This is a genomic window from Mycoplasma struthionis, assembly GCF_003855455.1.
Classification (GTDB): Bacteria; Bacillota_I; Bacilli_A; order Mycoplasmatales; family Metamycoplasmataceae; genus Metamycoplasma; species Metamycoplasma struthionis.
The window spans coordinates 634,386-692,056 of record NZ_CP034044.1 but is presented as its reverse complement, the minus strand read 5'-3'; the positions used below and the strand labels follow the sequence as shown (position 1 = coordinate 692,056).

General features: G+C 26.6%; 58 protein-coding genes, 8 tRNA genes, 5 rRNA genes and 1 pseudogene (2 of these 72 cut by a window edge). 64 read left to right on the top strand and 8 right to left on the bottom strand.

Annotated features, from left to right (window positions below):
* The 3 genes from EGN60_RS03185 to EGN60_RS03175 all read right to left on the bottom strand — a co-directional run.
* On the bottom strand, positions 1-431 hold the 5' end (the start) of the coding sequence (locus tag EGN60_RS03185) for a BspA family leucine-rich repeat surface protein (protein WP_124724620.1). The gene continues 1,090 nt to the left of window position 1, outside the view; only the first 431 of its 1,521 coding nucleotides appear in the window; the start codon lies at positions 429-431; the stop codon falls past the left edge of the window.
* Between the two features lie 243 nt (positions 432-674).
* On the bottom strand, positions 675-1,109 hold the full coding sequence (locus EGN60_RS03180) for a bis(5'-nucleosyl)-tetraphosphatase (RefSeq protein WP_124724619.1): 435 nt from the start codon (positions 1,107-1,109) through the stop codon (positions 675-677).
* 10 nt (positions 1,110-1,119) lie between these two features.
* On the bottom strand, positions 1,120-1,656 hold the full coding sequence (locus EGN60_RS03175; protein ID WP_124724618.1) for a hypothetical protein: 537 nt from the start codon (positions 1,654-1,656) through the stop codon (positions 1,120-1,122).
* A gap of 77 nt (positions 1,657-1,733) precedes the next feature.
* Between EGN60_RS03175 and dnaX the strand changes: the two genes are divergently transcribed.
* The 8 genes from dnaX to EGN60_RS03135 all read left to right on the top strand — a co-directional run bounded on the left by dnaX (position 1,734) and on the right by EGN60_RS03135 (position 8,299).
* Positions 1,734-3,830, top strand: a complete 2,097-nt coding sequence (gene dnaX, locus EGN60_RS03170; RefSeq protein WP_124724617.1) for a DNA polymerase III subunit gamma/tau — start codon at positions 1,734-1,736, stop codon at positions 3,828-3,830.
* A gap of 17 nt (positions 3,831-3,847) precedes the next feature.
* Positions 3,848-4,141: a YbaB/EbfC family nucleoid-associated protein gene (locus tag EGN60_RS03165; RefSeq protein ID WP_124724616.1), complete on the top strand. Its 294-nt coding sequence runs from the start codon at positions 3,848-3,850 to the stop codon at positions 4,139-4,141.
* Positions 4,141-4,728, top strand: coding sequence for a toprim domain-containing protein (locus tag EGN60_RS03160; protein ID WP_124724615.1), 588 nt, complete (start codon positions 4,141-4,143; stop codon positions 4,726-4,728). The genes EGN60_RS03165 and EGN60_RS03160 overlap by 1 nt, the downstream gene beginning before the upstream one ends.
* A gap of 18 nt (positions 4,729-4,746) precedes the next feature.
* Positions 4,747-5,391: a dTMP kinase gene (gene tmk / locus EGN60_RS03155; protein WP_124724614.1), complete on the top strand. Its 645-nt coding sequence runs from the start codon at positions 4,747-4,749 to the stop codon at positions 5,389-5,391.
* Between the two features lie 31 nt (positions 5,392-5,422).
* A complete protein-coding gene (locus EGN60_RS03150) occupies positions 5,423-5,965 on the top strand; it encodes a hypothetical protein (RefSeq protein ID WP_124724613.1) in 543 nt (180 codons plus the stop codon).
* 74 nt (positions 5,966-6,039) lie between these two features.
* A complete protein-coding gene (locus EGN60_RS03145; protein WP_124724612.1) occupies positions 6,040-6,273 on the top strand; it encodes a hypothetical protein in 234 nt (77 codons plus the stop codon).
* A complete protein-coding gene (gene rsmI / locus EGN60_RS03140) occupies positions 6,266-6,967 on the top strand; it encodes a 16S rRNA (cytidine(1402)-2'-O)-methyltransferase (protein WP_124724611.1) in 702 nt (233 codons plus the stop codon). Before EGN60_RS03145 ends, rsmI begins: the two co-directional genes overlap by 8 nt.
* 63 nt (positions 6,968-7,030) lie before the next feature.
* Positions 7,031-8,299, top strand: coding sequence for a DDE-type integrase/transposase/recombinase (locus EGN60_RS03135; protein WP_157977617.1), 1,269 nt, complete (start codon positions 7,031-7,033; stop codon positions 8,297-8,299).
* 100 nt (positions 8,300-8,399) lie between these two features.
* On the opposite strand, the gene rpsT is transcribed toward EGN60_RS03135, so the two are convergent.
* Positions 8,400-8,663: a 30S ribosomal protein S20 gene (gene rpsT / locus EGN60_RS03130; protein WP_124724609.1), complete on the bottom strand. Its 264-nt coding sequence runs from the start codon at positions 8,661-8,663 to the stop codon at positions 8,400-8,402.
* 136 nt (positions 8,664-8,799) lie between these two features.
* Between rpsT and EGN60_RS03125 the strand changes: the two genes are divergently transcribed.
* From EGN60_RS03125 to EGN60_RS03115, 3 genes are all read left to right on the top strand, one after another.
* Complete coding sequence (locus tag EGN60_RS03125; RefSeq protein WP_124724608.1) at positions 8,800-9,528, top strand: YgjP-like metallopeptidase domain-containing protein; 729 nt, start codon at positions 8,800-8,802, stop codon at positions 9,526-9,528.
* A 12-nt stretch (positions 9,529-9,540) separates the two neighbouring features.
* Positions 9,541-10,218, top strand: coding sequence for an NERD domain-containing protein (locus tag EGN60_RS03120; protein ID WP_124724607.1), 678 nt, complete (start codon positions 9,541-9,543; stop codon positions 10,216-10,218).
* Between the two features lie 140 nt (positions 10,219-10,358).
* Positions 10,359-11,135 carry a hypothetical protein gene (locus EGN60_RS03115; RefSeq protein WP_124724606.1) on the top strand — a complete coding sequence of 259 codons (777 nt, stop codon included), beginning with the start codon at positions 10,359-10,361 and terminating at the stop codon, positions 11,133-11,135.
* Positions 11,136-11,187: 52 nt separating this feature from the next.
* Here EGN60_RS03115 and thrS read toward each other — a convergent pair whose 3' ends face one another.
* A complete protein-coding gene (gene thrS / locus EGN60_RS03110) occupies positions 11,188-12,927 on the bottom strand; it encodes a threonine--tRNA ligase (RefSeq protein ID WP_124724605.1) in 1,740 nt (579 codons plus the stop codon).
* The gene (gene trpS, locus EGN60_RS03105) at positions 12,914-13,939 is read right to left on the bottom strand and encodes a tryptophan--tRNA ligase (protein WP_245979655.1); all 1,026 of its coding nucleotides are present in this window, start codon (positions 13,937-13,939) and stop codon (positions 12,914-12,916) included. The genes thrS and trpS overlap by 14 nt, the downstream gene beginning before the upstream one ends.
* 210 nt (positions 13,940-14,149) lie before the next feature.
* Here trpS and EGN60_RS03100 point away from each other — a divergent pair, with 210 nt between their 5' ends.
* From EGN60_RS03100 to EGN60_RS03085, 4 genes are all read left to right on the top strand, one after another.
* Entirely contained in the window at positions 14,150-14,512 is a 363-nt protein-coding gene (locus EGN60_RS03100) for a PTS glucose transporter subunit IIB (protein WP_124724603.1), read from the top strand.
* 3 nt (positions 14,513-14,515) lie between these two features.
* Positions 14,516-17,269, top strand: a complete 2,754-nt coding sequence (locus tag EGN60_RS03095) for an AAA domain-containing protein (protein WP_124724602.1) — start codon at positions 14,516-14,518, stop codon at positions 17,267-17,269.
* Between the two features lie 439 nt (positions 17,270-17,708).
* Positions 17,709-18,395 carry a hypothetical protein gene (locus EGN60_RS03090; RefSeq protein WP_124724601.1) on the top strand — a complete coding sequence of 229 codons (687 nt, stop codon included), beginning with the start codon at positions 17,709-17,711 and terminating at the stop codon, positions 18,393-18,395.
* Positions 18,395-19,405 carry a hypothetical protein gene (locus EGN60_RS03085; protein ID WP_124724600.1) on the top strand — a complete coding sequence of 337 codons (1,011 nt, stop codon included), beginning with the start codon at positions 18,395-18,397 and terminating at the stop codon, positions 19,403-19,405. The genes EGN60_RS03090 and EGN60_RS03085 overlap by 1 nt, the downstream gene beginning before the upstream one ends.
* Positions 19,406-19,448: 43 nt before the next feature.
* Here the strand turns inward: EGN60_RS03085 and def are convergent, their stop codons facing one another.
* Positions 19,449-20,009, bottom strand: a complete 561-nt coding sequence (gene def, locus EGN60_RS03080; protein WP_124724599.1) for a peptide deformylase — start codon at positions 20,007-20,009, stop codon at positions 19,449-19,451.
* A gap of 76 nt (positions 20,010-20,085) precedes the next feature.
* Here def and EGN60_RS03075 point away from each other — a divergent pair, with 76 nt between their 5' ends.
* The 49 genes and pseudogenes from EGN60_RS03075 (at position 20,086) to EGN60_RS02845 (ending at position 57,653) form a co-directional block, all read left to right on the top strand.
* The gene (locus EGN60_RS03075) at positions 20,086-21,387 is read left to right on the top strand and encodes a hemolysin family protein (protein ID WP_124724598.1); all 1,302 of its coding nucleotides are present in this window, start codon (positions 20,086-20,088) and stop codon (positions 21,385-21,387) included.
* Between the two features lie 146 nt (positions 21,388-21,533).
* Positions 21,534-21,932, top strand: coding sequence for a 30S ribosomal protein S6 (gene rpsF, locus EGN60_RS03070; protein WP_124724597.1), 399 nt, complete (start codon positions 21,534-21,536; stop codon positions 21,930-21,932).
* Positions 21,933-21,981: 49 nt separating this feature from the next.
* The gene (locus EGN60_RS03065) at positions 21,982-22,467 is read left to right on the top strand and encodes a single-stranded DNA-binding protein (RefSeq protein ID WP_124724596.1); all 486 of its coding nucleotides are present in this window, start codon (positions 21,982-21,984) and stop codon (positions 22,465-22,467) included.
* A 22-nt stretch (positions 22,468-22,489) separates the two neighbouring features.
* Complete coding sequence (rpsR, locus tag EGN60_RS03060) at positions 22,490-22,798, top strand: 30S ribosomal protein S18 (RefSeq protein ID WP_124724595.1); 309 nt, start codon at positions 22,490-22,492, stop codon at positions 22,796-22,798.
* Positions 22,799-22,864: 66 nt separating this feature from the next.
* Positions 22,865-23,284, top strand: a complete 420-nt coding sequence (locus EGN60_RS03055; protein WP_124724594.1) for a hypothetical protein — start codon at positions 22,865-22,867, stop codon at positions 23,282-23,284.
* Positions 23,285-23,313: 29 nt separating this feature from the next.
* Positions 23,314-24,519 carry a replication-associated recombination protein A gene (locus EGN60_RS03050; RefSeq protein WP_124724593.1) on the top strand — a complete coding sequence of 402 codons (1,206 nt, stop codon included), beginning with the start codon at positions 23,314-23,316 and terminating at the stop codon, positions 24,517-24,519.
* 4 nt (positions 24,520-24,523) lie between these two features.
* Positions 24,524-24,727, top strand: coding sequence for a hypothetical protein (locus EGN60_RS03665; RefSeq protein WP_334198905.1), 204 nt, complete (start codon positions 24,524-24,526; stop codon positions 24,725-24,727).
* A gap of 116 nt (positions 24,728-24,843) precedes the next feature.
* Positions 24,844-25,464 carry a phenylalanine--tRNA ligase subunit alpha gene (pheS, locus tag EGN60_RS03045; RefSeq protein ID WP_334198904.1) on the top strand — a complete coding sequence of 207 codons (621 nt, stop codon included), beginning with the start codon at positions 24,844-24,846 and terminating at the stop codon, positions 25,462-25,464.
* An 8-nt stretch (positions 25,465-25,472) separates the two neighbouring features.
* Positions 25,473-27,644: a phenylalanine--tRNA ligase subunit beta gene (locus tag EGN60_RS03040; RefSeq protein ID WP_124724592.1), complete on the top strand. Its 2,172-nt coding sequence runs from the start codon at positions 25,473-25,475 to the stop codon at positions 27,642-27,644.
* 69 nt (positions 27,645-27,713) lie between these two features.
* The gene (recA, locus tag EGN60_RS03035; protein WP_124724591.1) at positions 27,714-28,724 is read left to right on the top strand and encodes a recombinase RecA; all 1,011 of its coding nucleotides are present in this window, start codon (positions 27,714-27,716) and stop codon (positions 28,722-28,724) included.
* 74 nt (positions 28,725-28,798) lie between these two features.
* Entirely contained in the window at positions 28,799-29,602 is an 804-nt protein-coding gene (locus EGN60_RS03030; RefSeq protein WP_124724590.1) for a TIGR00282 family metallophosphoesterase, read from the top strand.
* A 2-nt stretch (positions 29,603-29,604) separates the two neighbouring features.
* Positions 29,605-30,036, top strand: coding sequence for a transcription antitermination factor NusB (locus EGN60_RS03025; protein WP_124724589.1), 432 nt, complete (start codon positions 29,605-29,607; stop codon positions 30,034-30,036).
* A 1-nt stretch (position 30,037) separates the two neighbouring features.
* A complete protein-coding gene (locus EGN60_RS03020) occupies positions 30,038-30,769 on the top strand; it encodes a TlyA family RNA methyltransferase (protein WP_124724588.1) in 732 nt (243 codons plus the stop codon).
* A gap of 1 nt (position 30,770) precedes the next feature.
* Entirely contained in the window at positions 30,771-31,943 is a 1,173-nt protein-coding gene (locus EGN60_RS03015) for an aminotransferase class V-fold PLP-dependent enzyme (protein WP_124724587.1), read from the top strand.
* A complete protein-coding gene (locus EGN60_RS03010; protein ID WP_245979653.1) occupies positions 31,921-32,367 on the top strand; it encodes an iron-sulfur cluster assembly scaffold protein in 447 nt (148 codons plus the stop codon). The genes EGN60_RS03015 and EGN60_RS03010 overlap by 23 nt, the downstream gene beginning before the upstream one ends.
* A complete protein-coding gene (locus tag EGN60_RS03005; RefSeq protein ID WP_124724586.1) occupies positions 32,360-33,625 on the top strand; it encodes a Y-family DNA polymerase in 1,266 nt (421 codons plus the stop codon). The genes EGN60_RS03010 and EGN60_RS03005 overlap by 8 nt, the downstream gene beginning before the upstream one ends.
* Complete coding sequence (locus EGN60_RS03000; RefSeq protein ID WP_124724585.1) at positions 33,616-34,701, top strand: nicotinate-nucleotide adenylyltransferase; 1,086 nt, start codon at positions 33,616-33,618, stop codon at positions 34,699-34,701. The genes EGN60_RS03005 and EGN60_RS03000 overlap by 10 nt, the downstream gene beginning before the upstream one ends.
* 99 nt (positions 34,702-34,800) lie before the next feature.
* Entirely contained in the window at positions 34,801-35,451 is a 651-nt protein-coding gene (infC, locus tag EGN60_RS02995; protein WP_124724584.1) for a translation initiation factor IF-3, read from the top strand.
* Between the two features lie 10 nt (positions 35,452-35,461).
* Positions 35,462-35,650, top strand: a complete 189-nt coding sequence (gene rpmI, locus EGN60_RS02990; protein ID WP_124724583.1) for a 50S ribosomal protein L35 — start codon at positions 35,462-35,464, stop codon at positions 35,648-35,650.
* A gap of 28 nt (positions 35,651-35,678) precedes the next feature.
* Entirely contained in the window at positions 35,679-36,038 is a 360-nt protein-coding gene (gene rplT, locus EGN60_RS02985; RefSeq protein ID WP_124724582.1) for a 50S ribosomal protein L20, read from the top strand.
* 56 nt (positions 36,039-36,094) lie between these two features.
* Positions 36,095-36,796, top strand: a complete 702-nt coding sequence (locus EGN60_RS02980; protein ID WP_124724581.1) for a B3/B4 domain-containing protein — start codon at positions 36,095-36,097, stop codon at positions 36,794-36,796.
* 38 nt (positions 36,797-36,834) lie between these two features.
* Positions 36,835-36,940: ribosomal RNA gene (gene rrf / locus EGN60_RS02975) — 5S ribosomal RNA — on the top strand.
* Between the two features lie 48 nt (positions 36,941-36,988).
* Positions 36,989-37,094 (top strand): 5S ribosomal RNA (rrf, locus tag EGN60_RS02970).
* Positions 37,095-37,143: 49 nt separating this feature from the next.
* Positions 37,144-37,249, top strand: a 5S ribosomal RNA gene (gene rrf, locus EGN60_RS02965).
* Positions 37,250-37,319: 70 nt separating this feature from the next.
* Positions 37,320-38,432, top strand: a complete 1,113-nt coding sequence (gene mnmA / locus EGN60_RS02960) for a tRNA 2-thiouridine(34) synthase MnmA (RefSeq protein WP_124724580.1) — start codon at positions 37,320-37,322, stop codon at positions 38,430-38,432.
* 9 nt (positions 38,433-38,441) lie between these two features.
* Positions 38,442-41,093: an alanine--tRNA ligase gene (gene alaS, locus EGN60_RS02955; protein ID WP_124724579.1), complete on the top strand. Its 2,652-nt coding sequence runs from the start codon at positions 38,442-38,444 to the stop codon at positions 41,091-41,093.
* A 1-nt stretch (position 41,094) separates the two neighbouring features.
* A complete protein-coding gene (gene ruvX / locus EGN60_RS02950) occupies positions 41,095-41,526 on the top strand; it encodes a Holliday junction resolvase RuvX (protein WP_124724578.1) in 432 nt (143 codons plus the stop codon).
* Positions 41,519-41,812 carry a hypothetical protein gene (locus EGN60_RS02945; RefSeq protein WP_124724577.1) on the top strand — a complete coding sequence of 98 codons (294 nt, stop codon included), beginning with the start codon at positions 41,519-41,521 and terminating at the stop codon, positions 41,810-41,812. Before ruvX ends, EGN60_RS02945 begins: the two co-directional genes overlap by 8 nt.
* A complete protein-coding gene (locus EGN60_RS02940; RefSeq protein ID WP_124724576.1) occupies positions 41,802-42,509 on the top strand; it encodes a BC85_0335 family putative methyltransferase in 708 nt (235 codons plus the stop codon). The genes EGN60_RS02945 and EGN60_RS02940 overlap by 11 nt, the downstream gene beginning before the upstream one ends.
* 44 nt (positions 42,510-42,553) lie before the next feature.
* Positions 42,554-42,720 (top strand): annotated as a pseudogene (locus EGN60_RS03660) (transcription elongation factor GreA); the annotation flags it as partial.
* 9 nt (positions 42,721-42,729) lie between these two features.
* Positions 42,730-43,023: a GreA/GreB family elongation factor gene (locus EGN60_RS02935; RefSeq protein ID WP_408632036.1), complete on the top strand. Its 294-nt coding sequence runs from the start codon at positions 42,730-42,732 to the stop codon at positions 43,021-43,023.
* Between the two features lie 176 nt (positions 43,024-43,199).
* A 16S ribosomal RNA gene (locus EGN60_RS02930) occupies positions 43,200-44,719 on the top strand.
* A gap of 187 nt (positions 44,720-44,906) precedes the next feature.
* Positions 44,907-47,802: ribosomal RNA gene (locus tag EGN60_RS02925) — 23S ribosomal RNA — on the top strand.
* Together the 16S and 23S rRNA genes form the textbook arrangement of a ribosomal RNA operon.
* A 238-nt stretch (positions 47,803-48,040) precedes the next feature.
* On the top strand, positions 48,041-48,589 hold the full coding sequence (locus tag EGN60_RS02920; RefSeq protein ID WP_124724575.1) for a hypothetical protein: 549 nt from the start codon (positions 48,041-48,043) through the stop codon (positions 48,587-48,589).
* A gap of 123 nt (positions 48,590-48,712) precedes the next feature.
* Positions 48,713-49,495, top strand: a complete 783-nt coding sequence (locus EGN60_RS02915) for a tRNA1(Val) (adenine(37)-N6)-methyltransferase (protein WP_124724574.1) — start codon at positions 48,713-48,715, stop codon at positions 49,493-49,495.
* Positions 49,495-51,048 (top strand): methionine--tRNA ligase, encoded by a 1,554-nt coding sequence (gene metG, locus EGN60_RS02910; protein ID WP_124724573.1) that lies wholly within the window; start codon positions 49,495-49,497, stop codon positions 51,046-51,048. Before EGN60_RS02915 ends, metG begins: the two co-directional genes overlap by 1 nt.
* A gap of 57 nt (positions 51,049-51,105) precedes the next feature.
* Positions 51,106-52,377 (top strand): GTPase ObgE, encoded by a 1,272-nt coding sequence (gene obgE, locus EGN60_RS02905; protein WP_124724572.1) that lies wholly within the window; start codon positions 51,106-51,108, stop codon positions 52,375-52,377.
* A gap of 67 nt (positions 52,378-52,444) precedes the next feature.
* Positions 52,445-52,521 (top strand) — tRNA-Pro (locus EGN60_RS02900).
* Between the two features lie 5 nt (positions 52,522-52,526).
* A tRNA-Ala gene (locus tag EGN60_RS02895) sits at positions 52,527-52,603 on the top strand.
* A 4-nt stretch (positions 52,604-52,607) separates the two neighbouring features.
* Positions 52,608-52,684, top strand: a tRNA-Met gene (locus tag EGN60_RS02890).
* 25 nt (positions 52,685-52,709) lie between these two features.
* A tRNA-Ile gene (locus EGN60_RS02885) sits at positions 52,710-52,785 on the top strand.
* A 2-nt stretch (positions 52,786-52,787) separates the two neighbouring features.
* A tRNA-Ser gene (locus tag EGN60_RS02880) sits at positions 52,788-52,878 on the top strand.
* A gap of 6 nt (positions 52,879-52,884) precedes the next feature.
* Positions 52,885-52,961: transfer RNA gene (locus EGN60_RS02875), tRNA-Met, on the top strand.
* Position 52,962: 1 nt separating this feature from the next.
* A tRNA-Asp gene (locus EGN60_RS02870) sits at positions 52,963-53,039 on the top strand.
* 4 nt (positions 53,040-53,043) lie between these two features.
* Positions 53,044-53,119 (top strand) — tRNA-Phe (locus EGN60_RS02865).
* Between the two features lie 92 nt (positions 53,120-53,211).
* Positions 53,212-54,006, top strand: a complete 795-nt coding sequence (locus EGN60_RS02860) for a SemiSWEET family transporter (RefSeq protein ID WP_124724571.1) — start codon at positions 53,212-53,214, stop codon at positions 54,004-54,006.
* 114 nt (positions 54,007-54,120) lie between these two features.
* The gene (locus EGN60_RS02855) at positions 54,121-54,591 is read left to right on the top strand and encodes a hypothetical protein (protein WP_124724570.1); all 471 of its coding nucleotides are present in this window, start codon (positions 54,121-54,123) and stop codon (positions 54,589-54,591) included.
* Between the two features lie 17 nt (positions 54,592-54,608).
* On the top strand, positions 54,609-55,769 hold the full coding sequence (locus tag EGN60_RS02850; protein WP_124724569.1) for a hypothetical protein: 1,161 nt from the start codon (positions 54,609-54,611) through the stop codon (positions 55,767-55,769).
* A gap of 99 nt (positions 55,770-55,868) precedes the next feature.
* Positions 55,869-57,653, top strand: a complete 1,785-nt coding sequence (locus EGN60_RS02845; RefSeq protein WP_124724568.1) for a hypothetical protein — start codon at positions 55,869-55,871, stop codon at positions 57,651-57,653.
* Here EGN60_RS02845 and EGN60_RS02840 read toward each other — a convergent pair.
* Positions 57,634-57,671: the 3' portion of a YigZ family protein gene (locus EGN60_RS02840; RefSeq protein ID WP_124724567.1), read on the bottom strand. It continues 307 nt past the right edge of the window; 38 of the gene's 345 nt are visible here — the last part of the coding sequence; the start codon falls outside the window, past its right edge; its stop codon occupies positions 57,634-57,636. The two genes, EGN60_RS02845 and EGN60_RS02840, sit on opposite strands and share 20 nt — an antisense overlap.

Genomic DNA, 57,671 nt, shown 5'->3' with positions numbered 1-57,671 from the left:
CCTGAAAAATCTTGTCTTCTACTATCTTCAAACAAACCAGCAAATGAAGTAATTAAAGCTGTATCAATATCACCTAAATTAATTTCATCATCAGAAACAAGTCTTTTTAATTCATATAAACTTTCCGGTCTATATTTTTTGGTTGTATCAAAAGTTACAATATTTACATCATCAGTTTGTATCTCTGCGTCTGCATATGTTTTAGCTTCTGTTTGACTTTCTGCGTCAGCTAAAGTTTTTGTATCAGTTTGAGTTTCAACTACACTAGTTTCAACTGTTCTTTTGTTACTTGAATTATCATTTATAATGTTATTGGCTAAAGCCTCAATATCTTTATTTTTTATTTTTACATCACATGATGCGCTTATTGCAGTTACTGAAAAACACATCAAAGGCGATGCAAAAATAATAAATTTTGTTAATTTACTCATATATTTCCTTTGCAATATTTATTATTTATATTTTTATTTTAAAAAATCCAATGTTTTTTATAAAAAACTTTTTGCAAAAAAAAAAAAAAAGCAAAAAAGTTAAAAAATTTTATTAATTTAGAATTAATTTAAGATTAAATTTATATTTTGCTAAAAATTTAATATAATTTTTAAGTTAAAAATTAAATAAAATAAAACCTTTAAATAGATTTTAATTTTTCTATTTAAAGGTTTTAATTTTTATTAAATTATTAAAGGTTTAATTTTTTTAAGATTATCCATATAAAAGTTTAAAGCTTTATCTAAAATTTCTTTGTTTGATTCATAAGTAATTAAGTCGCGAGCTTTTTTTATTGGATATCAAGAAACAACTTTAATTTCTGAATCTTGTTTAATTAATTCAAAAGATGTTGGATAAGCAACAAAATATGTTACGTCTTTCATTGTTTTAGGTAATGGAGAATATGTATTCATTTCTTCAAAGCCATCAATTAATTTGATATCAATATTTGTTTCTTCTTTTACTTCTCTAATTGCTGTTTGCTGTTTAGTTTCGTTTTTTTCCATGTGTCCTTTTGGAAAACCTCAATGATTTAAAGTTTGTTCTACTAATAAAACATTTAACTCGTCATTAATAATTTTAAAAACGATTGCACCACATGAATATTCTTGTTTCATATTTACCTTCTTAATTATTAATAAATTGCATTTTTTTAATTTTTTTAAGCAAATAAATTGCTATAGTAAATAAAGAAATAAAACTAATAAATGCAACTATAGAGACTGCAAAAAATATTTTTTTAATCACACTTATATCTTTAACTACTTCATTTTTTAAAAAAGTATCTAAACGATAACGATTTAAATTTGCAAATAAAAAGGTATTAATTAAATAAGCTAAAACTATAAAAACTAAAAAAGCTATTAGAATATAAACTATTTTAATAAATACTTTATTTAAGTATTTTCTATAATAAAAGAGCATAAATGTCTTATAAATACTTACAAACGCCACAGCAGCTACTAAAACTAGAAATAATATAAAAGGATATAGTATTTCAATTCTAACTTTATCTAATTTAAATACTATAGATAAAGCTAAAGTTATAATAGAAAAAAATAAACCTAAAGAAGCTAATATAAGATAATATAAAATATCTTTTTTTATTACTTTTTGATTTAAATCGTTAAGTTTCTGTAATTTATTTTCATTATTTTCTTGCATGATTCTCCTATTTTTAAATTATATTATTTAATAGTTATAATTTGGTAAAATATAAATAAATAATTAAGGAGTCACGGATGCTAAATAATAAATATTTAACTTTATATCGTCAATATAGACCTAAAACGTTTTCTGAAATAAAAGGTCAAGATCATATTGTTCAAACTTTAAAAAATATTATTTTATCTAATAAAATAGGACACGCTTATTTATTTTGCGGACCACATGGAAATGGAAAAACTTCAACTGCGAAAGTTTTTGCAAATACAATAAACTGTTCTCATCGTGATTTTAATGATCTAAGTCCATGTCTTGATTGCATTAACAATATAGATAGAAATTTAGATATTATTGAAATTGATGCTGCATCTAATACCGGAATTGATGATATAAGAGAATTAAGAGAAAAAATAAAACATTTGCCTTCTCAAAGTCCTTATAAAATTTATATTATTGATGAAGTTCATATGCTTTCAAAAGGAGCTTTTAATGCTTTATTAAAAACTCTAGAAGAACCACCTCAACATGTTATTTTTATTTTAGCAACAACTGATCCTCAAAAAATACCTTTAACAATTTTAAGTAGAGTTCAAAGATTCAATTTCAAGAAAATGGATTGCAATATTTTATTTAATGAACTTAAAAGAATTTTTGAAAATGAAAAGATTTTAGCAAGTGATGAAGTTATTAAATTAATTACTAAATTAGGAAATGGAAGTTTTAGAGACACTTTAAGTATTGCTGATCAAGTAGCTATTTATTCAGCTAATAAAGCAATAGAAATAAAAGATGTTCAAGAAATATTTGGAATAACTGATGTTAAAAATGTTATTGATTTAATTAATTTATTAAATGCTCATGAATTAAAAAGTGCCTTAAATTTACTTAAAAATTTAATTTATAATGGGACAAACATTGATATTTTTCTAAATCAAATTGTAGAAACATTAAAAGATTATTTATTTTATTTAGAAACAAAAGATGCAACTGTTTTAGAAAATACTAAAATAGAAGACATTAATTTAATTTCGCTTGTAAAAGAAAAAGCTTATGAATACGTTGATAATTTTATTGATTTAATTAAAAATATTAAATATTCAGACATGCCTTTACAAACTTTTGAAATTACTTTAATTAAACTTTCAGCAATTAAAGCACCTAATGAAGTTTATAAAAATACAATTGAGAATGTCAAAAGCCCAATATTTGATATTAATAAATTAGTTAATGATGATTTAGAAACTCAAACAAAAGAAAATAAACAAGAGGTTGAAGAACATAATGATTTTGTTTATTTTGAAAATGAAGAAGAAATTAATAATGAATTAAAGTCTGAAACTAAAAGTAATTTTGATTCAAATAGTTATGGAATTCCAAGTTTATCTTCAGTTGCAAATGATGATGCAGAAGAAAATTTAGAAACTGTAAATATTGATGATTTAATTAAACAAACTGACGAAATTATTTTATCTGAAAATACAGCTGAATTCGAAAATAGCGACATAGCAAATGATATTATTACAGCTGAATTTGACAATACATTTGATAACTTAAATACTAAAGCTACAAAAACAACTATTACTTTAGATTTAAATGAAGTAACTGCTGAAAATAAAAATTCTAATTTAAATGTGGAGCATTCAGAACAAGAAAACAAATTCTTAAATATAAAAAGAAGTCATGTTGATTTTAATGATTTAGTAAATTGTTTTTTAATTAGAATTTTAACAAAAAAAGGTACTCAAGAATTTAAAGAAGACTTAACTGAAGTTGATAAAATAAAATATGCTGATTTAACTTTTAGATTGTTAGCTAAAGAATTTACAGATGAATTAGCAATGCTTCAAAATTTAAAAATTGTATTTAGTAATTCAAATTTCATTATTGTTTCTTCAGAATTTGAAGAAAAAATTGAAGATATAAATTTAAATGCTTATACAATTAAATTTCAAAAAGCTATTAAAAAATTATTTGATAGATATATGCATGTTTTTGGTGTAACAGAAAATGAAGTTGAAAACATTAAAAACTGATGGCATAACAATAAAGCAACTTTACAATCAATGAAACCAAAATTGTTTGAGGATTTAAATCCTTATTATGAAGTTCAACAAAAAGAAAAAATTGCCTGAGCTAAATCTACATTTGGCAATATATTTAAAATGAAAAAATAGAAACTAAGGAGTTTATTATGAATATGAATGAAATGCTTAAAAAAGCAAAAAGAATGCAAGCCGAAATGGAAAAAGAAGAAAAATTAATTGAAGGACAAGAATTCACAGTTGAAAAACAAGGTATCGTTGTTGTGATGGATGGGCATAGAAAAATTAAAAGCTTAAAATTAAATGAAGCTTTAATTGACCCTGAAGATCCAGAATTAATTCAAGATTTAGTTATGTTAGCTGTAAATGAAGCTATTGATAAAGTCAATGAAGCATTTGATGAAATGAGTGCTAAATTCTCTGGTAATGGATTTCCATTTTAATGAATAATGAAGAATATTTAAAATTAGAAAAAAAATTAAAAGAAATTCCAGGTCTTAGCAAAAGACAAATTCAAAAAATTGCTGATTTTATAATTGATAAAAAAACTGAAGAAATTAATGAAATAGTTCAAACTATTTTAGAATATAAAACTAATATTAAAAAATGTATTAATTGTAATTATGTTTCAAAAGATGAACTATGTAAATTTTGTTCAGATTCAAGCAGAGAAAACATTCTTTTAGTTGTAGAAAAATCTGTAGATGTAGACAAATTTGAAGAATTAAATAGCTATAAAGGTAAATACTTTGTAATTGATGATGTTTGAAAAAAACAAAAAGAAAAAGTGCAAGATAAAGCACTTGAAAAACTTTTAAGTATAGCAAATAAATATAAAGAAATTACTTTAGCTTTGTCTTCATCATTTGACGGTCAATTTTCAATGATTTATTTACAAAAAATGCTAAAAGAAAAAGCAAAGTTTGAAAATGTATATCAACTAGCAATCGGGATACCGATTGGTGCTAGTGTTGAATATGTTGACAATGTAACTTTAAAACAATCACTTATTAAAAAAGTTAAAATGTAATTAAATTAAGAGGGTATTATGTTAGATAAAAAAACTGGTAAATTTATAGTTATAGAAGGAATGGATGGTTCCGGAAAATCAACAATTATTTCTATGCTTAAAGACGAATTTGTTCGTTTAAAAAGAGATGATGTTATTTTCACAAGGGAACCAGGTTCAGCTTTTTCAAAAGAAGCTGAAAAAATTCGCCAGTTTATTTTAGATAATGAAAACTCTTTTAGTAATATGGTCGATGCACTTTTATTTGCAACAAGTAGAAGATTAAATTTAGAAAAAGGTATATGACCTGCTTTAAAAGAAAACAAAATAGTTATTTCAGATCGTTATTGAACAAGCTCTTATGTTTATCAAGGAGTTTTAGGAACTATGGGACTTGAAAAAGTTAAGATCTTAAATGAAATAGCGACTGATAATACAAAACCTGATTTTATTATTTTCTTTGATTTAGATCCTAAAACATCTGTACAAAGAATTACTCAAAATAGAGATATTATTGATCGTTTAGAAACCACTGATGTTGCTTATTATGAAAAATTGCGTGATGCATATAAATTAGTAATGCAAAACGATGATAGTAAATATTATGTAATAGATGCAAATTGTACAATTGTTGAACTATATGAAAAAGTAGTTGATATTTTTAAAAAACATGGAGTTTTATAATGGCTCTTAAAATTAAAGATATTTATAAAAAATTATTAATAATGCAATTAATTATCAAAAATTAAATCAAGTTTATTTATTTTCATCAGATACAATCAACGATTTTGATGAATGTTTATTATTCTTTATTAACCAAATTAATAAAGAAAATTTTTATACTTTAGGCGATATAGATTTTGGATCATTATATTTTTTAATAAATGGTGAAGATAAAAACATTGCTAAAGAAGATTTAGTTAAAATTCAAAGTGAGTTAGAAATAGCTCCTTTAGAAAACAATAAAAGAAAAATATTAATAATTAAAAACATAGAAAATGGAACTGAAAAAAGTTTAAGTTCTTTATTAAAGTTTTTAGAAGAACCACCTAAAAATACAATTATTTTAATGACTAGTGTAAATAAAAAAGATGTATTAAAAACAATTAAATCAAGAGCTTTTAATATTGATATTTTTGCTGAAGATTCAGAACTTTTAAAACAAGCAGATGTTGATAATTTTATTGATTTATATCAAAACGAATACATTTTTGAAACAACAAAATTAAAAAAGAGCTTTATGAAATTAAAAACTTAATTTTTGAATCTCTAAAAAATCCAAAAGATTTATTTAGCTATTTAATTTTAGATTTTGAAGAAGAAAAAGCTAAAATGTATTTAAATTTTATGAAGCTTTGTTTTCATGATTTATATAAATTTAAAAATGGAGTAAGTGATTTAAATATTTACGATTTTAAAGAATTAAAAAACATTTCAAAAATATCTTTAGATTTTAAAAAAGTAATTGAAAGCATAGATTTATTTTTAAAAAATATTTCTTTTAATGGAAATTTTGAACTAAATAGAACTAACTTTTTAACTATATTAGGAGAAATTTATGGCTAAATTATATATAGTAGGAACTCCTATTGGAAATCTAGAAGACATTACTATTAGAGCTATAAATACTTTAAAAAGTGTTGATGTAATTTTATGTGAAGATAGTAGAGTTAGTCAAAAACTTTTAAAACATTACGAAATAAATAATAAAACAATTATTTCATATCATAATTTTAATGAAAAACAAATTAGCCCTAAAGCTATTAAATTAATAAATGAAAATAAAAACATCGCTTTAATTTCTGATGCAGGAATGCCTTTAATTTCAGATCCCGGTTTTGAATTAATTAAAGCAGCTAAAGAAAATAAAATAGATATTGAAATAATTGGTGGACCAACAGCAATGGTTCATGCCTTAATTAAAGCTAATTTTGCTTCTAAATTCACTTTTTTAGGATTTTTAAAAGATAAATCAGGTGCTAGACAAAATGAACTAAAAGAGTTAGGTTATGGAACTTATGTAGCTTATGTTTCACCTCATAAGCTTTTAGCTACCTTAGATGATTTTGAAGTAGTTTTTGAAAACAACGTTCAAATTTATTTAATTAAAGAAATGACTAAAATGTTTGAAACATCTTATGAAGGCAGTCCTCAAGAAATTAAAAATCTTTTAGGTGATAATATAAAAGGTGAGTTTACTATTGTTTTTAATATAATAAAACCTAAACATGTAAAAGTTAATAAATATAAATTAACTTAATAACTAAACTAGGATAAAAATTTATAGACACATTCCATTTAAAAGAAAGGAATGTGTTTTTTTATGTCAAGAAAACAGTTTACAGCAGAACAAAAACTAAAATATATAAAAATTTTAATTGAAAAAGATTTAGAAATGGCGATGATTACTTTTGTTGAAGATTTCTGAGAAGAAAGATATAAAGAAAATTATTTAAAATACAAGAATAAAAGAAACCCATTTAAATATGCCAAAATGCTAATTACAGATTGATACAACTTGTATAATTTAGATATGGAATTACTCAAATCTAAAACGGGAATTGCTCCAAAAAAAGGTAAATCAGGTCGAAAAAGAAAAATAAGCATAAATGACTTAAATGAATATGAAAGACAATTTTATCAAGATGTCTTAGAAGAAATATTAGAAGAGCATGGGATAACAAATTCAGATATAATTGAGAAAGTTAAGAAAAGAAAAGACGAAAAAAATATTAAAAACTGCAGAATGAAAATTCTAGCAGAAATCTTTGATATAAACAGAACTTCTATTTACTCTAACTATCTTAAAAAACAAAAAAAAGATTCTAAAGAAAAATATATTAAACAAGAAATTATTGATTGGATTTTAGCAGAAGCTGAAAAATCAGGATTAGTTATAGGTAGGGACAAACTCTATTATAAATATATAAGATCAACAAAAAAATATGTTTCTTCATATGTTTTTAGAATAAATTATGAAAAAAGTCAATATAAATCTTTGTCATATGTGCGTTCAAACAAATCAAGACCACCGAAAAAAGCTAAATACGATAAAATATGAACTGATGACTTTTTAAAAGGAGATTTTTCATCATCTTTTTTCGCTCAAACAATTCATGCGGATATTAAATATGTAAGAGTCAAAGAACAATGATACTACTTACATGTTTTAACTGAAACATTTTCAAATTCAATTTTAAACTGAACATTGTCAAAAGAAAGAACCGCTGATTCAACTATTAAATTATTAGATGAAACCATTAAGAAATTTAAAATAAAACCTCAAATTTTTCATAGCGACCATGGTATAGAGTATGCAAATAATAAATTTAGGGACTTTTTAAAAACCAACAACATTAAACAATCTATGTCACCAAAAGGGAATTCATTAGCTAATAGACCTTCGGAATATTTGTTTTCAATTTTTCAAAGAGAATTATTCGATTTTTACGATACCAGTAAAATGAATTTATTAAATGTGTATAATATAGTTAACAAATTTGTGGTTTGATATAACTTAGATAGACCACAATCGAATATGGAATATAAAACGCCATATGCTGTTAATCAACATATAGCGTTTTGTGTCTAAATTTTTTATCCTAATATAATTAACTTAATAACATGTTTTTTTATTTTCATTTTTAAATAAATAAAAAAACACCAGGCAAGGTGTTTTTGAATATAATAGATTAATTATTTGATTTAGCAATACTTGCATCTAAACGGCTAGCTTTTCTTGCACCATTGTTTTTGTGTAAAACACCTTTTGAAACTGCTTTATCAATTTCGTGGTGTGCTTTATTAGCCAATTCTTTAGCTTTAGGGTCATTAGCTTGAGCAGCTAATTTAGCTTTTTTGATTGCTGTTCTAACAGCAGATTTGATTGCAGAATTACGAGCGTTTGCTTTTTCGTTAGATAAGATTGCTTTTTGTTTTGATTTAATATTTGCCATTTTTTTGCCTTTCTTGCTATAAATAATTAGCGTTTTTATTATACTACATTTTTTTAATTTTTAATTAAATAATCTTTTTTATCTATAAAAAATTTAAATTTAAAAAAACAATTTTTAATAAGTTAAAATAATAGTTATGGAAAAAACGTATTTGCTTGAAAACTATATTTTTGATGATAAAAGCTACAACATAAATGTAATTTTAACAAACAATAAATATATGTATGCAGGCGTTAAAAAAAGTCAAATTTATTTAAAAGTTCCTAAAAAATATAACAATTTAGTAAATATTGATTCTTTTTTAAAAAATGTTTTTCCAAAATTGTTAAAAATTAAAAAAAGGCAAGATAATATAGAAGCTTTAGGAATTAATTTAAAACAAGATTATGTTTATTTTTTTGGACAAAAATATTTAATTCAATTAATTAATGAAAAATCAAAAAGTGATTATGAAATAAAAGAAAATAATTTAATAATCTATTTAGCAAATCCAAGATTTAGTATTGAAAGAGTTACTAAAAAAATTGAAGAAGATTTTTGTGAAATCTTAATTAAGAAATTTAAAGAATTTTCAGAATATTATGCAAAAGAAATATTGCCTGAAAAAAGCAATTTTGAAATTAAATTATCAAAAGCAAGATTAACAAGAATTTGAGCAAGCAATTTTGTATCTAAAAATTTAATAACTGTTTCTAGATATTTACTTCATTTTAATGACGAAATTATAAAAAGTATTGTAGTTCATGAATTAAGTCATTTTATTTATCAAAATCATTCTAAAGATTTTTATAAATTAGTAATTAAACATTTTCCAGAATATAAAAAAGCAAAACATGCTCTAGATAATCATTTATTTAACTATTAGGAGAAAAAACATATGAAAGAAATTGTAAATGTAGCAAATAAACAAGTTGTAGAAAACAAAGAACTTTCAACGAAGTTTATCATTGGAATGGTTGTTGGTGTAATTCTATTTTTTGTTGTTATTTCACTGTTTTGTATTTTTATTAAATTAATGATGAGAAGACATAAAAAAAATCAAGAGCAAATTTTTGAATATGATAAAAAAATTGAAAGTGAATTAATTCATTTAACAAACGTAATTCCAGATGCAAAATTAATTAAAGATTATGTATTTTTAAAAAATAAACAAAAATTTAATATTAATTTTATTTTCTTATCTAAATCAGTTGTTTTTGTTTTAGAAAAAATATATTATGAAAGTGGAACTTTAGAAGTAGATTGAACAAATCGTGAATGACTTTTAAAACAAGAAAATAAAAATATGATAATTCCAAACCCTACTATTAATCTAGATATGAATATAAAAGCAGTTAGAGATATCTTACCTTCTAATTTACCAATTTATGGAATTGTTATTTATAAAGATAATGTAAAAATTGAAATGTTAAACAATCAAAATTATATTTTATATAGTTCTCTTAATTCTTTAAGCGACACTATTTATGAACAAAATAAACAACTTTTTGAAGTTCTAAATCAAGAAGAAATAAAATTTATCTTAAAAGATTTAAAATTAAGAAGAGCACAATAATAGTTGCCTAAACATTCATTAAATATTGAAAAAAATTGAATTCACATTGAAAAAAACATTCTATTTATTGAAAACTCGATATTTTTTTGTTAAAATTTAGCATAAATTATTAATAATTTAGAAAAAAGAAAGGTATAATGATGGAAAAAACTAAAAAATCAACATTAGAAAAATACTACATTTCAGAAGTTCTAGACGCTGATAAAAATGTAGAATCATTTAACTTTAAAAAAGCTAACCAAAAAGTTTCAGGTAACTTTAAAGAATTCGTTGATGCAGTTCAAAACTTTATTACAGTAAGTGAAAAAACTCCAAATGATACAAGAGTTTGATTCCACAGAGACGGTGCTTACCGTGGTTCAGTTGACATTACAAAAGCTCGTTTAATTATCGAGAAAGTTAGAGAAAAACAAGTTGCAAACAAAGATGCTATTTCATATATTGAATCAGAAAATCTTGTTGACAAACCTGCACCAAAACCTAAAGTAAACTTAGAAGAAGAAGCTGAAAAAGTTGAACTATACGTTGCTGATCACGAAAATAAAAAAGCTAGCGAAGTTGAAGCATCTGATGTTGAAAGTGATTCAAAATACACAGTTGTTGTTGATGAACTAAGACCAGAAAATGGTGAACTAACTGTTTTATATCACTTAGAACACAAAAAAGAATCATCAGAAGTCCACTCAAAAACATTATACGGTTTTAAACAATGTACTTCATGCCAAGTTGTAGAAGAAGCTCCAGTTGAAGAAGAGAAAAAAGAAGAATTCCCTCTTTATGTACAATCAACTGAACAACCAATTCACTACCACAACAGACGTGATGAAAAATGATTTGTTATTTTATTAATTGTTTTATCAGTATTAATCGTTGTAAACATTGTTTTAATCGCTTTACGGGCAACAGGCGTTTTCTAATAACAAAATAAAAAAACTAGCTTCGGCTAGTTTTTAATTTCTAATTTTTTTTCTATTTTAAATTTCTTTTTAATTCAAATAATTTATTAATAAATTCATCTTTAGCATAAACTGTTGTTTCATCTGAACCATATTCTCTTACTGCTAAAGTATTATTTTCTATTTCAGATCTACCTAAAACAATAATGTATTTAGATTTTTGAAGTTGAGCTTCTCTAATCTTTTTATTTAATCTATCATTTTTTAAATTAATAGAAACATTAAAATCAGCATCTAAAAATTCGTCATATAGTTTTTTAGCATCATCATTAAAATCATTTGCGACTGGAATTATAACAACTTGTTTTGGGCTTAATCAAAATGGTAAAACACCTTTGGTTTGTTCAAGTAATGTTGCTATAAATCTTTCATAAGTTCCAATTAAACCTCTATGAATTAAAACTGGAGTTACAAATTGTTCATTATCATCAACAAATTTCATTTCAAAACGTGAAGGCAATAAAAAGTCTAATTGTAATGTTGACATAGTTATAACTCTGTTTAATACTGTTCTAACTTGAAAATCAACTTTAGGTCCATAAAATGCTGCTTCACCAATAAACTCTTTATATTCGATATTTAATTCTTTTAAAACTTCACGTAAATCATTTTCTGCTCTATTTCACATTTCATCATTATCAAAGAATTTTTCAGTATCTTCTTTATCTCTTAAAGATAATGAAACGTGATCAATTTCGATATCAAAATCATGTAGTGCTTGTTTAATCATTTGATATAAGTGTTTAAACTCTGATTTAATTTGATCAGGTCTTACAAAAATATGACCTTCTGTTAAATCCATACCTCTAACTCTTTCAAGTCCACTTAAAGCTCCTGATTTTTCATAACGATATAATCTTGATTGTTCTGAATATCTTATAGGTAAGTCTTTATATGATCTTCTTGTTGAGTTAAATAAAATAATGTGATGAGGACATGTCATAGGACGAGCTACTAAAAGTTCATTATCCATTTCAATTGGTTTAAACATAGTATCTTGATAATGATCTCAGTGTCCACTTATTTCATAAAGTTTCTTTTCACCAAAATGAGGTGTCATAACTTCTGTAAAACCATATTTTTTATCTAGTTTTAAAACGTAATCACGAATGGCATTATGAATTTTCATACCATCTTCAAGTCAAATAGGAAAACCTTGACCTGAAAGTTGATTAAACATAAAAATATTTAATTCTTTACCGATTTTTCTATGATCTCTTTCTTTTCTTTCTTCAAGAATTTCAAGATATTTAGCTAATTCATCTTTGCTTTCTCAACAAGTTCCATAAATTCTTGTTAACATTTTATTTTTTGAATCACCTCTTCAGTAAGCGCCGGCTACTGATAAAAGTTTAAAATGTTTAATTTCTTTTGTATTTTGAATGTGATTACCTGCACAAAGATCAGTAAATAAAACTTCTTCAGTTTTAGGGTGATAGTATTGATAAAAAGTAATTTCTTTTCCTTGACTTACAAATTCATCATATAACTCTTTTTTATAAGGTTGATTATCAAAAGAATATTGAGAAATTTCAACTTTTCTCATTTCATAATTTTGTTCAGCCAATTTTTTCATTAATTTTTCTATTTTAGGTAAATCAGATTCTAAAATTGGTTCTTTAAATTCAAAATCATAATAGAATCCTTCATCAATTGCAGGACCAATTGCTAATTTTGTTTCAGGGTATAATTTTAAAATAGCTGCTGCTAATAAGTGACTACATGAGTGGTTTAAAAATTTATTTGCGTTCATTGTCTAAACCCATACCTTTCATTAACATTTTTAAATTTTTATTTGCTGTTTGTGATGCTTTTTTAGCACCTATTAAACTGTTTTTTTCAACGTCTTTTAATGCGTTTTTATAATTTTCTTGAATCTTAGTTAGTAACTCTTTAACAGCTAAACCAACTTCAGATTTTAGTTCTCCATAATTTTTAGTTTTAAAATATTCTTCTGTTTCTAAAAGTGTTTTTTCTTTTAAAACTGAATAAATGGTTAAAAGATTTTTTATACCAGGTTTATCATCAGATAAATAAATTTTACCTTCTGAATCTGTTACTGCCTTCATTATTTTTTTATAAGCTTCTTCTGGATCATCTAATAAATAAATAGAAGCTTTAGGATTAGTATCTGATTTGGACATTTTTTTAGTTGGTTCAACTAATGACATTATTTTAGCGCCAACTTCAGGAATATATGGTTCAGGAATTATAAATTTTGTTTTAAATTTATTATTTAATCTTATAGCTAAATTTCTAGTTATTTCAACATGTTGCTTTTGATCAATTCCAACAGGAATAATATCTGCATTATATAATAAAATATCAGCTACCATAAGTGTTGGATACATTAAAAGACCAGTAGGAATTGTATTCATTCCATTTGCTGTTTTTATTTTGCTTGACTTATCTTTAAATTGAGTCATTCTAGATAGTTCGCCAATAGTTGTATTAGTTAAAATTAATCAATTCATTAATCCGTGTTCTATAACATCTGATTGAAAAAATAAAGTTGTTTTATTTATATCAATTCCACAAGCCATAAATAAAGCAAAAATATCTCTTCTATTTTTTTCAAGTTCTTTAGGTTCTATTGGTAAAGTTCAAGCATGCAAATCAGCTATAAAAACATAATTTTCATACTTCTCTTGAAGTTTAACCATGTTTTTAATTGCTCCAATATAATTAGCTAGTGTTAATTTTCCTGTTGCAGTTATTCCACTAATCATAATCTGTTTTTTATCAGTCATTTTATGTCCTTTCATAAATACTTATTTAATTTTAATACATTTTTAAATAATAATACTATTAATTTTTAATTAATATTATTGAATTAATTAATGTGCTATTTTTTTCTTTAACTTTTCTTAAAATTTTCTTTTTTCAAAAACATTATTTTTTATTTATCTTTATAATTATTAATACATATATACACAAGGAATATTGAATTTTTAATTTAAAAAAGGGGTTAGAGTATGACAGCAAAACAAAAAGCTTTGTATGTTTTTTTATGCATTATAACTTTAGGTTTTATATTAATTTATTGAAAAAATAAATATCAAAAAAGAGAAGTTTCAAGTGAACTTTCAGTTAACAATAATTTACCTTTTAGCTTAAATGATTTATTTTCAAAATTAGGACAAAAAGAAAATATTGAATCAGTTTCGGCAACTCAAAAAATAATAAAAATATTTTTTAAAAATAGAAATTTAATTTTAGTTGATGAAATTAAAAAATTAGGCGGAATTTCAGGAATAGCTTTACAAAAAAACTCAATTTCTTTAGTAATTGGAAATTGCGCTAAATATTTAGAAGAGTTAATGAAAAAGGAGTTATAGTATATGGAAAAATATGATGTTAAGTATCAAAAAATAATGGCTAATTTACTAGATATAGAACAAAGAGATTCTTCATTATTTAGTAATATTAACAATGAAAAATATTTTGATGTCTTACAAAAATTTGGTGAGAAAACTTTTGAACAAATTTATTATAAAAATGACTTCAATTTACCTTTAATAGAATCAGATAATATTAGCTTAAGAGAAAAAGTTGCAGAAGCTAAAAATAAAACTGAAATTGTAAGTATTTTTAAAGAATACAGTCAAAGAGTAGATGATAAAATCTTTAAAACTTTATCTTCAGATTTTGAAAAAGGTAAAGCTAAAATAATAAGCCAATTAGAAACTGAATTTCAAAAATCATTTATTGGATGAAAAAAATTATTAAAACAAGCCCAAGATGTAAATATTGAAACTAATATTTGACCTTTACATATAGGTTTATTTTTCATCTCTATAAAAACAGAAAAAAAAGCAATTTATGCTCCTTTATTTTTTAAAGAAGTTACTCTAGAAATTAAAAATTCAATTGTGTATTTGATATCTACTTCTGATATTAAAATAAATAGTAAACTAATAACCTTTTTAGAACAAGAAGGTTTCATGCTTAATTTAAATAATGTTGACTTTGCTAATTTAACTTTTGAAGCATTATTTAATTTAATTCATAAAGAATGAACTTCAATTTATGAAATCCCAAATAGTTTAAAATCAAAAATTTTAGATTTAAATGAAAGCAATATAACAAACGAAGCTATTAAATTCCATCCTGGTATGGTTTTAGGTTTTTATAACGTTTCATCTGGTTATTTATGAAACCAAATGCTTAAAATTATTAAACAAGATGAATTTAAAGAAATATTAAATCCTGAAATTATTAAAAAAGTTTATAGTGAAAAAATTAAGAATGTAATTTTTGATAAAAACTTTAAATTATTTAAAATTCAAGAAACTAACTTTTCACAAGATATGGCAACTGTATCAGCGCTATATCAAGATACAATAATTTGAGGTCCTCCAGGAACCGGAAAATCTCAAACAATAAGTAATTTAATTTTAAATATTATTGCAAGAAACAAAACAGCTTTAGTTGTTTCAGAAAAAAAAGCTGCCTTAGAGGTTTTAACAAGTAGATTAAAAGAAATTAGAATTTTCTGTTTATTTGTTTTAAATGATAGAGACATGAGACTTGACAGTTTTTATGAACCCTTAGAAAAGTTTATAAAATTAGTTGAACATTATAGAGCTAGTGGTAAACAAAATGCTTTAAGTGTCTTTGCTGAAGAAGATAAAAGATATTTAGAAAAAATTAGTGAATTAAAAAACAATAAAAACTTAGAAAACGTTTTAAATTTTTATGCTTCAGTTTACAATGGTGAAATTGATGAGGCATCTTTTGAAAATGTTAAACAATTAGATCCAAGCATAAATTATGCTATTTCATCAAATTTTAAAACTGAACAAGATATTAAAAAGGCTCTTTATGAATTAAATAAAAATAAAAAACCTGGTTTCTTTACAATCTATCCAAAAAATATTAAAGAATCAGCTCAAATCATTTTCCAAAACCAAAATTTATTGAAATATGATTTAAATAATGCAATTAAATTCATTAATTCAGTTGAACTTCAAGAAATTATTCAAATTGATAAAGATTTTAAAGAAATTTTAGATGCTAAATCTCAAAATATTAATAATGGCAAGATTTTGACTAACATGATTTTAGAGTTAGTTTGTCAAAAAATTGAAGCATTTGATGAAAAACAAAGAGAGCAATATAATGCTTTTGCTATGTCAATTAGAACTGGTCATTTAAAACCATTTAAGTTTTTCCATAAACACAAAGACATGATTAAAATCTTATTCCCAGTTATTGTTACAACTCCAGAATTTGATTTATCAATGTGAGAAAAACAAGAATTTGATTTTGCTATTTTAGATGAATCTAGCCAAATTTTTCTTGAAAAAGGAATTCCTATTTTATATCTAGCTAAAAGAAAAGTTATGGCTGGAGATGATCAACAAATGCAACCAACAAAATGATTTGCTACTTCTTATGATTTTGATGAAGATGAAAATGATTTTGGAAATATTGAATCATTACTAGATTATGCAAAAGCAGTTGGTGTTTATTCAATTTTATTAGATAAAAACTATAGATCAAAACAAGCCGCTTTAATGACTTTTAGTTCTAAACATTTTTATGAATCTAAACTTGATGTTATCGATGATTATGAATGCACAATTAAAAAAGATCCAGCAATTGAAGTTCTTCAAGTAAATGGTGTTTGAGATAATTCAAAAAATGAAGTTGAAGCAAATGAAATTATTCGCTTAGCAAAAGAAAGCTTAAAAAAATACAAAAAGATAATTTTATTAGTATTCAATATTAAACAACAAGAACATTTATTAAACTTAATTTATGGATCAGAACCTGAATTAGAACAAGCATTAAATGAAAATATTATTTCAGTTAAAAATATAGAAAACATTCAAGGGGATGAAGCTGACATTGTTATTATGTCTGTTTCATATGACAAAAACACAACTTTATACAACACATATGTTGCTCGTAAAGGTGGAAAAAACGCTTTAAACGTTGCTATTTCTCGTGCTAGAGAAAAAATAATTGTTGTTAAATCAATTTTTGCAGATGATGTTGAAATTAATGAACGTTCAACAAAAGACATGATTATTTTCAAAAAATGATTAAGATTCTTAGATTTAAATAAAGAAGAACAAAAAATTATTTAAATGAAGAAAATGATTATCTTTTAACTCAAGAATACATTAATAAACTACATACTGATTTTAAAATACAAGTTATTAATTTATTAAATGATTATTTAAAAGCTTATCCTGATTATGCAGTTGAAAGTGATTATTCAATTGGTACTAAAACAATTGATATAGTTATTTTAAATCGTGAAAGCAAAAAAATAATTCAAGGATTTTTAGTTGATAGTTTCCAATATTTAAAAGATCCAGAGCAATTCTGCAAATACCGTGATAATTTTAAATTTTTAGAAAATAAATCATATCCAATTAAATGAGTTACTGAAATAAGTTGACCAGTTTATAAAGCTAAAATTCTTGAAGAATTAAAAAACAAGATTTTACAAGATGCAAAAGAAAACAAAGTAACAAAAAAGATGTTGAAGTAATTAAAGAAGATAATAATTTTGAATTAACTATGCAAGAAATTGTTTTAAAAGAAAATTTAGAAAAGTCTTTAAAAAACAATAAAATTCAAGATGATGATGAAATTGAAGATTACTCAGATCCAAGTGCAGAATTTAATACAATAGAACATGCAGAAAAAAATGAAAACTTTTTATCATCTGATATAAGACATGAACATTTAGATCATGAAGAAGAATCTGAATATGATCATAAACAAATTACTCAAATTTTTGATTTAGAAGCTAAAAGTAATTCAACTGACATAGATCATACCCATATTAATAAAGAATCATTTGAAGGTAATGATTTAGTTGATGAAGAAGATGACGACAAACCTGAAATTAAAAATGTTTCAATTAATTCTTCAAATGATAATACAACTGAAGAAGTCCACACACAAGTTATAGAAGATTCTGAAAATTCTGAAGAAATAACAAAAACACAAGAAACAGATTCTTTAGAAGAAGAAACAGAAAACACAAGAGAAGGCAATAATTTCTTTGATAAATTTTTAGATAATAAAATTACAAAAACTACAACTGAAGATGTTGACTATTATATAAAAGACACTAAAGAATTCGAAAGAAGTAATTCATCAAAAAATTTATTTAATCATGATGATATAAAAAACGATGTTATAAATGAATTAGATGATGAAACTACAAAAGATTTCGTTATGGTTGGTGAGGATGATTAATGGATAAAAAAACTAATGCTAAATTACCATGAGACGAAGATCCAAATCTAGATGTTAGTGTTGAAGATCAATTAGAATTTAAAAAGAAAGCTAAAAACGTTGTTAAATTAAAAAAGACAAGAAATATTATATTTTTAACTTTAGGAGCAGTAGGTATTGCTACTGTTTTAGGAGTTGCTTTAGGAGTTAAAACAACAAAAAGTTCTTTAAATATTTGAAAGGAATCAGTAACAACTAAAATTGCAAATAATTTTGACGCTAATATTTTAAACTGAAATAAAAATGCAAAATATGATGGTTCTAGTTTTGATTTAGCAAAAAAATTAATGACTAATTTATCATTAAAAAACTCAGCTTTATCAGTTTATAATTTCTCTTTAAATCAAGATTACAATGCAGAAATTCATAATGTAATTTTAGATGTTTTAAATCCTGATACTGTATATATTGATGTTTTATTAACAAACAGATTAACAGCGGCTTCAATAGTTGCAAGAAATTTAACTTTAAAAGCTACACAAAGTCATACATTATTAGATGAAAAAGGAATTGAGAAGTTTAATAAAGATAAAAAAATTGATGATTTAGCTAATTCACAATGAGAGTTAGCTTTTGTTACTGATGGTCGTTTTAATGATTCAGATCCTGAAAACAACACTTTTAAACAACTAAAAAACAAAATTGAATTAGTTAATCAAAAAATAAAAGCAAACAATGAAAACTATATTGATTTAGGTTTATATTTAATAGAACATGGACCTGCAAGTAATTATTATTTAAAATTCACTAAAAAAAGTCAAATAGCAGCATATTTTTTACCTTTTAATTTCAAAAGTCCAATTTCGTTAGTTAAAAAAGGTGAAGACTATTATTTAGAATTTGATGCTCAATTTTATTCAATGGCTAAAGACACAACTAAAATTAAAAATAGAAATTATGAATATGGTTTTTATGTTCCTGCTTTAGAAAAAAAATATTCAATTAAACTAACTTTCACAAATGAAAAATAAAAAACTATTTAATTTAGGCATAAAGCTTAATTAAATAGTTTTTTTATAATAATGAAGCATCGTCTTTCATTTTTCATGGTTGTTTTTTATTTATATGATCAATAAATAATTTACCTTGTAAATGGTCATATTCATGTTGCATTACTATTGCTGGATAACCAGAAACATCATACACTTTTTCTTTTCTTTCATAATATGAATAAGCTTTTACAATTACTCTTGAATATCTAAAAACATAACCAGCTTGATTTGGATGTTTTTCATTAACACTTAAACATCCCTCGCCTTCAGGCAATGCTAATTTATGATCTGAATGTCCTATTAATTTAGGATTAATTAAAGCATCTTTAAAAATATATTCATTTGTATTTTCATCTTTAATCATTATATAAAAAATATTTTTAGGAATTCCGTATTGTATAGCTGCTACTCCAACTGCAGGACGGAATTTTGTATTTTCTTCTTGACTATCATCAACATGATAAATCATTTTTTCAATTAATAATTCATCTTCTTTAACTAAAGGCCATGAAACATCTTGAGATTTAACTCTCAAAATTTTTTCTGGCAATTCTACTAATTTAACATCTTCATATTTAAACATAAAATTATTTTAACTTATATTTTAATATTTTTTATATAATAACTATATATTTAAATAAATACGGAGAAAATTAGAAATGGACGACTCGCTCAGTTATAGTTTATTAAATGAGACTACAAAAGTAACAAATCAAAAAATGGCAGAGCCATGGCAATTTGCACTTTATTCAATTTTATTAATCTTATTACTTGTTTTTAGTGCTATCTTTTCTGCAATGGAAACAGCATACACTTCAATGAGTAAAGCAAAAATTGAAGCAATGATAGAAAAAAAAGTTGTTGGTGCTAAATTAATTCAAAAGCAACACAAGTTTTTTAATAGAACCTTAGGAACTATTTTAATAGCTAACAATTTAGTTAATATTGCTTCATCTACTTTATTAACATATGTTTTATCAGCTGCATTATTAGACACAGGAACATCAGCATTAATTTCTACAGCAGTAATGACACCTATAATTGTATTTTTTGCTGAAATTATTCCTAAATTAATTGCAAAATCAAACCCTGAAAGAACAGTAAAATCACTATATTGAATTATTGAAGCTCTTTATTGAGTGTTTTTACCGATAACATATTTAATATCAAAAATAGGTAAGAAAATTTATATAACAAATACAGAAAATGAAATACAAAGTCTTTTAGATATAGCTCAAGATGAAGGTGTTTTAGAAACAAAAGAATCTGTTATGGCTCAAAATGTTTTAGAGCTTGATTCAACAAAAGTTTCTCAACATTACATTAAATTAAAAAACGTTGAAGTTTTATCACATAAAGCTAGTTTAAAAGACGCTTTAATGAAATTTAAAGAAACTAATTATTCAAGAATTCCAGTTGAAAAAGATGGAGATCTAATTGGTATTTTACTTTTAAAAGATATTTTCTTTTTAGAAAGAGGAAATATATTAAATTACATAAAAACAGTTCCAAATATTTCAGCTAACTCAAATTTATCAGTAGCTTTAGAAAAAATGCGTCAATCAAGAGCTCAAATGGCTTTTGTTGTTGAAAATAATAGTAATGATAAAGCAATAGGAATCATTACAATTGAAGACATTTTAGAAGAAGTTGTTGGTGAAATTTATGATGAGTTTGATGACGATGAACAAATTTATGAAATAAGTTTAGAACGTTGTGAAGCTAAAGGTACTGTTTTAATGAAAACATTATGAAAACAACTAGAATTTGCAGATTATTGAGATTTCGAATTAGAAGATAAAGACAAAAATCTAAATCTTTCAACATGACTTGAAAATCAAGTTGGACATAGTTTAAGAAAAAACACTAAATTTATTTATAAAGAAAAAATCCAATTTAAAGTATTATCAAAAAAATCAAAAGAAACAAAATTTGATTACATTGAAATTGATTGAAGTTAAAAAGCACAAGTTGCTTTTTAATTTTTTTATAAAAAATTCTAATACTATTTAAGGCATTTTAATGTATAATTTAATTGTTAAATGTATAAGTTAACAAGGGGTGACTCCTTGACCATTAGGTCCAAAAGTCCAGAAGGAGAAAAATAATGTCAAACTATGAAATTATGATTCTAGTAAACCCTAAATCAACTGATGAAGAATTTAAATCACTATTATTTAGTGTTTTAGATGAAAAATCTTCAAAAGTTGAAAAATTGGAAAGAACTGAATTAGCTTATCCAATTAAAAAATTAACTAGAGCTTCATATTATTTAGTTACTACAAAATCAGCACCTGAATTAATGGCTGAATTAACAAGAAAACTAAATATCGATAAAAGCATTTTAAGAACTTTAATTATTAATTTAGATTCTGAAAAAGGTTTAAAACCAAGAAAAGTTAAAAAAGCTTTACAAAGAAAACCATTTGTTAAAGGCGAAAAGAAACCTTTCCAAAAAGAGAACAAAAACCAGCACAAGGCGAAGAAAAACAAGAACGTAAAGTAAGTCCAAAAAAAGTTCAAGAAGATAAATAATTAATTTAAAAGGAGGAGAGATGAATAAAGTTATTATTGTGGGGCGTTTAGCCCAAGACCCTTATAAAGGTATTACAAAAACTGGAGGAATTGAATATTCACGTTTCACAGTTGCAGTAAACCGTGCTTATAAAGGAACAAACGGAGAGCAAATAACAGACTATATTCCATGTGTGGCTTGAAGAACTGATGCTATATTCGTTAATAATTATTTAAGCAAAGGATCACTTGTATCCATAGAAGGCTCATTCCAATCTTCTAAAGTTCCCGGACAATTCGACCAATTGGTAAACTCATATTCAGTAGCAGTCGATAGAATAGCTTCATTAGAAAGCAGGGAAGCATCAGAAAATCGTAAAAAAACATCAACAATCAATAATGTCAACAATAATTACAATAATAATCAAGAACAATTCTCAATTCCTGAAGAACAAAATCTAAATCAACCAGAAACAGTTAATGATGATGTATCATCAGAAATCATAGATTTAGATTGACAAGAATAATTATTTTTAAGGAGAAAAAATTATGGCAAGAGTAATTCGTAAAAAAGCTTTCGTTCGTAAACGTCCATGTCAATTTTGTTCAAGCAAACAACCAGTTCAAGATATCGATTACAAAAATGAAGAAGTTCTATTAAAACTAGTTAATTTACAAGGGAAAATTTTATCATCTCGTATTACAGGTACATGTGCAAAACACCAAAGAGCAGTTTCTTTAGCAATTAAAAGAGCTAGATTTGTTGCTGTTTTACCTTACATCGGACCAGTTAAAAGAGATAATAAAAAAGCTGTTGAAGCTAAAAAAGAAGAATCAGTTCAACCAACAAATAACTAGAAAATTCGCAAGAATAAAAAGCACGTTTGTGCTTTTTATTTTGCTAAAATTATATAAGGAGTATATATGAATAAACATATTAAAAAACTAGCAATATGACAAATTATTTTATCTCTTTTAAATCTTGCTTTTCTTATATTTTTATTATGAGTTATTTTATCAAGCGCGATTTTATTAACTAGAACAACTGATAAAAGTCTCTTAACAGATGAACAAAAAAAAGAAAACATGATTTTAGGAATTTTATTTGCTGTATCATTAACTTTTTATTTAATTTTTGCTGTTTCTTCTATAAGTATTGCAGCTTATTTATCTTATTTAAGTTATAGATTAAATTTAATAAATATTTTTATTTTATTTATTGCTGGAATTTTTGTTAGTCGGTTTTTAACCATCACTGCTTCAGTCATTTTTTTAAAAAAGAAAGAGAACAAGAATTCGATCAAATTATTGCAAAAAAATAATTTAAATAAAGGTTATTTTTAAAAATTTTTTGCTTTATAATTTAAATAAATATGGACAAGAATTTAGCATTTTTAAGTAGACCTGAAACTTTAAAAGATTTTGTATGTGAAGATAATAAAAGGATTTTATTTGAAAGCATAATTGAAAATCAAGATTTAAGGTCTTTTATTTTTTATGGTAGACCAGGAAGCGGTAAAACTACAATTTCATACATTTTAGCAAATGAATTAAATGTTAGTTTTGATTGCTTTAATGCTGCTATTGATAAAAAAGAAGATTTAGTAACCAAAATAAAAAATAACAAAATAGTTATTATTGACGAAATTCATCGTTTGAATAAAGATAAACAAGATATTTTACTTCCTTATTTAGAAAATGGACTAATAACTATTTATGCAACAACTACTGAAAATCCATATTTTAAATTAAATCCTGCATTACGTTCTAGATGCACTATTATTGAACTATCTCGCCTTGAAGAAAAAGATATTTCAAATAAATTGCTTGAAATAGCAAAAAATCAAAATTTTGAATTAGATAAAGAAGTTGCATATTTTTTAGCAACACAAGCTAATGGTGATTTTAGAGCAGCAATTAATTTATTAGAACTTGTTTTAAACTTATCTAAAAAAGTTCCTATTGATTTAAAAACTGTTAAAACGATTTTGCCGAGTTTACAATTTGCTTCAGATGAAAAAGGTGATGAACATTACAATTATTTATCAGCTTTTCATAAATCTTTAAGAGGTTCTGATTGAAACGCCGCTTTATATTGAGGTTTTATTATTGTTAAATCAGGAGATTTTGACGGATTATTTAGAAGAATGATTTGTGCAACTTATGAAGATGTAGGATTAGCTAATTCTAAATTAGCAATTGAAGTTATGACAGCTATAAATGCTTTTGAAAGATTAGGAATGCCAGAAGGTTATTTACCAATTGCAAATGCAATTTTATTAATATCTTTAAGTCCTAAATCAAACTCAGCTTATTTAGCTGCTAAAAATGTAAATGATTTAATTAATCAAAATTATATTTATGATGTACCTAATCATTTAAAAGATGCTCATTATAAATCAGCATCAAAACTAGGCAGAGGAATTAATTATTTATATCCTCATGATTTTGAAAACCATTATGTATTTCAACAATACTTGCCAGACAAACTTTTAAACTTTAATTTTTATAAATTTGGTAATTCTATATATGAACAAAAAGTTTTAGAGTATTGAAAAAAATTAAAAAAAGAAAGGTAATAATATGAAATTTGATTTAAATTTAATAAACAACCAAGAAGATTTAAAACTATTAAAAAATCAATTTAATAACTCAGCTGAATTATTAGATTTAATGGCACAATTAAAAACTGCAGAAAAAGATAAAAAAGCTGAAATAGGTAAAAAAATCCAAGCACTTAAAAAGAAGCTGAAGACTTTTTTGAAAAAGCAAAAGAAAAATTATTAAATATAGAAATTCAAAATCGTTTAGAAAAAGACTTTGAAGATATTGCTTGGCCTACAGATAAAAAAGGTGCAATTCATCCAATTAATATTATTGCCGATCGTTTTAGAACTTGATTAGTGTCTAATGGATATTTTGAATATCATGAAAGCGAAATGGTTAGCGATGAATATAATTTTGAAAGATTAAATATTCCAAAATCTCACCCAGCAAGAGAAATGCAAGATTCTTTATATTTAAAAGAAAATTTATTATTAAGAACACATAACACCGGAATAAGTGCTATGGCTTTAGAAAAACATAAAAATCAAGAATTTTCACAATTTGCTATTGGAAGAGTTTATCGTAACGATGAAGAAGATAGAACTCACACACATCAATTTACTCAACTTGATTTAGTAAGCGTTGGAAATCACTCTTTTGCTACATTAATTTATACTTTAAAAGAAATGCTTTCATATGTTCTTGAAGAAAAAATTGAAATTCGTTTACGTCCTTCATATTTCCCATTTACTGAACCTAGTGTTGAAGTGGATATATTCTTTAAAAACCGTTGAATAGAAGTTTTAGGAGCTGGAATGATTGATGAAAATGTTTTACGTTCAGCTGGTTATACAAACAATATGAACGGAATTGCTGCTGGAATAGGTATTGAAAGAATTGTAATGATTAAATATGGAATAGATGACATAAGAGAACTATATACAAATGATCAAAGATTTTTAAAACAATTTAGATAGGAGATAACATGCTTTTTTCATATAAAACATTATGTCGTTTAGCAAATTTAAAAAACAAATCTATAGAAGATGTTACAAAAGCAATTAATTCAATTGGTTTTGAAGTTGAAGAATACTATAAAATAGCAGATGTAGAAGGTGTAAAATTTTGTAAAGTTTTAAAAGCTTATAAAAATCCAAATGCTGATAGATTAACTGTTTGTGAAGTTGAATTTGCAAATAATCAAAAATCAGTAATTCAAACAACAGCAGAAAATATGCATGAAGGCGATTATGTAATGGCTTTTGTTCCTGGTTCTATATCTGGTTCAACAGTTTTTGCATCAAAAGAAATGAAAGGCATAACTTCACACGGAATGTTTGTGGGGCTTGGTGAATTAGGAATTAAACAAGAAGGTGCAAGAGAAGATAAATTTGAAGGAATATTTCACGTTGATGCAATTGATTTATCTTTAGATCCTGTTGAATATTTTGATTTAAATGATTACATGATTGATGTATCAATTTTATCTAATAGAGCAGATGCAAGTTGTTATTTAATTTTTGCAAAAGAATTAGCTACTTATTTTAAAACTTCAGTTAAAACAAATTTTAAAGCAAACCCAAATTTAGAATCTGATATTAAAATTACCAATCTTACAAAAACTAACTCATTTAGTTTAATTGAAGCTAAAAATGATAATTTAAAATTATCTTTAGCTGAAGAGTTTTTGTTATGAAAACATAATATTAAAACATTTAACAATGCAGTTGATTTAACAAATTTTGTTTTATTATACACTGCTGTTCCTTGCCATGTTTATAATAAAGATGAATTAAAATCAAATGAATTTTCTACTGAATTAGTGACTGAAAAAGTAACTATTTTAGGCAATAAAGAAGTTGAATTAAATAATAATTTAGTAATCAAAAATGGAAATGATTCAGTTTCATTAGCAGCTACAATTGGTTTTGAAAATTATCAATTTAAAGCTACGGCTTCAAAAGCAATTTTTGAATTAGCATCTTTTGATATTAAAGAAATTAGAAAAAATGCTAAACAAATAAAATTAGATACAAATGCTTCAGCAAGAGCTAATAAAGAAATTGCTTTAGGTGCTATATTACTTGCTTATAATTTTCTATCTCAATATTTAAATGAATATTCTGAACTTATAAATGCTCCTAAAGTTACTAAAAAGTCTATTTTAATTGATAATAAATACATTACTAAATTTGCTGGTTTTAATATAACAACAACCAAACGTTATCAAGAAATTTTAATGACTTTAAAAACATTAGATTTTAAATTTAAATCTGATCTTTCAACAGTTACTTTTCCAACTTATCGTTATGATTTAAATAATATTCAAGATTTTGTTGAAGAACTATTTAGATTTTATGGTTATGATAATTTCCCTTCAAAACAACCTAAAATAACAAGATTATTAAATACTGAAATTTTAGAACCTAAATTTAATAATATTTTAAAACAAAAAGGTTATTTAAATATTAGAACTTATACTTTAATTAAACCTGAAAACAATGTTTTTAATCCTTTTAATTTTATAGAAACATTCAATGCTTTAGATTCTAAAAATTATGATCACTCTCAAATAAGACATTCAATGATTTCAAGTTTATATACTGCTTTAAATTACAATGAAAAACAAGAACTTAAAAAAGGCTCATATTTTGAAATTGGAATGATAAGCGATAAAATAAACGTTTTAGGTTTAGTTTCAAATGAAAAAACTTTTAATGAAATAAAAGAAGACATTATTTCATTAACAAATCAAGATCTAGAAATTAGAAAATCAAATTTAGAAATTTTTAATCCTAATGCATCATTAGAAATTTATAAAGATAATAAATTAATTGGATATATAGCAAAATTACATCCTAGCTTTATAAATACAGATGCTATATTTGCTGAAATATTTTTAGATGAATTAGAAAATAAAAAACTTGAATTTAAAAACTATAAACACGAACCTTTGAAAAGCCGTGATATTACAATAGAATTAAAACAAAAAGAATCATTAGAAAAAGTAATAAATGAATTAAAAAATATTAAAGGAATTTATTCAATAAAAGTAAAAGATATTTATCAAAAAGATGAAAATCAAAGAAATATTACTTTATCAGTTCTTTTAGAAGATTGAGCAACTAAGAAATTTGATTTAACTTTTAATAAGTAGTTTTCTCTATTTTTCTCAAATAACTAAAAATAAATTATTCTTTTTTTAAAATAAGTTCAGGAGAAAAAAATGAGTAAAGATAAATCAAAAAATAGTTCATTAATGAACGACTCTTTAATTGAAGAAACTTTTAAAGAAATTGAAAAAAAATTCGGTCCTGAAGCGATAATGATTTTAGGAGAAAAGCCAAATATTATTCCAAAAACATTTTCAAGTGGATCGCTTGCAATAGATAATATTTTAGGAATTAATGGTTGACCTGAAGGCAGAATTATTGAAATTTATGGACCTGAAAGTTCTGGTAAAACTACAATTGCTTTACATGCAATTTATGAAATACAAAAAAAAGGTGGTATAGCTGCTTTTATTGATGCTGAGCATTCAATCGATCCTATTTACGCAAGAAATTTAGGAGTTGATATTAATAATTTAATTTTATCTCAACCAGATTCAGGTGAACAAGCATTAGAAATAGTAGATAGTTTAGCTAAAACCGGAGCAATTGATTTAATAGTAGTTGATTCTGTGGCCGCTTTAGTTCCAGAAGCTGAGTTAAATGGAGATATGCGCGATCAAGCAATTGGTGCACAAGCTCGTTTGATGTCTAAAGCTTTAAGAAAAATAACTGGTTCATTAGCAAAAAACAAAACAACAGTAATTTTTATAAATCAAATTAGAGAAAAAATTGGAGTTATCTTTGGTAATCCCGAAACTACTGCAGGTGGTAAAGCTTTAAAATTTTATGCTTCAATTCGTTTAGAAGTTAGAAAAGCTCAAAACTTAACAACAAATGGCGACATAACTGGAAATCAAATTAAATGTAAAGTTGTTAAAAATAAATTAGCTGCACCATATAAAACAGCTCAAATTGAAATCATTTTTTCAAAAGGAATTTCAAAAGTTTCGGAAGTTATTAATTTCGCTGAAGAATTTGAAATTTTAACTAAAAAAGGTTCTTGATATAGTTATAATGGTGAAAACATTGCACAAGGCAATATGAATTTACAAATTCTATTTCAAACCAATCAAGAACTATATAAAGAAATAGAACAAAAAGTACTGGAAAAACTAACAAATTAATATCATTTTATAAGTTAAATAATGCTTTATCGTTATTTAACTTTTTTATAAATTATTAGTTTATAATTTTAAATATGAAAAAAGACGAATTGAATGTGTTATTTTTAGGTGATATTTTTGGTAAACCAGGCATAGAGTTTGTTACTAAAAATTTAGAGAATCTAAAAAAAGAATATGATATTGATTTTGTCATAGCTCAAGCTGAAAATGTTTCAGGAAGAAAAGGCTTTATTCCTAAAGATTATAAAAAACTTAAAGAAATAGGAATAGATGCTTTTACTTTAGGAAACCACGTTTGGGCAAAAGATGGAATTTTAGAAATAATTAATAATAATGATTTAATTAGACCAGCAAATACAGAAAATGATTATCCAGGTTCAGGTGTACGTGTTTTTGAAATAAAAGCAAATAAAATAGCAGTTATGTCTTTTATGGGAATAACTTTTAATCCTTTATTGCCGCCTTGAAAAGAAGAAGTAGCAACTAATTTCTTTGATAAATTTGATGAGCTTTTTTTAAAAACAGTTGCAGATTATTTTATCATTGATTTTCATGCTGAAACAACTTCAGAAAAATCAATTTTTGGGTTGTATGTAGACGGTAAGGTTGACGCACTATTTGGAACTCACACACACATTCAAACAAATGATGCTCACATTTTACCAAAAGGAACTTATTACACAACTGATGCAGGTATGTGTGGGCCTAGAGATTGCGCTATTGGTTCTAATTTTCAAGAAGTATATGAAAAAATGCGTTATGGCTTACACTCTTCTTTTAAAGTATCTAATAATAAATGTCAATTAAACGGTGTTCTATTTAAATTAACAAAAAATAACGATAATAAATTTATTAAATTAATAAATATTCAGGAGTAAAAATGGATCAAAATAATAAAACTGAAATAAATAAAAATAAAATTAGGTTTTTATATAAAGCCTTAAAATTTAGAATCAATATTATTACAATAATTTATCAAGCAGAATTGTTTAATGAAAAAATTGATTCTAATGAAATTTTTAAAAATCAAGATTTATCAGCTTCTGAATTAAAAGTAATTGAAGAAATTGCTTTAGATTATGATAGATTTATTAAAGTTTCAAAATCTTTAATATCATCAGAATGAGAATGAGAAAGAATCTCTCCTTTAACAAGAGCAATCATCATTTATGGAGAATATGAAATGCTTCATAATGATAAATTAGTTGTAATAAATGAAATGGTTAAAATAACTAAAAATTATGTTCCAAATAATGATTATAAATTTGTTAATAAAGTTCTAGATATGTTTGCTAAAAAAATAAATAAATAATATGAAAAAAACTATAAAAGAAATATTATTAGAAAAAACAACATTATTAGAAAAAGAAATTGAATATTTAATAAGATCACAAAAAGTAATAGTAAACGGCGAAAAGATCCTTTTGCCGTCTTTAAAATATGAAGAAAATGACATAACTTTTGAAATTTTAGAAAATAAAAAAAGTTATGTTTCAAGAGGTGCATATAAACTTTTAAAAGCTATTGAAGAATTTAAATTAGATATTAAAAATAAAGTTTGTTTAGATATAGGTTCTTCTACTGGCGGTTTTGTTCAAGTACTTTTAGAAAATGATGCTAAAAAAGTTTATGCAGTAGATTGTGGAACCAATCAATTAGATTATTCTTTGAGAATAAATGAAAAAGTAGTAACATATGAAAAAACAAATTTAAAAAATTTAAATAAAGATTATTTTTTAGAAAAGCTAGATTTTGTAAGTTGTGATGTTTCATTTATAAGTTTAAAGCATGTTTTTTTAGTATGTAATAAAATAATGGAACCTAATACTTATATTATGGCTTTAATTAAACCTCAATTTGAAGCAAGTTCAAAATATGTTTCAAAAGGTGGTTATGTTGATGAGCAATATCATGAATTCTTAATTAATAGAGTTAAAGAATATGCTAAAGAAAATAATTTTGAATTTGTTGAATTAAAACCAAGTCCAATTTTAGGAGATAAATCAAAAAATACTGAATATATTTCACTTTTTAGAAAGGTTTAAAATGAATGAATATAAAAAAATGTTTCCAATGTTTATAAATAATAAAGACATTGTTTATTTTGATAATGCAGCATTAGGTTTTAAACCTTATGAAGTATTACAAGCTGGTTTTGATTTTTATGAAAAATTTTCAATTTCAACAAGAACAGCAGATTCAAAATTAGGAATTTTTATAGCATCTCAATTGGCTAATATAAGAAAAAATATAGCTAATTTTGTTGATGCAAATGAAAATGAATTAATTTTTAGCTCTGGGACTACTGAATCTTTAAATTTAATTGCTTCAATGCTTTCTGAAACAATTAATGAAGGTGAAATTATTTTAAGTTATTATAATCACAGTTCAAATATTGTTCCTTTTTTAGAACAATTTAAAAATAAAAATATTAAATTTATTTACACAAAAAATAATGAGGAAGTTTTAAATAATATAAACAAAAACACTAAAATAGTAGCATTGCCTCAAAAATCTAATACATTTGAAGTCGATTTTGATTTTGATAAAATCTATAAAAAATGTAAAGAAAATAATGCAATTTTAATTAATGACGCTGCTCAGGCTATTGTTCATGAAAAAGTTTCTTTAAAAAATTCCGATGTAATTGCTTTTTCTGCTAATAAAATTTATGGTCCTACTGGGATTGGCGCTTTAGTAATAAAAGAAGAATTAATTAATAAATTATTACCTAAAAAATGAGGTGGTGGTCAAGTTCAAGATATTTATGGCTCTTGTCATTGAGATTCTAAACCTAGCATAATTCGTTTTGAACCTGGAACTCAAAACTTTGCTGGTATTTTTCAATTTAATGCAGCAATTGAATTTGTTAAAAAACTAACTTATGAAAAAATAAATGAACTTGAAAATGAAGTTTATGACTATCTTATTTTAAAACTTAAAGAATTATCAAATGTTGAAATAGATAAAAAAAGCAGCAATAGAATTGTTTTATTTAATTTAAAAAACATCCCTTCTCAAGACGTAGCTTCTTATTTGGGACATCAAAATATTTATGTTAGATCAGGTGTTTTCTGTGCTCACAAATTTAAAGAATTACCAGAACATAATAAAAGTTATATAAGAGTTTCAATCAGTTTTTATAATGATAAAGAAGATGTTGATATTTTAATTAATACTCTTAAAAAGATGGGAGATGATTACCTTGGCTTTTTATAATAATGAACAAAAACAAAAAATTATTTTTGAAGCATATCAAAATCCTCAATATAAAAAAGATAAGATAATTGAAACAAATAAAACAATAAAAGAGCATTCTTTAGTTTGTGTCGATGATATAAAAATTAATTTTGAATTTGAAAATGATTATTTAAAAAATGTTGAATATGAAGCAACCGGATGTGCTATTTTTTTAAGTTCAGTTGAAATAATGATTAAAGAAAATATTAATAAAACTAAAAAACAAATTCAAAACATTTTAGAAACTTATTTTAAAATGATTAAAAGCACTGAATTAAATGAAAATGAAGCAGATTTATTAAATAAATTAACTGTTTTTCAAAATGTAAAAGTTCATTTAAATCGTTTAGAATGTGCTTCAATAATTTATAGAAGTTTTAAAAAAGGGCTTGAAAATGAATAAAGTAATATTCCATATTGATATGGATGCTTTTTTTGTTAGCTGTGAAAGAGGTATAAATCCAAGTTTAAATAATAAACCCATTATTATTGCAAGAAATTCAAATAGAGCAATAATAACTGCAATGTCATATGAAATAAAAAATAAAGGCTTTAAAGTAGGCGATCCTTTTTATAAAGTTAAAGACATTTTTAAAGATGCTTTAATAATAGAACCACATTACGAACTTTATTCTTTAACTTCAAAAAGACTTTTTGAAAGATTAGCTTATGAGCTAAATATCGAAATTGAAGTTTATTCAATTGATGAATGTTATATTGATGTAACTGAAATTTTAGAAAAAAAACAAATCTCAGCAAAAATTTTTGCAAAACAAATTCAGGATTTTATACTAAAAGAATTTTCTTTACCTTGTTCTATTGGAATTTCTTATAATAAATTTTTAGCTAAAATGAGTACAAATAAAGCTAAACCATTTGGAATTTTAGAAACAAAAAAAGAAGATATTGAAAAACACTTTTATGATTTACCTGTTTCAAAAATATTTGGTATTGGTAAAAAAAATTCAATAAAACTAATAGATGCCAATATAAAAACATATAGAGATTTAGTTAATTTTGATAATGAATTACTTTTAAGAAAAATATTAACTAAAAATTATTATGAATTTATAAAAAGACTAAAAGGTGAAGAAACAAAAGATCACGTTTTTAATTCAGAAACTAAAGGAATTGGAAATTCAACAACTTTTGAATTTGGAAATAGTTCAGATAGAACACTTATTTTAAATACTCTTTATAGTGTTATTTTAAATGTTTCAAATAGAGCTCAAGATCAAAATCAAGAAGGAAATTATATATCAGTTTTAATTAGAGAAACTAATAAAAATTGAATATCAAAACAATTTAAATTAGATCATTACACAAATGATTTTGAAGAACTAAAAAAATTAGGCTTTAAAATTTTTTTAGATTTATGAGATGAAGATGAATTAATTCATGGACTTGGTTTTAGACTTTCAAATTTAAAAAAAGTTGCTTTGAATTATAAACAACTTAATTTATTTAATGAAAGTAAATTTGAAAATAAATCAAGTAAAATTATTTCGGATATAAATAATCAATTAGGTCTAAGAGTTTTAAAAAATGCTAATGATTTATTAAATGAAAAAAAGCAAGAATTACATAACATTAGATTTTTAAGAAAAACACCAGGCAGTCAGTCTAAAAAAATAAATTTGGAGGCTAAAAAATGAAAATAGCTATATTCGGTGGAAGTTTCAATCCAGTTCACAAAGGTCATATTGAAGTTGCTAAATTTGCAATTGAAAATTTAAATTTAGAAGAACTATATTTTGTTCCAGCTAATAAAAATCCTTTTAAAAAAGCAAGTGATTATGTTGATAATAAACACAGAATCAACATGCTTAATTTAGTTTTAGAAAACAAAATGTTTGTTTCAGAATTTGAAACTAAAAGACAAGGAAATTCATATACTATTGATACAGTAAGATACTTTAAAGCAAAATATCCAGAAGCTGAACTTTATTTATTAATAGGTTCAGATAATGTACCTAAATTAAATAAATGAAAAGACATAGATGAAATTGCAAAATTAGTTAAAATAACTGTTTTTAATAGAGGTAATGTTTATTCAAAAATTAATTTAAAAAAATATAACTGTATTAAATTAGATAATCCTTTATATAACTTTTCTTCAACTGAATATATAACAGGAAAACTTGAATTAGTTGATGAAAAAGTTCAAGAATATATAGGTAAAAATTGACTTTATTTTGAAGATATAGCACGTTCTTTTTTATCTCTAGATCGATTTAAACACTTGCGTTTCACAGCTGAATTTGCAGCGCAACTTGCTAAAAATCATAAATACTCAATTAAAAATGCCTATAGAGCTGGTTATATGCATGATATAACAAAAGAATGAGATAGAGAAAAAGCATATCAGTTTTTAAAACCTTATGGATATAATAAAGAAAATTTAGAAGTATATAAACTTCATCAAACAACAGCTTATTATTGATTAAAAGACTTTTATAAATATGATAATTTAGAAGTTCTTGAAGCAATAAAAGTTCATACATCTATGGCTTTAGAAATGGATGATCTAGCAAAAATATTATTTATAGCAGATAAAATATGCCAAGGTAGAACTTGAGAAGGTGTTCAAAAAATGAGAAAAATAGCTTTAGAAGATCTAAATCAAGGTCTAGCTGTTGTTACTAAATCATTTAGTATTGATTGAAATTTATCTCAAGGAATCAAGTTTACAGAAGAACAAGAAAAAATATATAATAAATGAGCAAAATTAAAATAAAGTGGTATAATAAAAATGCTTTTAATAGCACAAGTAGATTCATTTCTCACCTTAGTGATTTTTTGCTGGGTTGCTACAATAAAGAAAATTTTGTAGTTTTTGGGAAGTGGACTAACCACTTTTTATTTTATTAAGGAGGAAGTTATTATTACAAATAACGATAATAACGGCAATCAAAATTCAAGAAAACCAAAATCTGAACACGTTATAAATAAAGATATTCCATATAAAAAAGTTTATGTTTTAGGACCTGATGGAGAAAAAATCGGTGTTCTAACTAAAGAAGAAGCTTTACAAAAAGCATCTGAATTTGGAATGGATTTAGTTTTAATAGCAATTGAAAACAATAAACCTATTGCAAAAATTTTAGATTATGGTAAATTCAAATATGACAAAAAGAAAAAACAAAAAGCCGTTAAAGAAAAACAAGCTGTCACAGTTAATCGTGAAATTCGTCTAACACCATTAATTGGTGATCATGACCTTGAAACAAAAGCTCGTAAAGCTAGAGAATTCGTTTTAGAAGGTAGTAGAGTTAAGGTTTCAGTTAAATTTAGAGGTCGTGAAAGAGCAAGAATTGAATTAGGTGAAGACATTCTTAAAAAATTCTATGCTTTATTAGAAGATGTAGCGCGTATTTCAAAAGAAGCAACTTTGGCTAACGATCGTTTCTTAGATATGTATATAGAAAAAGATAAGAAAAAAGTTGATTCTTTAAATCATAAAAATAACGAACCTTCAAATACTTAAGGAGAATAACATGCCAAAAATGAAAACCAAAAGCGGTTTAAAGAAAAGAATTAAAGTAACCGCAACTGGAAAAGTTAAAAGAGGAAATGCTTTCCGTTCACACTTAGCTCAAAATAAATCAACAAAACAAAAACGTCAATCTCGTAAATCATCAACATTATCAAGCTCAGATTTCAAAAGATACAAAGAATTAATTTAATTTATTAATTATTTAGAAAGGAATTAAGATGCGTACAAGAGGTGGAATTGTTACAAGAAGAAGACGTGCAAAATGAATAAAATTAGCTAAAGGATACTGAGGACACAAATCAGTTGGTTATAAAGTTGCTAAACAAGCTGTTGTTAAGTCATGAACATACGCTTTTAGAGATAGAAAACAAGTTAAACGTGAATTTAGAAAATTATGAATCTCACGTATTAATGCAGCTGCAAGACCAATGGCTATTACATACTCAAGATTAATTGAAGGTTTAAAAGCTGCTAACATTTCAATTAACAGAAAAATGTTATCTGAATTAGCAATTAATTATCCAAACACATTTGCTAAAATTGTTGATCAAGCTAAAGTAGCTTTAAAAAACAAATAATTTTTTAAATAGCAATTTAAATTGCTATTTTTTTTATAATTATAAAAGGTGATATTATGAAAAAATTTATTGTTGAAAAATCATTTTGAGATTTATTTCCAGAAGCTAAATTAGGCGTAATTTTATTAAAAAATATTAATAATAATTTTGATAATGAAGAACTTAAAAAAGAATTAAAAAAGGCAAATAATGAAGCTAAAAAATATTTAACTTCTTCAATTCTTTCAGAAATAGAAGAAGTTAAAGTTTGAAGAGAAGCTTATAAAAAATTTAAAAATAAAAAAGGTGCACGTTCTTCTATTGAAGCTTTATTAAAAAGAGTTGAGCAAGAAAAATATGTTTCATCAATTAATCCATTGGTTGATATTTATAATGCCGCTTCATTAAAATTTGCTTTACCATGTGGTGCTGAAGATATTGATAAATTTGTAGGTAATTTAAAATTAGAAGTAACTAACGGAAATGACGAATTTTTAGCTTTAGGTGATGAAGAAGTTTCATATACTTATGAAGGCGAAGTTTGCTATAAAGATGATGCTGCTGCAGTTTGTCGTTGTTTAAATTGAAGAGATGGTAAAAGAACAATGATAGATGAAAATACAAAAAACGCTTTTTTAATTATGGAATTATTAGATTTAAACCGTTTTAGTGTTTTAAAAGAAGCACTTGAGTATATTAAAAAGCAAGCAAGCGAATATTTAAATGCAGAAATAGAGCTAAAAATTTTAGATAAAGATGATTTTGAAATAAATTTATAAAATTTATTAAAAACTTTTTAAAAAGTGTATAATAATTACATAGCAACCATAACGAAGAGGTTCCACCTGATCCCATTCCGAACTCAGCAGTTAAACTCTTCCGTGCCGACGATACCGCAATGGGAAAATAGGTCGTTGCTTCTTTTTTTTATTTTTTTTATAACAAAAATATTTTTTTATGTATAATAATTACATAGCAACCATAACGAAGAGGTTCCACCTGATCCCATTCCGAACTCAGCAGTTAAACTCTTCCGTGCCGACGATACCGCAATGGGAAAATAGGTCGTTGCTTCTTTTTTTTTATTTTTTTTATAACAAAAATATTTTTTTATGTATAATAATTACATAGCAACCATAACGAAGAGGTTCCACCTGATCCCATTCCGAACTCAGCAGTTAAACTCTTCCGTGCCGACGATACCGCAATGGGAAAATAGGTCGTTGCTTCTTTTTTTTATTTTCAAAGAGTTTTCTAGTATAATTTAATTTAAATATATTTAAATTTAAGGGGTTTATTATTATGAAAAAAAGGGTCGTAGTTGGCTTAAGCGGTGGAGTTGATTCTTCAGTAGCAGCTTATTTATTAAAAAAACAAGGTTATGAAGTCATCGGGCTTTTTATGAGAAACTGAGATTCTTTTTTAAATAATGATATAAAAGGAAATGAACATATAAGCCAAGACGTTTGTCCCCAAGAACAAGATTATTTAGATGCAAAAGAAGTAGCAAAAAAATTAGATATTCCTCTTGAAAGAAAAGATTTTATAAAAGAATATTGAGATAATGTTTTTTCATATTTAATAAATGAATATAAAAAAGGTAGAACTCCAAATCCTGATATTTTTTGTAATAAATATATTAAATTTGCAGCTTTTGCTGATCATGCATTTAATGAACTAAAAGCCGATTATATAGCAATGGGTCATTATGCAGATGCAAGAGATGGTGAACTTTTTCGGGCGTTAGATGAAAATAAAGACCAATCATATTTTTTAGCTCAACTTTCAAATGAACAACTTTCAAAAGTTCTTTTTCCTTTAGCAAAATTAAAAAAACCTGAAGTTAGAGAAATTGCAAAAGAACTAGATTTAATAACTGCTAATAAAAAAGATTCAACAGGTATTTGTTTTGTTGGAGAAAGAAATTTTGCTCAATTTTTAAGCAATTATATTCCTGCTCAACCAGGTGATATAGTAGATATTGCAACTAACAAAGTTGTAGGTAAACATTTTGGAGCTATGTATTATACAATTGGTCAAAGAAAAGGTTTAAATTTAGGTGGTTATGAAAAACCATATTTTGTAGTGGGTCATAATTTAGAAAAAAAACAAATTTATGTTGCTAATGAAGATCATAAAGATTATTTATTATCAGATGAATTAATTGCAAATGATTTTAATTTAATAGCTAAACAATATGACAAAAATAATTTAACAGCTAAATTTAGATATAGACAAAAAGACATTCCATGTCAAATTGAACTTTTAGACAATAATAAAATAAAAGTTAAATATGAATTAACTGAAGCTGTAACTCCAGGACAAGAAGTAGTAATTTATGATAATGAAAAAGTAGTTGGAGCAGCAATTATTGATCAAATTTATTTAAACAATATTAAAAAGAATTATTTATAAAGGAAAAACATGTTAACATCAAAAGAAATTAGAAAAATGTGATTAGATTTTTTTAGCTCTAAAGGACATTTAGTAGTTGAATCAAAATCTTTAATCCCTCAAAAGGATCCTTCTTTATTATGAATTAATTCAGGAGTTGCTACTTTAAAAGATTATTTTAGTGGGAAAAAAGTTCCACCTTCAAAAAGAATTACAAACTCACAAAAATCAATAAGAACTAATGATATTGAAAATGTTGGTGTAACAGCCAGACATCATACTTTTTTTGAAATGTTAGGTAATTTTTCTATTGGTGATTATTTTAAAAAAGAAGCAATTGCATTTGGTTATGAATTTGTTATTAATGTTTTAAAATTGTCAAAAGAAAGAATTTATATTACTTATTTTGAAGAAGATAAAGATACATATAATTACTGAATTGAAAATGGAATTGATGCTAGTCATTTAATAAAAGGAACAAGAGACACAAACTTCTGAGACGTTGGTCAAGGACCTTGTGGACCTGATACAGAAATATTTTATGACCGTGGAGAAAAATATGATTCAAGAGGTCTTGAATTATTAATCAATGATATTGAAAACGATCGTTTTATTGAAATTTGAAATATTGTATTTTCACAATTTAATAATGATGGAGAAAATAACTACACTGAATTAGCTACAAAAAATATCGATACTGGAGCAGGACTAGAAAGAATTACTTCAATTATGCAAGATGCTCCAACAAACTTTGATACTGATTTATTTTTACCAATAATAAGAGAAGTTGAAAAATTAACTGATAAAAAATATGTAATTGAAAACTATTTTACAAAAGATCCTATTCAAACTAAAATTAATACATATTTTAAAATAATTGCTGATCATATTCGTTCATCAGTTAATGCAATTAATGATGGTGTTAGTCCTTCAAATGTTGGGCGTGGATATATTATTAGAAGATTAATAAGAAGAGCTTATAGAGCAGGTATTTCTCTAGGAATTACTAAAAAAGCATTCTTATATACTTTAGTTAAAATAGTTAAAGATTCATTAATTTATGAAATAGATGTTGAAAATGTCTCAAAAATAATTAAAAATGAAGAAGAATTATTTGCTAAAACAATAAATGAAGGTGAAAAACTTTTAGAACAAGAATTAGCAAAAAATGGACATATTGATGTTAAAATCGCATTTAAAATGTTTGACACTTATGGTTTTCCAGTTGAACTAACTTCAGAAATTCTTGCTGAAAAAGGCATTAAATTAGACATGAATGAGTTTAATGAATTTTTAAAAGAACATCAAAAGAGATCTAGAGGAAATATTGAAGTCGGGATGCAAAAAGTTATTAACTCTTTAGCTTTAATTCCTGACAAAGTTTCAGAATTTATTGGATATGAATATTTAGAAAGTGAATCTAAAATTTTATATTTATTAAATGAAGAAAATTCAATTGAAAAAAATGATGATGAAAATAAAATAAGCTATGTTATTTTAGATAAAACTCCTTTTTATGCAACAAGTGGTGGTCAAAATCATGACTTTGGTTATTTAATGCAAAATGAAAATAAAATAGAAGTTTTAGATGTTTTTAAAGATAAGTATTGAAATCATGTTCACGTTGTAAAAGGCAAAATAAATAATAAAGATTTAGTTAAAGCATATGTTGATAAAGATAAAAGAATTAACTATGCACGTAACCACTCTTCAACTCACATTATGTTTCATGCTTTAAGACAAACATATCCTAATGAAATAATTGAACAATTAGGTTCTAATATTACTCCTGAACATTTTACTTTTGATTTTGGTCTTGATCATAGACCAACAAAACAAGAAATTCAAAACATTGAACAAATTATGCGTAACTATATAAAAATGGATGCAAAAAGAAATTATATAGTTACTACAATTAAAAAAGCTCAAGAACTAGGCGCTTATATGACTATTGCTGAATCAGAATATCATGACGCTAATGAAGTTAGAGTTGTTGAATTTGAAAATATAACTAAAGACTTATGTGGTGGAACTCACGTACCACATACTTCAGTTATTGAAGATTTCAAAATCGTTTCAGTAGATTCAAAAGGTACAGGTGTTTATCGTTTAAGAGTAGTTACTTCATTTAAATTAGTTAATGAATATTTAGATGAAGAAATAAATGAAAAAATTAAATTATTAGAAACTTTAATTAAAAATAATCAAAGTTTAAATAGTTCATATCAAATTTCAATTCCTAGTTTTGATTTAAAAAACAGTTTTGATAAAGAACAAGCTTTATTAAAATATGACGAAATTGAAAATCAAATAAGAGAAGATTATAAAAAATTATTAAAAGAAAATCAAAATAAACTAGTAGATATAACTCAATTTAAAAAAGAAATTATTAATAATAAAGAATTTTATTTAATTTCTAATCTTGAAAATAACGATTTAAAAAATGCAATTATTCAATTAAGAGAAACAAATGTTAATGCAATTGTTATTGGTTTAATAAAAAACGAAAATAGTTGCTTTTTAATAGTTGCATCTAAAACTCAAGACTCAAAAGCACTTTTTGATTTAATTGCTAAAAACTTTAATGGACGAGGTGGTGGAAATAAAATCGTAGCCCAAGGTTCAATTAAATCTGATCTTGATAAAGAATTAATTATTGAAGAAATTAAAAAATTAATTTAATATGAGAGCTATTTGTTTAGATCTAGGAACTAGAAGCTGTGGCTTTGCTATATCTGATAAATCAAGAATTATAGTAAGTCCATTAGAAAACTTTGGTTTTGAATTAAATCACTTTAAACATGTAATAGCAAAATTAAAATACTATTTATATGAAAGTGAATATAAAAACGAAATTGATTTAATTGTTTTAGGTTATCCTTTAAGAATGGATTTATCTAAATCAGAAAGAACTTTTATAGTTGAACGTTTTAAAAATAGATTATCAAATGAAATAGAAATACCTATTGTTTTTCAAGATGAAAGACAAAGTACAATTAATGCCGAAGATATTTTAATATCAGCTGGCTTTAGCAGACAAAAAAGAAAAACCAAAAAAGATTCTTTAGCAGCTCAATTAATTTTAGAAGAATATTTAAGGAGACAAAATGGCTAAAAATAAAGTTTTTATAATCAATGAACAAAGAGCAGTAGAAATTGCAAATGAAAAGCTTTATGTAATATTTGATTTTTTTGAAAATGGAGAACATTATTTAGCTTTAACAAATAAAGAAGGAATTATTTTTGCAAAAGAAAAAGATAATCTACTTTCTGAAGTTGATGATGAAGCTGAAATTGATATCTTAACTGATATCTTATATGAATTTTCATTAGAAAATGAAGCACTAGATGAAAATAATGAAGACATTTTAGCCAAACTTGTAGGAGAAGATGAAGAATAATTTTATTAAATTTAATGGTGAAGAATCTAAAATACCTGATCATGTAAGACTAATTTTAGGTATAACAATTGGAATTGCTTTATTAATTGCAATTATCGTTTTTGTTGCAACTGTTTTATATAAAAAAAAGATTCAAAACAGTGAAATAGTAAATAATCAACACGAAAAAGAATTAATAGCTAAATTAAAAACTGAAAATGAAAACTATGGAGTTATTTTAAACGGAATTAAAAAATACTATGAATTTTGTTTAGATGATTTAACTGTTACTTTTTTAGCAAATAGTATTTATTTAAACAACTTTGAAAATGTAAATGTAGTTTCAAGAAATGATTATTTAGCCATTTCTCTTTCTAATTTAACTAAAGCTAAAATTTATCAAGAAAAAAACTATTTAGAAATTCAAAAAATATCTGAAATTAAAAATGATTTTCCAGATATTAATACTTCAGAACTATTTTATTCAGATAATAATATAGAATATGATGCAGTTTTTGATTTGAGATCTTCTCATTTAGAAACTCAAATAAATGACGGAGTAAAAAAACTAAAAAAACAAGGCTTAATAATTATTTATTTAAATTCAATTAAAGAATATAAACAAAATTTATCTTTAATCAATTCATTAGTAGATTTTAAACATGAAATTTTTAAAATCAAACACCAAAAATTATTACTTTTATCTAATAAGCACTAAAATAAGATAAAATTAAAATAATAGCTTAAAATAAGGAGAACAATATGGCACAAGAAAAAATTTATTTAACTCGTGAAAGTTTACAAGAATATCAAAGAAAGTTGACTCATTTACAAGAAGTTGAAAGACCTCAAGTAATAGAAGAAATTAAAGAAGCTAGAAATCAAGGGACTTATCAGAAAACGCTGAATATGATGCGGCCCGTGATAAACAAGCTGCTATAGAAAATGAAATTTTAGAAATTCAACACATTTTAGAAAATGCTGAAATAATTGATGAAACTTCTAAAAACTCTAATATAGTAAAAATCGGTTCATCTGTAAATGTTTTTAACTTAAGTGATAATAAAAAATATAATGTAACAATAGTAGGTGCATTAGATGCTGATCCATTTAATGACAAAATCTCAAACAGTTCTCCTTTAGCTCGTGCTATATTAGGTCGTGAAGTTGGAGAAATTTTAGAAGTAGAAGCTCCTAAAAAATACCGTGTAAAAATTGAAAGTATTAATTAAAATCATTAAAAAAGGGAATTTCTCTTTTTTTATTAATTTTTTTCATAATTTTTGAAAAAATAAAAAAAATGTGTATAATAGATATTGTGCTTATTAATAAAAGCATAAAAGATAGTTCTTTGAAAACTGGATACAAATACCATAACGTCAATTTATTTTCAATAATATAGATAACAATTTTTAAGAGTTTGATCCTGGCTCAGGATGAACGCTGGCTGTGTGCCTAATACATGCATGTCGAGCGGGGTTTTTTAAACCTAGCGGCGAATGGGTGAGTAACACGTGCTTAATCTACCTTTTAGATTGGAATACCTGATGGAAACATTAGTTAATGCCGGATACGCATGGAATCGCATGATTCCGTTGTGAAAGGGGCCTCAAAGCCCCACTAAGAGATGAGGGTGCGGAACATTAGTTAGTTGGTAGGGTAATGGCCTACCAAGACTATGATGTTTAGCCGGGTCGAGAGACTGAACGGCCACATTGGGACTGAGATACGGCCCAAACTCCTACGGGAGGCAGCAGTAGGGAATATTCCACAATGAGCGAAAGCTTGATGGAGCGACACAGCGTGCACGATGAAGGTCTTCGGATTGTAAAGTGCTGTTATAAGGGAAGAACATTCAGAAGAGGAAATGCTTTTGAACTGACGGTACCTTATCAGAAAGCGATGGCTAACTATGTGCCAGCAGCCGCGGTAATACATAGGTCGCAAGCGTTATCCGGAATTATTGGGCGTAAAGCGTTCGTAGGCTGTTTGTTAAGTCTGGAGTCAAATCCCGGGGCTCAACCCCGGCTCGCTTTGGATACTGGCAAACTAGAGTTGGATAGAGGTAAGCGGAATTCCATGTGAAGCGGTGAAATGCGTAGATATATGGAAGAACACCAAAGGCGAAGGCAGCTTACTGGGTCTATACTGACGCTGAGGGACGAAAGCGTGGGGAGCAAACAGGATTAGATACCCTGGTAGTCCACGCTGTAAACGATGATCATTAGTCGGTGGGGAACTCACTGACGCAGCTAACGCATTAAATGATCCGCCTGAGTAGTATGCTCGCAAGAGTGAAACTTAAAGGAATTGACGGGGACCCGCACAAGCGGTGGAGCATGTGGTTTAATTTGAAGATACACGGAGAACCTTACCCACTCTTGACATCTTCTGCAAAGCTATAGAGATATAGTGGAGGTTAACAGAATGACAGATGGTGCATGGTTGTCGTCAGCTCGTGTCGTGAGATGTTTGGTCAAGTCCTGCAACGAGCGCAACCCCTATCTTTAGTTACTAACGAGTTAAGTCGAGGACTCTAGAGATACTGCCTGGGTAACCGGGAGGAAGGTGGGGATGACGTCAAATCATCATGCCTCTTACGAGTGGGGCCACACACGTGCTACAATGGTCGGTACAAAGAGAAGCAATATGGCGACATTGAGCAAATCTCAAAAAGCCGATCTCAGTTCGGATTGGAGTCTGCAATTCGACTCCATGAAGTCGGAATCGCTAGTAATCGCAGATCAGCTATGCTGCGGTGAATACGTTCTCGGGTCTTGTACACACCGCCCGTCACACCATGGGAGCTGGTAATACCCAAAGTCGGTTTGCTAACCTCGGAGGCGACCGCCTAAGGTAGGACTGGTGACTGGGGTGAAGTCGTAACAAGGTATCCCTACGAGAACGTGGGGATGGATCACCTCCTTTCTACGGAGTACACTAGTTATGGAGTAATATTTGTATCCAGTTTTGAGAGAACAATCTCTCAATTTTGTTCTTTGAAAACTGAATAACGACATTGATATATTAATTAATATTTCAAAGTTTAGATCAACCTATAGAATACAAAATTATAGACAAACAATAGATCATACAACAAATATAACAAAACAACTATTAAACAAGATAAGAGTTTTTGGTGGATGCCTTGGGTCTGGAAGTCGATGAAGGACGTGATTACCTGCGATAAGCCTCGGTTAGCTGGAAATAAGCTACGATCCGGGGATTTCCGAATGGGGAAACCTAATTGAGCTAATCCTCAATTATCATATCGATGAATTCATAGTCGAATGAAGAGACACGCTGTGAATTGAAACATCTCAGTAGCAGCAGGAAGAGAAAATGAAGAATGATTCCCTCAGTAGTGGCGAGCGAACGGGGAAAAGCCCAAACCAACACATGTTGTTGGGGTTGTAGGACTACATTATGAAGTTACAAAATTTAGTTATAGCAGAATAAGTTGGAATGCTTAAACATAGAGGGTGAAATTCCCGTAAGCGAAATGGCTAAATCTTCTTGTAGTATCCTGAGTAGGGCGGGGCACGTGAAACCCTGTCTGAATCTGCCGGGACCACCCGGTAAGGCTAAATACTAACCAGACACCGATAGTGAACTAGTACCGTGAGGGAAAGGTGAAAAGAACCCCGGGAGGGGAGTGAAATAGATTCTGAAACCAATTACTTACAGTTAGTCAGAGCCCGTTAATGGGTGATGGCGTACATCTTGCAGAATGGACCGGCGAGTTATGTCAACATGCGAGGTTAAGTGGATTAAAGCGAAGCCGTAGAGAAATCGAGTCTTAATAGGGCGCTTTAGTATGTTGATATAGACCCGAAACCAGGTGATCTACCCATGAGCAGGCTGAAACTTAGGTAACACTAAGTGGAGGGCCGAACCGTAGTACGCTAAAAAGTGCCCGGATGACTTGTGGGTAGGGGTGAAATTCCAATCGAACTTGGAGATAGCTGGTTCTCTCCGAAATAGCTTTAGGGCTAGCGTGTAGTGTTAAGTGATGGGGGTAGAGCACTGAATATGGAATGGCGGCGCCTAGCCGTACTGACTATAATCAAACTCCGAATACTATCATGTATTACTATGCAGTCGGTACATCGGTGATAACGTCGATGCACGCGAGGGGAACAACCCAGATCGTCAGCTAAGGTCCCAAAATTGTGTTAAGTGAGAAAGGTTGTGGAGTTTCTTAAACAGCTAGGATGTTGGCTTAGAAGCAGCCACCGTTTAAAGAGTGCGTAATAGCTCACTAGTCGAGAGACTCTGTGCCGATAATTCAACGGGACTAAAACACAATACCGAAGCTACGGGCAGAAATGCGTTAGGAGAGCGTTGTAAGGGCATTGAAGGTAGACTGTGAAGACTACTGGAGCGCTTACAAGTGAGAATGCCGGTATGAGTAACGATTCAGAGTGAGAATCTCTGACGCCTATTGGGGAAGGTTTCCTGGGCAAGGTTCGTCCACCCAGGGTTAGTCGGGTCCTAAGACGAGGCCGAAAGGCGTAGCCGATGGACAACAGGTTAATATTCCTGTACTTTCTTTAAATGTGATGGAGTGACGGGGGAGGATAGTACTACCACTTACTGGATTGTGGGGTAAATAATGACTGGGTCATGTAGGCAAATCCGCATGGCTTAACCGGGAGTTATGATGCATAGTGAAATGGCGACAAAGTAGCGAATTGGATGATTCCATACCTCTTAAAAAAGCTTCTAACTTAAGTTTATTGAAACCCGTACCGAGAACGAACACACGTCCCCAAGATGAGTATTCTAAGGCGAGCGAGAAAACTATTGTCAAGGAACTCTGCAAATTCATCCCGTAAGTTCGCAAGAAGGGATGCCCACCCTAAAAAGTGGGCCGCAGTGAATAGTAAGGGGGAACTGTTTATCAAAAACACAGCTCTATGCTAAGTCGTAAGACGATGTATATGGGGTGACTCCTGCCCAGTGCCCGAAGGTTAAGCAAAGGTGTTAGCATTTGCGAAGCATTGATGTGAAGCCCGGGTGAACGGCGGCCGTAACTATAACGGTCCTAAGGTAGCGAAATTCCTTGTCGGCTAAATACTGACCTGCACGAAAGGAGTAATTATCTCTTAACTGTCTCGACAATAGACTCGGTGAAATTATGGTTCCGGCGAAGACGCCGGAGACCCGCATCTAGACGAAAAGACCCCGTGGAGCTTTACTATAACTTCATATTGGAGTTTGATTTAACATGTGTAGGATAGGTGGGAGACTATGAGGCTTGGACGCCAGTTCAAGCGGAGTCACCGTTGAAATACCACCCTTGTTACGTTGAACTTCTAACTTGTTCCCGTCATCCGGGAAGAGGACAGTGTGTGGTGGGTAGTTTGACTGGGGCGGTCGCCTCCTAAAGGGTAACGGAGGCGTTCAAAGTTACACTCAATACGGTCAGAAACCGTATCTTAGAGCATAAAGGTAGAAGTGTGATTGACTGTGAGACCTACAAGTCGAGCAGGTGCGAAAGCAGGACTTAGTGATCCGGCGGTTCTTCGTGGAAAGGCCGTCGCTCAACGGATAAAAGCTACCCCGGGGATAACAGGCTTATCTTTCCCAAGAGATCACATCGACGGGAAGGTTTGGCACCTCGATGTCGGCTCATCGCATCCTGGAGCTGGAGTCGGTTCCAAGGGTTGGGCTGTTCGCCCATTAAAGCGGTACGCGAGCTGGGTTCAAAACGTCGTGAGACAGTTTGGTTCCTATCTGATGTGGGCGTTGGAATATTGATGAGAGCTACTCTTAGTACGAGAGGACCGGAGTGGACGCACCGATGGTGTGCCAGTTGTTTTGCCAAAAGCATAGCTGGGTAGCCAAGTGCGGCAGGGATAACCGCTGAAAGCATCTAAGCGGGAAGCCCCCTCAAAGATGAGTATTCCCTTTAAATTCCTTATAGACTATGAGGTTGATAGGCTGGAGGTGTAAGTATAGCAATATATTCAGCTGACCAGTACTAATAAATTGATTGGTTTAATAGTGATAAATTTTATAGCGAGATTTAAAATTGTCGTATTCAGTTTTCAGAGAACGATTAAAAAGTGCTTAATCTAAGCACTTTTTTATTTTATATACAAATTTTGTTTTTAAAATAAAAAACTTAAAAAATTTCCATTTTTATATATAAAAAATAAAATTTAAACCTTTTTTATAACTTAATAAAAAATATTACTAATTTTTTTGTATACTGAAAGAACTAAATAGTAATAAGGAAAAAATATGAAGCAAAAAAATGAATTAAACTTAAATAAAAAACTATTTTTAAGCTTTGAGATTTTATTAAACATAGTTTTTGTTTTATCATTACTTTTTATTTTTGTTTATATAATCTGATGTAATGACTATAACAATAAAATTTCTTTAATAAATGAACCTGAAATAAAAAAAGTAAAAAAATATATAAATTGAAAATATAATTATCCTATCTCTTTTACTTTAGTTTATTTATCTTATTTTATGATACAAATTACTAAATTCGCTATTTTATATAAAAATAGAAATGGCTGATTAAGAAGCTTATTTTCTATGTTTTTCATTAATAAAATTCAATTTATTAATGAAAATAAAAAAACAAATAAAATTAACTTTATATCATCTTTCGTTATATTAAATATTGCTTTAGTTTCAATTATTATTTCTATAGCATTTAATATATTTGCTGATGCTCTAAAATTTAGCCTTATTGTTTTGTTTATATATTTAATTACAATATTTTTAATTTATATTCCATTAATAATTTATTTTAAAAATAAAAAATATATTAATTAAATCTATTTTAATTTAAGCATCATGATGATGCTTTTTTTATTTAAATAAAAAACAGATAAAGCAACTTTTATTAAAGTTTTAAAATGCTAATATTGTATAATTTTTAATAATTAAGGAAATAAAATGAGCGAAAAAATTATTAAAAACAATTTAGGATATTCTGGTGATTTATTTGTCTATCAAGATAAAGAAATGTTTAACTATTCTGTTGATACTATAATGTTCGGCAATTTTGTTTCTTTAAATCGTAATATTTCAAATATTTTAGAAATAGGAGCTAATAATGGTGCTTTATCTATTTTTGTAGCAGCAAGAGATAAAGATATAAAAATAGATGCTGTTGAAATTCAAAAAAGAGCCGTTGATTTAGCAAATAAAAACGTTACTTTAAACAAATTAGAAAATCAAATAAATGTAATATGAGAAGATTTTAAAAAATATGCAAAAGATTACGCAATACTGTGTGGAACAAAAAAAGCTAAAAAATATTCAATGATTATAGCTAATCCTCCTTATTATAACGAAAATTATAATGTCAAAAGAAAAACAAGTTCTAAAGAAAAATTAATAGCAACACATGAAATTGAATTAGATTTAGAAACATTAATAAGTTTAAGTGCCAAAATTATTGAACAAAAAGGTTATTTATCAATAGTTTTACCAATGGCTAGATATATTGATTTAATTGAACTTTTAAGAAAATACGAATTTGAACCTAAAAGAATTCAATTAATTTACACAAGAGTTTCGTCTATGCCTAAATTTTGTATGGTAGAAAGCAGATATAAATCAGGTTGAGGAACAACTTTTGAACCTAATTTATATTTACATAATGACGATAAAAACGATCACAGCTATCGCAATGAAATTAAAGAATTATATAGTCCAAAGAAAGTGAGAAAATAATGAAAAAAACTTTTTATATCTCAACACCAATATACTACCCTAGTGGAGATTTACACATAGGACATTTACTAACTACAACTTTAGCTTGAGTTTATAGAAACTATAAAAAACAACAAGGATATAAAACTTTCTTTGTTACAGGTATAGATGAACATGGTGAAAAAATAGCAAAAAAAGCCTTAGAAAACAATTTAGAACCTTTAAAATTTACTGATTTACAAACTGAAAAATTTAAAAATCTTTGAACTTTATTAAATATTGATTATGATCATTTTTCAAGAACAACTAATAAAAATCATGAAAAAATGGTTATTAAAATTTTTAACAAAATGTTAGAAAAAGGCTATATTTATAAAGGTTCATATCAAGGTTTATATTCAGTTAGTGATGAAGAATTTTTAACATTATCTCAAGCTAAAAAAGAAAATGGAAAATTCTATCATCCTGTTTCAGGACATGAACTTAGTCAAATTAGTGAAGAAAGCTACTTTTTTAAAATGTCAATGTTTTCTAATTGAATTAAAGACTTTTTAATTAACAATCCTGAATTCATTTCAAATAAAGCAACTCAAAAAGAATTAATTACTAATTTTTTATTAGAAGGTTTAGAAGATCTTTCAGTTACAAGAGTTTCTTTTGATTGAGGAATTAAATTAGATAATCTACAAACAGAAAAAAAACACGTTATTTATGTATGATTAGATGCTTTATTTAATTACTTAAGTGCTTTAAATTATTTATCAGAAGAAAATGATGAACTATATAATGAATTTTGAAAAAACGGTGATGAAAGAGTTCATGTACTAGGAAAAGAAATTAGCCGTTTTCATAGTCTTTATTGACCAATATTTTTAAAATCTTTAGATATTAATATGCCAACTAAAGAAATAGTTCATTCATGAATTATTACTCCCGAAGGTAAAATGTCAAAATCAAAAGGGAATGTAATTAATCCAATTGATTTAATTAATAAATATGGAGCTGAAGAAATTAAATACTTCTTTGCTTCACAAATCAATATCGATAGCGACTATTCATTTTCAGAAAAAACTTTAATTAATGTTTTAAATGCAAATCTATCTAATAACTTTGGTAATTTAGTAAATAGAGTTGCTAAAATGATAAATAATTCTTTTGAAAATGGAGTTTATTATGATAAAAATAATCTTCAAGAAATTGATTTAGAAATTCTAGAAATTCTAGAAAGCTATTATTTAAATTATAAAGAGCAAATGGACAACTTTCATATTGATAAAGCAAATGATGTAGCAATGGCTTTATCAAGTAAATTAAATGAATATATAGATAAAACAGAACCTTGAAAATTAACTAATGATTTAACTCGCTTAAACTGTGTTTTAAACACTTTATTAAACGGTATATACTTAGTTAATTTAATGTTAAGCATTATTATGCCTATTAAATGCCAAAAAATTAATCAATTTATTGCTCAAAATAGTTTTGATTATAATTTAATAACTGACTTTAAAAAGTTTGATAATAAGCAAATAAATGTATCAGAAATTCTATTTATGAGAATTAAAAACAATTAGCCAATAGCAATGGCTAATTTTATTTTTTAAGTCATAAATTATGCTAAAATAATTAGTATGAAATTTATAGATGAAGTTGATATTTTAGTTAAAGCCGGAAAAGGTGGAGATGGCATTATTTCTTTTAGACGTGAAGCCAACGTTGATCGTGGTGGACCTGATGGAGGAGATGGTGGAAACGGTGGTTCAGTTTATTTTCAAGGAGACACAGGTCAAAACACCTTATTACCATTTTATTATCAAAATAAAATAATAGCTGAAAATGGCGAAAACGGTAAACCAAAAAATGCATATGGGGCAGCAGGACAAGATTTAATTGTTAAAGTTCCTATGGGTACAATGGTTTATTTAGATGGTAAATTAATTGCTGATATTGTTGATGATCAAAAATATTTAATTGCAAAAGGTGGAAAAGGTGGCAAAGGGAATTTAAAATTTAAATCTTCTCGTAATACTGCACCTAGACTATGTGAAAATGGAACAAGAGGTGAAAGCTTTGAACTTCATTTAACTTTAAAAGTTTTAGCAGATGTTGGTTTTGTTGGAAAACCATCAGCCGGTAAAAGTTCTATTTTAAATTTAATTACAAATGCAAAAGCAAAAGTTGCTGATTATGACTTTACTACTTTAGTTCCTCAACTTGGTATGGTTAAATATCATGACAAAAGTTTTGTAGTAGCTGATTTACCAGGTTTAATTGAATTTGCAAGTGAAGGAAAAGGTTTGGGAATTCAATTTTTAAAACATATAGAACGTTGTAAAGTAATTGCTCATATTATTGACTTTGGATCTGATAATAAAAATCCAATCGAAGATTTTGAAATTATTAATAATGAATTAAAAAACTATAATTTAAGACTTGAAAAATTACCTCAAATTATTATTGCTAATAAAAAAGATCTAGATGCTTATGAAAATCATTTAAAAGAATTTAAAGCTAAATATCCAGATTTAGTAATAGTTGAAAGCTGTGCTTTTATTAATGATGATATAGAAGCTATTAAAACAGCTATGTTTGAATTATTACAAAGCAAAAAAAACGAAATACAAGAACTTGAAAAATTAGAAAATGAAATTGTTCATATAACTTTAAATAAAAAACCTACTGAAATAATTCAACTAAATTCAGACACATGAGAAGTAATTGGGGATGATGTATATAATATATATGATAAAATTCCAGTTATTTCTTTAGATAACTTATGAAGGTTAAATGCAAAATTAGAAAAAGTCGGACTTTTTGAATTAATTAGAGACGCAAAAGTTAAAAAAGGCGACACAATTAAGATAAGAGATTTTGAATTTACCTGAGATGATGAGAAATTTTAATTTTTTTTGAAAACTTTAAAAAAAATTATATATAATTAATAACGTATCAAATACTAGCATACGCCGTGGAGAAGTAGCTCAGCTTGGCAGAGCCCTTGGTTTGGGACCAAGTTGTCGCAGGTTCGAATCCTGTCTTCTTCACCATTTATGGGGGGGTAGCTCACCTGGCCAGAGCGCCTGCCTTGCACGCAGGAGGTAGAGGGTTCGAGTCCCTTCCTCTCCACCATTATGGCACTGTAGCTCAGTTGGTTAGAGCGTCCGGTTCATACCCGGAAGGTCAAGAGTTCGACTCTCTTCGGTGCTACCATATGTAATAAACCCTATAGGGCTACGGACCCATAGCTCAATGGTTAGAGCAACCGGCTCATAACCGGTCGGTTACAGGTTCGAGTCCTGTTGGGTCCACCAATGGGCAATTACCCAAGTGGCTGAAGGGAGCAGTCTTGAAAACTGCCAGGGGCTTCACGGCCCGCGGGGGTTCAAATCCCTCATTGCCCGCCATTATATCGCGGAGTGGAGCAGTTTGGCAGCTCGTTGGGCTCATAACCCAAAGGTCATTGGTTCGAATCCAATCTCCGCAACCACGGTCCAGTGGTAAAGTGGTTTAATACGCTTCCCTGTCACGGAAGAGATCGCGGGTTCAATTCCCGTCTGGACCGCCATTATGGCTCTGTAGCTCAGTTGGTAGAGCAACGGACTGAAGCTCCGTGTGTCGCTGGTTCGATTCCTGCCGGAGCCACCATTTCAGAAATGACTAAACACCTAAAGGTGTTTTTTTATTTTATTTTTTAAAAATAAAAAACATTAAATCAAGTATAATTTAAAAGTATTATTATGACAACAATCATTAATGTATTTATTCAAGTTTTTGGAATACTTGCAGCAATAACAACAATTTGCTTAGGTTTTCCACAACTTTTACATTTACGCAAAACTAAAAAAACAGGTAACGTTAATTATTTATCATTTTGAATATTTTACTTTGGTTTATTAGTTTGACTTGTATTAGGTGTTTTTGGAGGAAATGAAGACGGTTGATATATATTTGTTGCCAACTTCATTTGTACCATTATATATAGCTTTACAATGTTCTATTTACATTACTATGATCAAAATAGAAAAGAAAAAACACTTTCAAAAGTAGTCATTGCAATTACATTCTTTGTATTATTTACTATAGCAATGTTTGCAGTATTTAGCGTATTAGTATATCACAAAATTAAATTTAACAAGTTTTATCCAGAAAAAGGAGCACTGATTAAATGAATGACAGGGACAGAATCATTGATTTTCGGTTTAATTGCCCCTTCATTTACAACTTTAGCTTTCATGCCTCAGTTAATCATCAGTTTTAAAAATAAAGATTTCAAAGGGCTTACACCATGAATGCCTGCAATCTTTTTAGTAAACAATACCTGATGAATTATTTTCTTTAGTTTAAGCATAGTTAATGCAAAGAACCAAGGATTAGGCTTACAAGATGGAGCTATGACTGCATTTATTGGAGGATTAATATGACAAATAATCTCTACAATAGTATATGCAATTCAATTAGCATTTATTTTGCATTATAAAGAATTAGAACATAAACATGCTCATGAAATTAAAATGCAACAAAAAAGTGCATAAATGACAAAAAAATTGAAAAAAATGCAATTTTTAATAAATTTGCATTTTTTTTATAACATTTGGTGCTTTTTACTATAAAATATATACTTATAACTTTTTAATGAAAGGAATAAAATGAAAAAATTTAAAAAATTATTTCTAGCGACTCTAGCATTGAGTCCTATAGCTTTAACAGCAGTTGCTGCATCATGTGCTAAAAATGAAGAAAAATCAAAAGTAGTAACAACCCCTGCAACTCCAAAAACTCCTAAAACTGAAAATACTGGAGCAGAGCAACCTAAAACTACTACTCCAGCATCAGAAGGTGCAAATAATGGACCAGCTGGTACACAAGATAACCAACCAGCTACACAAGCTAATGCAACAGTAGCATTATCTGATGATTTTAATCAAAAAGTAGCAGGAAACTTAGGAACAAGATTCCAAGTAAAAAACATCGTTAGAGGTGCTTTTGGGTTAGATGTTAATAAAACTGATGATGCATTAATTAATGAATCAAAAGGTTTGTTTGCTGTTTTATCTAAAAAAGCAAGTGAGAATTACACAAGGATTCACAATTTGGAACATTTAAAACAGAAATACTAGCTTTATTATTACAATTAATGAATTTAGGATTAGATCAAACTAAAGCAGGGCAAATTCAAGGAAATACTGGTGATGTTGCTGCTTATAAAGATGCAAGAATGAAATTTATGGAAAAAGCAAAAGAATTTTTACAAAAAGTTCATACTTTTGCTAACACTGAGTTATTATTGTCATTAGAAGACAAAGACTTAGCATGATATTTAAAAGATTCACTAGGCGAAGGTTTAATCAAAAAAATGACTGTTTATGCAAATGTAGCGCCACAAACAGATAACTCAACAAATGATTTAGCTAGATTTTTAGAAGCTTCAGCATCAGGCCTATCAAACCAATTTATGAAGGATTCTTCTGATGCAGCTCAAAGCGTAAAGACATTTTTACAAATGTTTTCATTAATAGTAAATCGTATGGATATTTTATTTGCTTCAAAAATCGGAGCTTTAAATTATACAGCTTCAAGTGATAGTGAAAAAACAAATAAAGTAAACGAAGCATTGATGAAATATAATTCAAAAATCAAAGCAAGATTAGATGCTTATAAAGCTAAATTTACTTCTGTAAAACCAGTTTACGACAAATTAAAAGCGATAGCAGATAAGTTTGGGGAAAATGGAGTTTTATCAACAGCTTTAGAAAGTTTTAAAGCAAAAGAATCAGATACCAATGCTAAAAAAGCTTATGATAACTTACTAAAATTAAAAAATGCTTTATTAGATGTTACAGTTGAACAAAAAACTACTAAAGGACTAGTTTCTGAATTTGCAGGATTACAATCAGTTAATGATTTAAACTATGATGAAAATGGTAAATTACAAAACTTTGTAGATTTCTTTAACTCTGTAGCTCCAAGCTGAAGTGCAGGATTAAATGTATTCTTAAAAGGTTTGGCAATTCAAGGTTTATTGGCCGATTTATTAGATGGTGCTTCAAAAGCTACAGGAGATGATTTAGCTACTGCGAAAGCTGAAGTTGCAAAATTAAGTGAATTGAATTCAGAATTAAATAAATTAAAAGGCCCTCAAACTCCTTTTGAAGCTAATTCATTATATGCTTTAAATCAATCAGTTAGAACAATCACTTCATACGCTCAACTAGTTGTTGCTGAAATCTTCAAACAATTTAACGCTGAAAGTGACGCATTTACAAACTTAGAAATTGCTGCTCCACAAGCTGCTTAATTAAATTAAAAATTAACAAACATAAATAATTTTAGGTTTGTTTTTTTATAATGTTATAATTTATACAACTAATTTATTAAAATTGAAAGGTTTTGATTTATGAGAAAAATAAAAAAATTATTTTTAATAACTATGGCTTTATCTCCTTTAGCCATGGTTTCTATTGCGGCTTCTTGTCAAAAAAATAATAAAAATACTAAAACAAAGGTAGATGATTCAAGTGCTTTAAATGAAACACCTGAAGAAAATAATACGCCTACAGATCCTTCTTTATCAAGTAATTCTGAAGGCACACAAGATTTAAGTTCTTCTACAGCTTCATCTTCTAAAAATGAAGAAAGCACATCATCAAACCAAAGCAGTGTAACAAAACCAAATTCAGATGCTAGCGCAACTTCTTCAAATACAAATGCTAATGAAAATACTAACCAACCTAAAAACGTAACTACTGCACCTGAAGCTGATGATGATACACAAGCAAAAGAAACAGCTTTATTTGCAAAAGCAAATGTACCTGCAAATTTTGTTTTGGCTGTAAATAATAATTTACAAATTAGAAATGATATTAAAAATATTTCTACTATTGCTTTAAACTTTCAACTTTCAGATAATTCAAATGGATTATTAGCAATCTTAAAAAAATTATCATCATCAAACTCACAAACTTTTGAAACTTTTAAAACACAATTACAATCTTTATTAGAACAAGTATCAAATTTAGATTTAGAAACAAATGATATAAATAATTTATATGGATTAGCTAAAACCCAAAAAGCTAAAGAATCTCTAAATTTAAAAGCTAATGAATTAATCAAGGCTGTTATTGCTTATGCTAAAACTTTAAATCTAAGTGTTTTAGCTTCAAATAAAACTGAAGCAAACATTGATTATTTAGATTATGTAAAATTAGCAAAAGAAAGTGGTGAATTAATTTCAACATTTTCAAATTTTGCATCTGAAAAACCAAATGCAAATGTAAACATTAACGATTTTATTAATTATTTAGTTTCTAAAAAAGCTACATTACAAGATATCTTTTTAAATTCAAAAACAGGTGATGCTGCTAAATTAACAAAATACTTTTTAGAAATTTTTTCTTTATTAGTTTATAAAACCAATGTGGTCTTAAATACTAAATTAGGTATATTAAATTATGTAAAAAGTAAGCAAACAGATAAGGCTACTTCAGCTACTCAAAAATTTAATACTTTAAAAACAAACTTAGCTAAAAGATACGGAGCTTTAAAACCTATTTTAAATCAATATAATAGAACAAATAGAAATGTAATTTATACAAGTCTAAATAATTTAAATAATTTAGAATTTACAAATAGTCCAATTTTCAATTTTCAAAAAGTAATAGATCAATTAAACAAAATAAAAGGTACCAATACACAAGCTAGAGACTTAGTAAATTATTTAGAAACTATAAAGGAAGCAACAGTTACAAAAGGAAATAAAAAAGGTCTATCTGATTTAGTTCAGGATTTAGTAAGTTTATTAAATGTAAACTTAACAAATAACTGAACATTTGAAGACTTTACAAATTTATTTAGCAAAATAAATAATAGTACAAGCTTAGCAATTCAAGTTTATCAATATGCTAAAAAAGTATATGATGCTTTAGTTAAAGTTAAAGAATTAAGTACTTCATTTAATTGAAGTAACACACCTTTAAAAAGCCAAGAAACTCAATTTAAAACTAAATTAAATAACTATACAAACCTTCTAGATTACTTTAAAGAAAGTAAAGCTCAACCTAACTCAATATATAATTTACAAAATCAAGTTTTATTTTTAAATTCTTATTTATTAAATATGGCTTTAGAAAATTATGACATGTTTAATGCTGAAAATCTTAGACTTAGTCAAATAACAATTTAGCTGCATTTAAATAGGCTC